Raw genomic sequence first — 54,278 nt, 5'->3', positions numbered from 1 at the left:
CGCCCGGGCGCGGCCGGGCTGGAGGTCCGGCCCGCGCCCCCCCCCCCCCCCCCCCGGGCCGCCCCCCCCCCCCCCGGCCCGGCCGGTTCGGCTGATTCGGCTGATTCGGCTGATTCGGCTGATTCGGACGGCCCGTTCGGTCCGGCCGGCTCGTTCGGTCCGGCCGGCCCGGCCGGCCCGGCCGGTTCATTCGATTCGTTCGGTTCGTTCGGTTCGTTCGGGGAGTCGTACGTCATCAGCAGCAGCACGACGAGCCCGAGGACGACGACCATGAACAGGAACGCGCCCTTGCCCACCAGCCCCCAGGCGAAGGCGCCCAGCAGTCCGTGCACCACGGCGGCGCTGAGCAGCAGCACCCGGCCCAGGCCGGCGGGGCTCCGGTCGCGCACGGCCACGAGCAGGGCGGCCAGGCCGCACAGGGCGAAGTAGAGGCCGAAGACCACGCCGCCGACCTTCGAGGACAGCACCATCACGTCCGGGTCGAGCCCGGCCAGGGACATCTCCTGCCGGTCGACGACGACCGCGAGGAACCAGTTCAGCGCCACGACGCCGAGCGCCTCGGCGAACAGGACGACCGCCACGGCCCACGCCACCGGCCTGCGCACCACCGGCCCCACCCCCCTTCGACCGCCGCCCGAGCGAACCGGGCGAAGCTGCCGTCACCCCGAGTGCGCTCGGAGCACCCCAGACGTTACTCACCGGTAAACCCGAGGACAAGACTTCTACGGAGCGCAAAGAATCGTTGGGCCATTCGTAGGGACTCCACAAAGAAACCGGGTGGCCCGCAGCACGTGGTGACAGAGACCTTGACCACAGCGGGGGGCTAGGGTTTCCCGGAGGAGCCCTGCGTACCCAGGTACGACAAGGGCTTTCGCGGGTCGAGCGAGCCTCGTATCACGCTCCGTGTGGGCAAGCTCACCAGTGGGGACGGGTCGAAGTGTCGTGTCGGCAGTCCCTAAACTCGGCTTGTTTCAAGGAGGGAGCCTCAATCGTGCGCAAGGTGCTCATCGCCAACCGTGGCGAAATCGCTGTCCGCGTGGCCCGGGCCTGCCGGGACGCCGGGATCGCGAGCGTGGCCGTCTACGCCGACCCGGACCGGGACGCCCTGCATGTCCGCGCCGCGGATGAGGCGTTCGCCCTGGGCGGTGACACCCCGGCCACCAGCTACCTGGTCATCGACAAGATCCTCAATGCCGCCCGCGAGTCCGGCGCCGACGCCGTGCACCCCGGTTACGGCTTCCTCTCCGAGAACGCCGAGTTCGCCCAGGCGGTCCTGGACGCGGGCCTGATCTGGATCGGCCCGCCGCCGCAGGCCATCCGCGACCTGGGCGACAAGGTCGCCGCCCGGCACATCGCCCAGCGCGCCGGCGCCCCCCTGGTGGCCGGCACCCCCGACCCGGTCTCGGGCGCGGACGAGGTCGTCGCCTTCGCCGAGGAGCACGGCCTGCCCATCGCGATCAAGGCCGCCTTCGGCGGCGGCGGGCGCGGTCTGAAGGTCGCCCGCACCCTGGAAGAGGTCCCCGAGCTGTACGACTCGGCCGTCCGCGAGGCGGTCGCCGCCTTCGGCCGGGGCGAGTGCTTCGTGGAGCGCTACCTGGACCGGCCCCGCCACGTGGAGACCCAGTGCCTGGCCGACCAGCACGGCAACGTGGTCGTCGTCTCCACCCGCGACTGCTCCCTCCAGCGCCGCCACCAGAAGCTGGTCGAGGAGGCCCCGGCGCCGTTCCTCTCCGAGGCCCAGGTCGCCGAGCTGTACCGCGCCTCCAAGGCCATCCTGAAGGAGGCCGGCTACGTCGGCGCGGGCACGGTGGAGTTCCTCGTCGGCAACGACGGCACGATCTCCTTCCTGGAGGTCAACACCCGCCTCCAGGTCGAGCACCCGGTCACCGAGGAGGTCGCCGGCATCGACCTGGTCCGCGAGATGTTCCGCATCGCCGACGGCGAGGAGCTCGGCTACGACGACCCGGTCCTGCGCGGCCACTCCTTCGAGTTCCGCATCAACGGCGAGGACCCGGGCCGCGGCTTCCTCCCGGCCCCCGGCACGGTCACGAAGTTCGCCCCGCCCTCCGGCCCGGGCGTGCGCCTGGACGCGGGCGTGGAGTCCGGCTCGGTCATCGGCCCGGCCTGGGACTCCCTGCTGGCCAAGCTGATCGTCACCGGCCGCACCCGCAAGGAGGCCCTCCAGCGCGCCTCCCGCGCCCTGGAGGAGTTCCAGGTCGAGGGCATGGCCACCGCCATCCCCTTCCACCGCGCGGTCGTCAAGGACCCCGCCTTCGCCCCCGAGCTGACCGGCTCGACCGACCCGTTCACGGTCCACACCCGCTGGATCGAGACCGAGTTCGTCAACGAGATCAAGCCCTTCACCGCGCCCGCCGACGCCGAGGCGGAAGAGGACGCCGCCCGCGAGACGGTCGTGGTCGAGGTCGGCGGCAAGCGCCTGGAGGTCTCCCTCCCGGCCTCCCTCGGCATGTCCCTGGCCCGTACGGGACTGGCGGCCGGGGCCAAGCCCAAGCGCCGGGCGGCGAAGAAGTCCGGCCCCGTGGCCTCCGGCGACACCCTCACCTCCCCGATGCAGGGCACCATCGTCAAGATCGCCGTCGAGGAGGGCCAGGAGGTCAAGGAAGGCGACCTGGTCGTCGTCCTGGAGGCGATGAAGATGGAGCAGCCCCTCAACGCCCACAAGTCGGGCACCATCAAGGGCCTGACCGCCGAGGTCGGCGCCTCCCTCACCTCCGGTGCCGCGATCTGCGAGATCAAGGACTGAATCAAGGACTGAGCCGTACGGCTCCCGGCGTCCGGGGCGCCCGGCGGACCACCCTCAGCGGTCGGTCCGCCGGGCGCCCCGCCGCATGGGGCGGGGACGTGGCGGACCGGCGCGGGCCTCGCCGGGAACCTCAGCGGCGCCGCAGGTCCGCGACCCGCGCCCGCTCGGTGCCGCCGCCCTGCTGCTCGCCCAGGGACGTGGCCGCCCGCAGTCCCGCGCCGGGGACCTGTCGGCGTGGCCCCGGAAGCGGCACGTCACGGCGCTGCTGACGCGCCGGGGCGGCAGCACCGCCCCCCGAGCTCCCCGAGCCCCCTGAGCTCCCCGAACTCCCCTGCGTACCGGCCACGGCGACCTGCACGCCCTGGTCGGCGAGCGCCTGGAGTTCGGTGGCCGCCCGGTCGTCGTGGGCGGGCGGCTCGTCCGTGACGAGGCGGGTGATGAGGTCGGTCGGCACGGTCTGGAACATGGTGTCCGCGCCGAGCTTGGTGTGGTCGGCGAGGACGACGACCTCGGCGGCGGCCTGGACGAGCGCGCGGTCGACGGAGGCCGACAGCATGTTGGACGTGGACAGCCCGCGCTCGGCGGTCAGCCCGCTCCCGGACAGGAACGCCTTGGAGACCCGCAGCCCCTGGAGGGACTGCTCGGCCCCGGACCCGACCAGGGCGTAGTTGGAGCCTCTGAGCGTGCCGCCGGTCATCACGACCTCCACCCGGTTGGCGTGGGCCAGCGCCTGGGCGACCAGCAGCGAGTTGGTGACGACGGTCAGCCCGGGCACTCTCGCCAGGCGGCGGGCGAGCTCCTGTGTGGTCGTTCCCGCACCGACCACGATGGCCTCGCCCTCTTCGACGAGGGACGCGGCGAGGTCGGCGATGGCCGTCTTCTCGGCGGTCGCGAGATGGGCCTTCTGCGGAAAGCCCGACTCCCGCGTGAAACCGCCGGGCAGTACCGCACCGCCGTGCCGGCGGTCGAGGAGTCCTTCTGCCTCCAGTGCCCGCACGTCCCGCCGTACGGTCACTTCGGAGGTCTGGACGACGCGGGCGAGCTCACGGAGCGACACGGCTCCGTTGGCCCGCACCATTTCGAGGATCAATTGGCGACGTTCTGCAGCGAACACGAAACTGACAGTAACCCCAACGACCGTCTGCTTTCAGCAGTTTGCGCCGAATAACAGAAGTTGTTCATAGAGGAGGGACGGAAGTGGTATAGGAGCCTAGTCCTGCCGCCTATGCCGTACGCATGGCCGATGACGGTCCGTGACCGGCGGGAGCCGCTTTCGGCCGCGCGGGGCGTCCGCCGCCGCGACAGCGCGAAGGCCGGGTGCCCGCGTCCGGCGGATCACCCGGCCTGCCTCTCCGCGGCGGACGGCTCCTCGCGCCGCCCGCCCCTCACCGAGCGTGCTCGCGGCGCCCGGGGCTCACGCCTCGGCGCCCGCCTTCCGCGTGTGGAGCTGCCGGGCCACCTCGGCGATCGAGCCCGACAGGGACGGGTACACGGTGAACGCGTTCGCGATCTGTTCCACCGTCAGGTTGTTGTCGACCGCGATCGAGATGGGATGGATCAGTTCCGAGGCGCGCGGCGCGACGACGACACCGCCCACCACGATCCCGGTGCCCGGCCGGCAGAAGATCTTGACGAAGCCGTCGCGGATGCCCTGCATCTTGGCGCGCGGGTTGCGCAGCAGCGGCAGCTTGACGACCCGGGCGTCGATCTTCCCGGCGTCGACGTCGGCCTGGGTGTAGCCGACGGTGGCGATCTCCGGGTCGGTGAAGACGTTGGACGACACGGTCTTGAGGTTCAGCGGGGCGACCGCGTCGCCGAGGAAGTGGTACATGGCGATGCGCCCCTGCATGGCGGCCACCGACGCCAGCGCGAACACGCCCGTCACGTCACCGGCGGCATAGACGCCCGGAGCCGTCGTCCGCGACACCTTGTCGGTCCAGATGTGCCCGGACTCGCGCAGCCTGACGCCGGCCTCCTCCAGCCCCATGCCCTCGGTGTTCGGGATGGCGCCGACGGCCATCAGGCAGTGCGTGCCGGAGATGACCCGCCCGTCGGCCAGCGCCACCTCCACCCGGTCCCCGACCCGCTTGGCCGACTGGGCCCGCGAGCGCGCCATGACGTTCATGCCGCGCCGCCGGAAGACGTCCTCCAGCACCGCCGCCGCGTCCGGGTCCTCGCCGGGCAGCACCCGGTCCCGCGACGACACCAGCGTGACCCGCGACCCCAGCGCCTGGTAGGCACCGGCGAACTCGGCGCCCGTCACACCCGACCCGACCACGATCAGCTCCTCGGGGAGCTCGGTCAGGTCGTACACCTGGGTCCAGTTCAGGATCCGCTCACCGTCGGGCCGGGCGTCGGGCAGCTCGCGCGGGTGCCCGCCGGTCGCGATCAGCACGGCGTCGGCGGTGAGCGTCTCCTCGCTCCCGTCCCCGGCCCGCACCACGACCTTGCGCGACCCGTCCAGGGCCTGCATGCCCTCCAGCCGCCCGCGCCCGCGCATCACGCGTGCGCCCGCGCGCGTGACGGCGGCGGTGATGTCGTGCGACTGCGCCAGCGCGAGCCGCTTCACGCGCCGGTTGACCTTGCCGAGGTCCACGCCCACCACCCGGGCGGACTGCTCGATGTGCGGGGTGTCGTCGGCGACGATGATCCCCAGCTCTTCGTACGACGAGTCGAAGGTGGTCATCACCTCGGCCGTGGCGATCAGGGTCTTCGACGGCACGCAGTCGGTCAGCACCGACGCCCCGCCCAGACCGTCGCAGTCGACGACGGTCACCTCCGCACCGAGCTGCGCAGCGACCAGCGCCGCTTCGTATCCGCCGGGTCCGCCACCGATGATCACGATCCGAGTCACGTACTCCATTGTCCCGCACCCTTCAACGCGGCACCGCCCCGGGGCCGGACACGGCACATCCGCCACCGGAGTGACGCGCGCCACGTCTGCCGTACCCTCTCCCCATGTCGCTCTACGCCGCGTACGCCGGCAACCTCGACGCGCGGCTGATGTCCCGCCGCGCCCCGCACTCGCCGCTGCGGGCCACCGGCTGGCTCAACGGCTGGCGGCTCACCTTCGGCGGCGAGGACATGGGCTGGGAGGGCGCCCTCGCGACGATCGTCGAGGACCCGACGGCCCAGGTGTTCGTCGCGCTGTACGACATCGCCCCGATGGACGAGGAGGCGATGGACCGCTGGGTGGGCACGGGCCTGGACATATACCGCCGCACGCGCGTGCGCGCGCACACCCTGGACGGCGAGGAGCACGCCTGGGCGTACGTCCTGAACTCCTACGAGGGCGGCCTGCCCTCGGCCCGCTACCTGGGCGAGCTCGCCGACGCGGCCGAGTCGGCCGGCGCTCCCCACGACTACGTCATGGACCTGCGCAAACGCCCCTGCTGACCGGACCGGCCCCCTCCTCGTCGGAAACGACGAAACAACAATCGGAATCCCGTGACCTCCGTCATCTACGCGCGTAGGCGAATTCCGGCTACCCTCGTCGGCGTGAACGCATCTCTTCTTCCGGACGACATCCAGGGCGACCCGTACGCCGCCGCCGACGCCGCCGCGGCCCGCCTGCGCGAACTCACGGGCGCCGACACCCACGACGTCGCCCTCGTGATGGGCTCCGGCTGGGCCCCGGCCGTCGACGCCCTCGGCGCGCCCGACGCCGAGCTCCTGGTCACCGACCTGCCCGGTTTCCCGCCGCCGGCGGTGGCGGGCCACGGGGGCAAGATCCGCTCGTACACGATCGGCGAGAAGCGCGCCCTGGTCTTCCTGGGCCGCACCCACTACTACGAGGGCCGCGGCGTCGCCGCCGTCGCGCACGGCGTCCGCACCGCCGTGGCGGCCGGCTGCAAGACGGTCGTCCTCACCAACGGCTGCGGCGGCCTGCGCGAGGGCATGCGCCCCGGCCAGCCGGTCCTGATCAGCGACCACATCAACCTGACGGCCACCTCCCCCATCGTCGGCGCCAACTTCGTCGACCTCACCGACCTCTACTCCCCGCGGCTGCGCGCCCTGTGCAAGGAGGTCGACCCCACCCTGGAGGAGGGCGTCTACGCCCAGTTCCCCGGCCCGCACTACGAGACCCCGGCCGAGATCCGCATGGCCCGCGTCATCGGCGCCGACCTGGTGGGCATGTCGACGGTCCTCGAAGCCATCGCCGCGCGCGAGGCGGGCGCCGAGGTGCTCGGCATCTCCCTGGTGACCAACCTCGCCGCCGGCATGACGGGCGAGCCCCTCAACCACGAGGAGGTCCTCCAGGCCGGCCGCGACTCCGCGACGCGGATGGGCTCCCTGCTGGCGCAGGTGCTGGGACGGCTGTAGGCCGGCACCGCCGACCGGGGTGACCGCCGGGGCGTCGCGCGGCCCGGCGCTATCGGGGTGCCGCCCGCGCCCACCCGTGCCGCCCTGGGGGTACCTCCCAGGCCGTTCAGGCACTGGGGGAGGCACGACTGCCCGCGGCTGGGCGGCACGGAGCCGCAGTCGCCCGCGGCGGGAAGGGACGTGTCGGGGGGTGTCCGCCCGCAGCGGTTGGCGCGTCAACACGGGCACCTCTTCGACTGACCGATTCCGCGCCGTTCCGAGGACGGACACCCCCCGGCACGGCCCGACCCACCCCCGAACCGTGGGCGCTACGCGCACCCCCACCGAACCCGCACATGCGCCGCAGGCACCCCGCACAGGCCGCCGCAGGCACAGGCACCGAACCACGAACGAGAGGTTGACCCGACGTGCACGACGAACTCATCGCCCGGGCCAAGGCGTGGCTGGCCGAGGACCCCGACGCGGACACCCGTGAGGAACTCGCCCGCCTCCTCGACGCCGAGGACCACACCGAGCTCGCCGCACGCTTCGGCGGCACCCTCCAGTTCGGCACCGCCGGCCTCCGCGGCGAACTCGGCGCCGGCCCGATGCGCATGAACCGCGCCGTCGTCATCCGCGCCGCCGCCGGTCTCGCCGCGTACCTCAGGAAGCAAGGGACCCCCCACGGGGACGGCACGGCCGGCCTCGTCGTCATCGGCTACGACGCCCGCCACAAGTCCGCCGACTTCGCCCGCGACACCGCCGCCGTGATGACCGGCGCCGGCCTGCGCGCGGCCGTCCTCCCCCGCCCCCTGCCCACCCCCGTCCTGGCCTTCGCCATCCGCCACCTCGGCGCCGTCGCCGGCGTGGAGGTCACCGCCAGCCACAACCCGCCCCGCGACAACGGCTACAAGGTCTACCTCGGCGACGGCTCCCAGATCGTCCCGCCCGCGGACGCGGACATCGCCGCCGAGATCGACGCCGTACGCTCCCTGCACGACGTCCCCCGCCCCGCCACCGGCTGGGACACCCTCGACGACGGCGTCCTCGACGCCTACCTCGCCCGCACGGACGCGGTCCTCTCCGAGGGCTCCCCCCGCACCGCGCGCACGGTCTACACGGCGATGCACGGCGTCGGCAGGGACGTCCTCCTCGCCGCCTTCGCCCGCGCCGGCTTCCCGGAGCCCGTCCTCGTCGCCGAGCAGGCCGAGCCCGACCCGGACTTCCCCACCGTCGCCTTCCCCAACCCGGAAGAGCCCGGCGCGATGGACCTGGCCTTCGCCAAGGCCCGCGAGACCGGCCCCGACCTGGTCATCGCCAACGACCCGGACGCCGACCGCTGCGCGGTGGCCGTCCGCGACGGCGCCGACTGGCGCATGCTCCGCGGCGACGAGGTCGGCGCGCTCCTCGCCGCCCACCTGGTGGCCCGCGGAGCGACCGGCACCTTCGCCGAGTCGATCGTCTCCTCCTCCCTCCTCGGCCGCATCGCCGGGAAGGCGGGGCTCCCCCACGCCGAGACCCTCACCGGCTTCAAATGGATCGCCCGCGCCGACGGCCTGCGCTACGGCTACGAGGAGGCCCTCGGCTACTGCGTCGACCCCGACGGCGTACGCGACAAGGACGGCATCACGGCGGCCCTCCTGATCACGGAACTGGCCTCCGTCCTCAAGGAGCGGGGCCGTACCCTCCTCGACCTGCTCGACGACCTCGCCGTCGAGCACGGCCTGCACGCCACCGACCAGCTCTCGGTCCGCGTCGAGGACCTCTCCGTCATCGGGAACGCCATGCGCCGCCTGCGCGAGCAGCCCCCCACCCGCCTCGCGGGCCTGCCGGTCACGAAGGCCGAGGACCTCACCCGCGGCACGGACACCCTCCCGCCCACCGACGGCCTGCGGTACACCCTGGACGGCGCCCGCGTGATCGTCCGCCCCAGCGGCACGGAGCCGAAGCTCAAGTGCTACCTGGAGGTCGTGGTCCCGGTCACGGCGCGCGACGCCCTTCCCGCGGCCCGCGCGAAGGCGGCGGACCTGCTGGCGTCCCTCAAGCGCGACCTGGCGTCGGCGGCGGGCATCTGACCCGCCCGCACCGGCCCTTCGGCTCGTCCCGATGGGGTGCCCCCACCCGGAGGCACCCCATCGAGTGATTTCCCCCCGTCGGTTGACCCACGCTCCGCGGCCGACGCCTCCCTGCGGGCAACGGTGGACCGGAACCGCACCACCGAGCCACCCAGGGAGCCATCGCCGTGTCCTCGACCGCCCCCGAAACCAGATCGAGCGGACGCATCCCGGGCACCCGGCGCCCCCACATCCCCGCGGCCGTCCTCCCGAGCGCGCCGCGCGCCCGCGCGCTGCGTGTCCTGCACGCCCTGCACCGGGCGGCCCCGGCCCTCGCGGCGTACGTCGCCGTCCGCGTCACGGGCCTGCTGGTGCTCACCCTCTGGGCCCAGCGCCGGCGCCAGGGGGTGTGGGTGGTCCTGGCGGCGCAGTGGGACGCCGACTGGTACCTGGACATCGCCGAGAACGGCTACACGCGCGAGCTCGGCACCGCCTACAACGCGAACAACCTGGCCTTCTTCCCGCTCTACCCGGTCCTGACGAAGGCCGTCGCAGTCCTCACCCCCGGCTCCCGCGCCTCCACCGGCCTGGGCCTCGCCGTCGCCGCCTCGCTCCTCGCCGCCTGGGGGATCTTCGCGGTGGGCGACCGCCTGTACGGCCGCCGGACCGGCGTCCTGCTGACCACGCTGTGGGCCGCTTTCCCGGTGGGTGTGGTGCAGTGGATGGGCTACACGGAGTCGCTGTTCACGGCGCTGACGGCGTGGTCGCTGTACGCGGTGCTCACGGGCCGCTGGCTGTGGGCGGGCGGTTTCGCCGCGCTGGCGGGCCTGACCCGGCCGACCGGCGTCGCGGTGGCGGCGGCGGTCGTCGTGGCGGCCCTGTGGTCCCTGCGCCGGCGCCCGCTGCGGGCGCGCGCCCTGATCGCCGCGGCCCTCGCGCCCCTGGGATGGTGCGCGTACGTCGGCTGGGTGGGCCTGCGCCTGGGCCGCTGGGACGGCTACTTCGCCGTACAGCGGCTGTGGCACAACGAGGTGGACGGCGGCGTGTACACGCTGCGCCGGATGCGGCAGCTGCTGGTGTACGACGCGACACCGCACCTGTTCCTGGTGGTGGTGACGCTGACGCTGGCCGGGGCGGTGGTGCTGTTCGGCCTGTCGGTGTGGGACCGCCAGCCGCTGCCGCTGCTGGTCCTCACGGGCGTCCTGCTGGTGATCGTCCTGGCCAGCGGCGGTGTCTACTTCCCGCGGGCCCGCTTCCTCGTCCCGGCGTTCCCGCTGCTGCTGCCGCTCGCCCTGCACCTGTCCCGCGCCTCACGCCGCCACCGCGCGCTCACGCTGACGGCCGCGGTCCTGGGCTCGGCGTACTGCGGCGCGTACATGCTCCTGGTCTGGCCGAGCGCCCCGTAGGCACCGCCACCGCGACCGCCCCCACACCATCCTGCCCCGCCCAGCACCGGCGCCTCAGCCCACCGCCAGCAGCACCGCCAGCAGCACCGCCCCGGCCACCGCCGGCCCCACGACCTCGTAGGCCCAGCGGACGGTCACCTCGCCCTGCGCGGCCGCCTCCTTCTCCCGGGCCTCGTGCAGGGCGCGCAGGTCGTCCATGATCCTGTCGGTCTCCGCGCGCACCGGCCCGTCCGGCACGGCCGCCGCGCCCGTACCCGCACCCGCACTCCCGAACAGGCCCTGCAGCGCCCCGCCGAACAGCCCGGACACCCCGCCCCGGCCTCCCCGGCCGCCACGCCCGCCCCCGTGGCCGTCGCCCGCGGCGGTCCGCCGCGCCTCCCGCCGCGCGGCCTTCTTGCGGGCGCGCAGCGAGACGGGGACCGCCCACAGCTGGTACTTGGCGCCGGAGGCGGCCACGACCTCGTTGGTGTAGCCGGACCGCAGCGCGGCGACCTGTCCCCAGGGCAGCACGACGACGCGGAAGGGGTTGCGGACGCGCAGCCGGTCCTCGCCCGCGAAGACGGCGGGCCGCACGGTGAAGGCGGCCACCAGCGGCACGAGGAGGAGCAGCGCGGCCAGCGCCATCCACGGGGTGCGCCCCTCGCCCGAGACGACGGCGTCGATGCCGAGCCAGGCGACGAGGGCGAGCAGCAGGACGCCGCCGGCGATGCCCCCGGGCGAGCGGTAGACCCGGTCCCGGGGCGCGGGGTCCGGGGGCTGCGGCGCGGGTGACTGGTGGTCCGGGGTCGTCATGCTGCCGATTGTGCCCGACGGCCCCGCGGGCCCGGCCACCGCGATGGCCGTTCCCCCCGCGCCACCCTCCCGCACCGCCTCCCTCACCGCCCTCCCGCGCCACCCTCCCGCACCTGCCGCGGGCGCCCCGTACCGTCCCGGGGGCTGTACAGCCGCTACGCGCGTAGATATGCTCGGCTGGTGACCATGTCCACCAATGCACCCACCGCAGATCACGCACTCTCGGACGTCACCGCGTCCGACAGCACGCTGCGCCGCTTCCTCCACGGGCTGCCCGGCGTCGACGCGGTCGGCCTGGAGGCGCGGGCCGCCGCCCTCGGCACCCGCTCCATCAAGACCACGGCGAAGGCGTACGCCCTCGACCTCGCGATCTCGATGGTCGACCTGACGACGCTGGAAGGCGCGGACACCCCGGGCAAGGTCCGGGCGCTCGGCGCGAAGGCGGTCCGCCCCGACCCGACCGACCGCACGGCCCCGTCCACGGCCGCGGTCTGCGTCTACCCGGACATGGTGGCCACCGCCAAGGAGGCCGTCGCCGGTTCCGGCGTGAAGGTCGCCTCGGTCGCCACCGCGTTCCCGGCGGGCCGCGCCCCCCTCGCCGTCAAGCTGGCCGACGTGCGGGAGGCCGTGGCGGCGGGCGCCGACGAGATCGACATGGTCATCGACCGCGGCGCGTTCCTCGCGGGGAACTACCGGAAGGTGTACGACGAGATCGCCGCCGTGAAGGAGGCCTGCGGGACGTCCGCCCGCCTGAAGGTCATCTTCGAGACCGGCGAGCTGTCGACGTACGACAACATCCGCCGCGCCAGCTGGCTCGGCATGCTCGCGGGCGCCGACTTCATCAAGACCTCCACCGGCAAGGTCGCGGTCAACGCGACCCCGGCCAACACCCTGCTCATGCTGGAGGCGGTGCGCGACTTCCGCGCGCAGACCGGCGTCCAGGTCGGCGTGAAGCCGGCCGGCGGCATCCGCACCGCGAAGGACGCGATCAAGTTCCTCGTCCTGGTCAACGAGACCGCCGGCGAGGACTGGCTGGACAACCACTGGTTCCGCTTCGGCGCCTCCTCTCTCCTGAACGACCTGCTGATGCAGCGCCAGAAGCTGGCCACCGGCCGCTACTCCGGCCCCGACTACGTGACGGTGGACTGAGACACCATGACCATGGAAAAGCAGACGCCCGCATTCGCGTACGCGCCGGCGCCCGAGTCCCGCGCGGTCGTCGACATCGCCCCGTCCTACGGCCTGTTCATCGACGGCGAGTTCGCCGAGGCGGCCGACGGCAAGGTCTTCAAGACCGTCTCCCCCGCCACCGAGGAGGTCCTCTCCGAGGTCGCCGAGGCCGGTGAGGCGGACGTCGACCGCGCGGTCCGGGCCGCCCGCAAGGCGTTCGAGAAGTGGTCGGCGCTCCCCGGCTCCGAGCGCGCGAAGTACCTCTTCCGCATCGCCCGCATCATCCAGGAGCGCTCCCGCGAGCTCGCCGTCCTCGAAACCCTGGACAACGGCAAGCCGATCAAGGAGACGCGCGACGCCGACCTGCCCCTGGTCGCCGCGCACTTCTTCTACTACGCGGGCTGGGCCGACAAGCTGGAGCACGCCGGCTTCGGCGCGCACCCGCGCCCCCTCGGCGTCGCGGGCCAGGTCATCCCCTGGAACTTCCCCCTCCTCATGCTGGCGTGGAAGATCGCCCCGGCGCTGGCGACCGGCAACACGGTGGTGCTGAAGCCCGCCGAGACGACCCCGCTCTCCGCGCTGTTCTTCGCGGACATCTGCCGCCAGGCGGGCCTGCCCAAGGGCGTCGTCAACATCGTCACGGGTGACGGCCGCACGGGCGCCGCCCTGGTCGCCCACCCCGACGTGAACAAGGTCGCCTTCACCGGCTCCACGGCCGTCGGCAAGGAGATCGCCCGCACGGTCGCCGGGACGGACAAGAAGCTCACCCTCGAACTGGGCGGCAAGGGCGCCAACATCGTCTTCGACGACGCCCCGATCGACCAGGCCGTCGAGGGCATCGTCAACGGCATCTTCTTCAACCAGGGCCAGGTCTGCTGCGCGGGCTCCCGCCTCCTGGTCCAGGAGTCGGTCCACGACGAGCTGCTGGACGCCCTCAAGCGCAGGCTCTCCACCCTGCGCCTGGGCGACCCGCTGGACAAGAACACGGACATCGGCGCGATCAACTCCGCCGAGCAGCTCGCCCGCATCACCGCCCTCGCCGACCAGGGCGAGGCCGAGGGCGCCGAGCGCTGGTCCCCGGCCTGCGAGCTCCCCTCGACCGGCTACTGGTTCGCCCCGACGCTCTTCACGAACGTCACCCAGGCGCACACCATCGCCCGCGACGAGATCTTCGGCCCGGTCCTGTCGGTCCTCACCTTCCGCACCCCGGACGAGGCCGTCGCCAAGGCCAACAACACCCCGTACGGCCTGTCGGCGGGCATCTGGACGGAGAAGGGCTCGCGCATCCTGGCGGTCGCGAACAAGCTCCGCGCGGGTGTCGTCTGGTCCAACACGTTCAACAAGTTCGACCCGACCTCGCCGTTCGGCGGTTACAAGGAGTCGGGCTTCGGCCGCGAGGGCGGCCGCCACGGCCTGGAGGCGTACCTCGATGTCTGACGCGCGACTGAGTGTCCTCAAGACCTACAAGCTGTACGTCGGCGGGAAGTTCCCGCGTTCGGAGAGCGGCCGGGTGTACGAGGTGACCGACTCGAAGGGCAAGTGGCTGGCCAACGCGCCCCTCTCCTCCCGCAAGGACGCCCGGGACGCGGTGGTCGCGGCCCGCAAGGCGTTCGGCGGCTGGTCGGGCGCGACGGCGTACAACCGCGGCCAGATCCTCTACCGCGTCGCGGAGATGCTGGAGGGCCGCCGCGACCAGTTCGTCCGCGAGGTGGCGGACGCCGAGGGCCTGTCGAAGTCCAAGGCCGCCGAGCAGGTGGACGCCACGATCGACCGCTGGGTCTGGTACGCGGGCTGGACCGACAAGATCGCCCAGGTGGTCGGCGGCGGCAACCCGGTCGCGGGCCCGTTCTTCAACCTGTCCTCTCCCGAGCCGACGGGCGTGGTGGCGGTCCTGGCCCCGCAGGAGTCGTCCTTCCTGGGCCTGGTCTCGGTCGTCGCCCCGGTGATCGCGACGGGCAACACGGCCGTCGTGGTCGCGAGCGAGAGGTCCCCGCTCCCGGCCCTGTCCCTCGCCGAGGTCCTGGCCACCTCCGACCTGCCCGGCGGCGTGGTCAACATCCTCTCCGGCCGTACGGCGGAGATCGCCGCCCCGCTCGCCGCCCACCAGGACGTCAACGCGATCGACCTCGCGGGGGCCGACGCGGAGCTGGCCAAGGAACTGGAGATCGCGGCGGCGGACAACCTCAAGCGCGTCCTGCGTCCACAGCCCGCGGACGCGGCCGGCTGGTCGGCGGCTCCGGGCATCGAGCGCATGACGGCCTTCCTGGAGACGAAGACGGTCTGGCACCCGACGGGCTCGCTGGGCGCGTCCGGTTCGTCGTACTGACGACCCGTCACGGCGTCGGCCCGTCACGGCGTCGGCCCGACGCGCCGACGACCCGTCGCTCTGACGGCCCGTCGCGCCGGCGGTCGGCACGCCGCCGCACCGGCCGGCACCGTCGCCGGTCCGGCACCTCAGGAGCCGCGCCCGCCCCCGTCCGGGCCGGGCGCGGCTCCTGACGCCGTCCCGTCTCCGGAGGCGGTCAGCCGCCCAGCAGCCCCGCCGCCCGCCCCACCCCCGGCACGCCGCCGACCGACGGCGCCTGCGCCACCGGGGCCGTCACCGCCCGCGAGTCCAGCGGCTCGAAGTCGGCCACCTGCGTACCGACGCCGTTGTCGAGGGGGTCGACGCCCGTGCCCGCCAGCGGGTTGGGCCGCAGCCCCGCCACCGGTCCCACGACATGGCGGACGGTGCCGGCCGCGGCTCCCAGTCCGGTCTGCGGACCGGCCGCGTCCGCGGCGGCGGGACGCGTGTGCGCCACGCCGCCGGGAGCCGCGGGGTCCGCGGGGCCCGCGGAGGCGGCCGAGGCCGTCGCCGCACCGGCTCCCAGCGCGGCGCCCGCCGCCGCGAGGACGGCCAGGGCGCGCCGGGTGACGGGGGTGCGGGGGGCGGAGGCGCGGGGGATCGCGTGTCGGGCCATGACTGCTGCCACCTCTTGCTGCGAGGCACCCGCGGGTACGGCGGCGTACCGGCACACCACGCGGGCGCTGCGGAAGGTAATCGGAAGAACGCACAGGGTAGTGGAGAGGTGACGCGCGCTTCAAAGCCGCTCCGCCGGGTCGGACGACGGCCGTTCGATGCCGCACACTGGTGTCCCGTGAGCTCCCATCCGCCCGTACCCACGCGAGTCGTGCTGCTCTGCGGCCCTTCCGGCTCCGGCAAGTCCCTCCTCGCCGCCCGCTCGGGCCTCCCGGTCCTGCGGCTCGACGACTTCTACAAGGAGGGCACCGACCCCACGCTGCCGCTGGTGGCCGGGAGCTCCGACATCGACTGGGACCACCCCCGCTCGTGGGACGCGGACGCGGCCGTCGCCGCGATCACGGACCTGTGCCGCACGGGCCGTACGAACGTCCCTGTCTACGACATCGCCCTCAGCGCCCGCACGGGCGAGGAGACGGTCGACATCGGGCGGGTCCCGCTGTTCATCGCGGAGGGGATCTTCGCCGCGGACATCGTGGCCCGCTGCCGTGACCTGGGCGTGCTGGCCGACGCGCTGTGCCTGAGCCGCGGCCCGGTGACGACCTTCCGCCGCCGCTTCCTTCGGGACCTGAAGGAGGGCCGCAAGTCGGTGCCGTTCCTGGTGCGCCGCGGCTGGCGGCTGATGCGGCAGGAGCGGTCGATCATCGCCCGCCAGACGGCGCTGGGCGCGCACGCCTGCGACCGGGACGAGGCGATGGACCGCCTGGCCGCCGCGGCGGGCCGCCGCCCGGCGGTGGGTACGGCGGCGTAACCGGACGGCGCCCGGACGGCACGGGACACGACGAGAACGTCAGGACGCGGCGGGACGCGACAAGAACGGGACTGGACGGCTCCCCCGGCCCTCCAGTCCCGCTCCTGCTCCCCCGTTCCCCCGTGCTTCCCCCCGCTTCCCCCCGCTTCCCCGTTCCCCCGTGGTACTTCCCCGTGAGCAAGAGACGGCGACCGCCGCCGTGACACCCCCGGGCCGGGACTTTCTTCGCGACGTTCCGGGCCGGCCGCCCCCTCAGGCGACGAGCTCGCCGAAGGCGTCCTGCCGGTCCCGGCCGAAGCTGAGGACCTCGTCGTCGCGCAGCCGGCGCAGCGAGCGCCAGATGCTGGACTTCACCGTGCCGACGCTGATGCCGAGGAGGTCCGCGATCTCCGGGTCCGTACGGCCCTCGTAGTAGCGCAGGACCAGCATGGTGCGCTGGAGTTCGGGCAGCCGGGCCAGCGCCTGCCACAGGACCGCGCGCAGCTCGGTGCCGCGCATCGCGTCCGTGTCGCCGGGCGTCTCCGGCAGTTCCTCGGTCGGGTACTCGTTGAGCTTGCGGCGCCGCCAGGCGCTGATGTGCAGGTTGGTCATGGTGCGGCGGAGGTATCCGCCGACGGCCGCCTTGTCGCTGATCCGGTCCCACGCCTTGTACGTCGAGAACAGCGCGCTCTGCAGCAGGTCCTCGGCCTCGAAGCGGTCGCCGGTGAGGTGGTAGGCGGTCGCGTACAGGGAGGCGCGGCGCTCCCGGACGTAGGCGGTGAACGCCGCTTCGGCGTCCTTGGCCTCCGCCGGGGAGCGGCGCTCCCCCGAAGCCTCCCCGTACGCGGTTCCCCCCGGTGCTCCCCCCTGCGTCTCCCCCGTGTGCGCGTCGACCACCGCCATGTACGCGATGTGCTGACGCCCGGCGCCGCGAGCGCGCCCCCGGCCTCCCCCGAGATCCCGGTTGCGCTCCGGCAGGGAGGTGCCCCCGCCGGCACCGGGCCTCTCCCCGCCGCGGTGCACGTGCATGTCGTGCAGACGCGTGACCACTGCGCCGCTGGTGCCGGTGCCGTGCAGCGTGTTCATCTCGCGCCCCCCGTCGTGGACTTCCGGTGTTCTGCGTGCTGTGGTGCCAGGCGGCCTCCCGGACGGTCCGGCCCGGGCGGGGCTGCCTATGTCCCAAGAGCCTGCCGTGCCGACTTCATGGCCGTGTCCGTCGACTGTCACAGACCTGTCACAGCGGTCCGTCACGCGGGGAGCACGCTTCCTCCACCGGATCGCCGGGGCGCCCGGCGGTGGACCGGGCCGGGGCGGCCGGGCGCTTCCGGGCCCGCAGGTCGAACGGCGCGGCCTCCATGGGCCAGAATGAGCCCGTGCCTTCCCTGTTGCTGATCGAGGACGACGACGCCATCCGTACGGCCCTGGAGCTCTCCCTGACGCGCCAGGGACACCGGGTGGCCACCGCTGCCAGCGGTGAGGACGGTCTGAAGCTGCTGCGCGAGCAGCGGCCGGATCTGATCGTGCTGGACGTGATGCTGCCCGGCATCGACGGGTTCGAGGTGTGCCGGCGCATCCGGCGCACGGACCAGCTGCCGATCATCCTGCTGACCGCCCGGAGCGACGACATCGACGTGGTCGTCGGCCTGGAGTCGGGCGCCGACGACTATGTCGTCAAGCCGGTGCAGGGCAGGGTGCTCGACGCCCGGATCCGGGCCGTGCTGCGGCGCGGGGAGCGGGAGTCCAGCGACTCGGCGACCTTCGGCAGCCTGGTCATCGACCGTTCCGCGATGACCGTCACCAAGAACGGCGAGGACCTCCAGCTCACCCCGACCGAGCTGCGGCTGCTGCTGGAGCTGAGCCGGCGGCCGGGACAGGCGCTGTCGCGGCAGCAGTTGCTGCGGCTGGTGTGGGAGCACGACTACCTCGGTGACTCGCGGCTCGTGGACGCCTGTGTGCAGCGGCTGCGCGCCAAGGTCGAGGACGTGCCGTCGTCCCCGACGCTGATCCGTACCGTGCGGGGTGTCGGCTACCGGCTGGATCCGCCTCAGTGACACGGGAACACCAGGGGGGTGGCCGCGGCTGGGCCGCGGCGCGCAAGGGAGTCTGGTCGCGGCTGCGCTTCACCAGCCTGCGGCTGCGGCTGGTCGTCGTCTTCGGGCTGGTCGCGCTCACCGCGGCCGTGTCCGCGTCCGGCATCGCGTACTGGCTGAACCGGGAGGCGGTGCTCACCCGCGCCCAGGACGCCGTGCTGCGGGACTTCGAGCAGGAGATGCAGAACCGGGCCGGCGCGCTGCCCACGCACCCCACGCAGGACGAGTTGCAGCGCACGGCCGGTCAGATGGCCGCCGGCGGCCGGCACTTCAGTGTGCTGCTCGTCGCCCGGGACCCCGGCGGCAGGACGGTGTACGGCAGTTCCGGCGGCCTGGGCGGCTTCACGCTGGAGGACGTGCCCGCGTCGCTGCGCGAGGCGGTGGACAAGCGGCAGAAGACCACCGCGACCAACGAGCACGCCTACCACCTGTACTGGCAGCGGATCGTCGACGGCGACACCCCGTACCTGGTGGCCGGGACGAAGGTGATCGGGGGCGGCCCGACCGGCTACCTGCGCGAGTCGCTGGAGCCGGAGGCGAAGGACCTGAACTCGCTGGCCTGGTCGCTGGGGATCGCCACGGCGCTCGCGCTGATCGGTTCCGCGCTGCTGGCGCAGGCCGCCGCCTCGACCGTCCTCAAGCCCGTGCAGCGGCTCGGGGCGGCCGCGCGCCGGCTCGGGGAGGGCAGGCTGGACACCCGGCTGAGGGTGTCCGGCACCGACGAACTGGCCGATCTGTCGCGTACGTTCAACAGTGCCGCGGAGGCGCTGGAGAAGCGGGTGGCGGACATGGCCGCGCGCGAGGCGGCCTCGCGGCGGTTCGTGGCGGACATGAGCCACGAGCTGCGGACGCCGCTGACGGCGATCACCGCCGTGACGGAGGTACTGGAGGAGGAGCTGGAGTTCGAGGGCGGCGGCATCGACCCGATGATCGAGCCCGCCGTGCGGCTGGTGGTGAGCGAGACGCGGCGGCTGAACGACCTGGTCGAGAACCTGATGGAGGTCACCCGCTTCGACGCGGGCACCGCCCGGCTGGTCCTGGACGACGTCGACGTCGCCGACCAGATCACCGCGTGCATCGACGCCCGCGCCTGGCTGGACGCCGTCGAACTGGACGCCGAGCGCGGCATCCACGCCCGGCTCGACCCGCGCCGCCTGGACGTGATCCTCGCCAACCTGATCGGCAACGCCCTCAAGCACGGCGGCTCGCCGGTGCGGGTGTCGGTGACGGAGTCCGAAGGGACGGGGGCGCCGGGCGCGGACGGGACGGAGGGTGCCGGGGGCGCCGAGGGCGCCGGGGGCACGGACGGGGCGGAGGTCGTGATCCGGGTGCGGGACCACGGACCCGGCATCCCCGAGGACGTCCTGCCGCACGTCTTCGACCGGTTCTACAAGGCGAGCGCCTCCCGGCCGCGTTCCGAGGGCAGCGGGCTCGGCCTGTCCATCGCTCTGGAGAACGCGCACATCCACGGCGGTGACATCACCGCCGAGAACTCCCCCGAGGGCGGTGCGGTGTTCACGCTGCGGCTGCCGCGGGACGCCTCGGCGCTGGCCGAGCGGGACGCCGAGGACCGCGCGGGCGGGAAGGACGGCGCGGGCGGCGGAGGTGCCGGGAGCAAGGGCGAGGACACGAAGGGGCAGGCCTGATGACCGTACGCCGCCTGCTGGGGCTTCCCGTGCTTCCCGTGCTGGCCGTCCTGCTCGCCGGGTGCGGTATCCGGCCCACGGAGGTGCCGACGGACTTCGGCCCGGCGCCCTCACGGGTGCGCTGCTCGCTGCCCGAGACGGACGGGCCGGCGCGGTCGGCGCCCGGGATGCCGGTACAGGTGTTCCTGCTGTGCGGCTCGTCGCTGGTGGCGGTGGACCGCGCGGTGCGGGTCCCGGACGGCGCGGCGGACTCGCAGCGGCGGCTGCTGGTGGCGCAGGGGCTGCTGGACGAGCTGGCCGAGCCGCCGTCGGCCGCGGAGAAGGAGGCCGGTTACAGCACGGACGTGCGCGGCGGGACGGTCGTGACCGGCCCGCGTCCCGGCGACCCGGAGGACACGCTGCGGCTCGGCGTCTCCCCCGCGAGCCTCACCTCGTACGCGCTCGCCCAGATCGTGTGCACGTTCTCCGACTCGGCCGCGGCCGAGGGCGACGGCTCGGTGATCCTGGGCGGCCCGGGCGAGCAGCCGCCGCGCCGTTACGCCTGCACGGACGAGGTCCGCGCCCGGCCCGGCGGGAGCGGGCCGCCGTCGAGCGCGGTCACCGGGGAATGACGGGCGGGTCCCGGACGTACCGGTGACGGCGACGGGGCGGCGCATGCGTTGCGGCGCACCCCTGTGCCGCACCCCTGCGGCACACGCGTATGACGCACCCCTGTGCCGCACCCCTGCGGCACACGCGTATGACGCACCCCTGTGCCGCACCCCTGCGGCACACGCGTATGACGCACCCCTGTGCCCCACCCCTGCGGCACACGCGTGTGGCGCATGCCTCACCCGAGTGGGCGACGGCATCGCGGAACCGATCCCGCCGGGGGCCGCGTCTAGGGGGGCGTGCAGCGTCAAGGCTCCATCGGCGGCAGCGCCGCGATCCGCATCCGTGTGACGGGGGGTGCCCTCCTCGTCGCACACCTCGCGCTCGTCGCCTGGTGCACGCTACGGCCGCTGGACGTCCCGTGGGTGATGCCCGCCAATCTGCGCCCGCTCGCCGGTATCCGGGCCGATCTGGCGCTGGGCTGGCCCCAGGCGGCCCGGTGCATCGGCGAGGGGCTCGCCCTGCTGGCGCCGCTGGGCGTGCTGCTGCCGATGGCGGACGGACGGCTGTGGGTCTCGCCGCTGGCCTCCCTGCTCCGTACCGTCGCCGCGGGCGCGCTGCTGTCGCTGGGCATCGAACTGCTGCAGACCGGGGTGCCCGGCCGGGTCGCGGACGTCGACTCCCTGCTGCTGAACACCGCGGGCGTGGCCCTCGCGCACCTGGCCGTCGTCCCCGCCGGCCGGGCCTGGCTCCGTCGCAGGTCCGGGCGCCGGTCCGGTGCGGACGTTCCCCAGGGGGAGCCGTCTCAGGGTCGCACCCCGACGATTCCCAGGGTCGGGATCGCCCCGTAGAGCGACGTTTGAACCTGTTCGTCTCCGTAGTGTGGAAGGCAGAAGAACAGCCGACCCTCCCACTCCGGTCGGCGCCCGGGCGCCGCCGAAGGCGACCGTCCCGACGCGCCGGCGAACGACCGGCAGACCCGAAGGAGCCGCGATGTCCCGCCTCGCCCGACCCACCAACGGCCGCATGATCGGCGGAGTGTGTGCCGCGCTGGCACGTCGCTTCGGCACCTCCGCGACGACGATGCGCGTGATCTTCCTGCTCTCCTGCCTGCTGCCCGGACCCCAGTTCCTGCTCTACATCGCGCTGTGGATCCTGCTCCCCTCGGAGGAGAAGGCGGCCCGGACGGCCTGGTGAGCGACGCGGCCCCCGCACATGCCGACGGGGCGCATCCGGAGGGACCGGATGCGCCCCGTCGGCGCGTGGGGGCGGGTGAGGCTCAGGCGCCCGTGAGGCCGTTCAGCGACAGGCCGTTCGCCGGCAGGCCGCCGAGGAGGCCGGCGACCGGGTCGAGCGGGCTGCGGGGGAGCTGCTGGGCCGTCGGCTGGGCGGCGGTCAGGCCGCCCTCGGCCGCGGCCTCACCCTGCGCCAGCGCCTCGCCCGCGCCCGGCAGCGTCCGGGTGAGGCTGTCCGCCGGGAGCGTCCGGGTGATGGGGTCCAGCGCCTGGCCGGGGTCCGGCGCACCCGGGACGGCGTTGGCCGCGCCCGCACCGGCGGCGGCGAAGGCGACACCGAGGGCGGCGACACCGAGGGTCTTGGCAGCAGACTGCTTCATGTAAATGCGTCCTCGAAAAAATGGATGACGGGGATGAGCGGTCCACGACCGTAAACACGAGGCGCCGCCCACCGCAAACCTCGAAATGCGGACGGATTGTGAAAACCCGCCCGCATTCACGGGACCCCGAGGAGCAACCCCTCACCACGTCAGCCACAAAAGCGCTGGTAGCGGCGTTCTACTGGAACAGCCACTCGGATTTCAGTTCGGCGTATCCGGGCTTGATGACGTCATTGATCATAGCCAGTCGTTCATCGAAAGGAATGAACGCTGATTTCATCGCATTGACGGAGAACCACTGCATGTCGTCGAGCGTGTAACCGAATGCGTCGACAAGGTGCTCGAATTCCCGGCTCATACTGGTGTGGGACATCAGCCGGTTGTCCGTGTTGACGGTCGCGCGGAACTGCAGGCGCCGCAGCAGGCCGATGGGGTGCTCGGCGTACGAGGCGGCGGCCCCGGTCTGGAGGTTGGAGCTGGGGCACAGCTCCAGCGGGATCCGCTTGTCCCGGACGTAGGAGGCGAGCCGCCCGAGCTTCACCGAGCCGTCCTCGTGCACCTGGATGTCGTCGATGATGCGCACCCCGTGCCCGAGCCGGTCGGCGCCGCACCACTGCAGCGCCTGCCAGATGGACGGCAGCCCGAACGCCTCCCCGGCGTGGATGGTGAAGTGGTTGTTCTCCCGCTTCAGGTACTCGAAGGCGTCGAGGTGCCGGGTGGGCGGGTGCCCGGCCTCGGCGCCGGCGATGTCGAAGCCGACGACGCCCACGTCCCGGTAGCGGTTGGCGAGTTCGGCGATCTCCAGGGAGCGGGCGGCGTGCCGCATGGCGGTCAGCAGCGCGCCGACGCGGATGCGGCGGCCGGCCGCCCTGGCCCGCCGCTCGCCCTCCCGGAAGCCCTCGTCGACGGCCTCGACGACCTCTTCCAGGGTGAGCCCGCCCTCCAGGTGCTGTTCGGGGGCGTAGCGGACCTCGGCGTAGACGACGCCGTCCGCGGCGAGGTCCTCGGCGCACTCGGCGGCAACCCGCACGAGCGCCTCGCGGGTCTGCATGACGCCGACGGTGTGGGTGAAGGTCTCCAGGTACCGCTCCAGGGACCCGGAGTCGGCGGCTTCCCGGAACCACCGGGCGAGCTTGTCCGGGTCGGTCTCCGGGAGCCCGGAGTAGCCGGTGGCGTGGGCGAGTTCGACGATCGTGGCGGGGCGCAGCCCGCCGTCGAGGTGGTCGTGCAGCAGAACCTTGGGCGCCCGGCGGATCTGGTCCGGCGTCGGGCTCTTCCCCGTGCTCGGGGCGGTGCTCTGGCTCGTCATTTCCGCACTGTAACTCCTACGCGCGTAGAGGGCGCGGGGTTGTTCGGTGCAGTGCGTCGGTGTACGAATCGTGGTGCGGCGGTGTACGAATGCGCCGATACGTAACGGTGACCGCACGGACGGGTGGCGTACACCCGCTCTTCTGAGACTGTTCTGTCATGGCACAGCAAGCGACGCCGGCGCGCAGGGCACGGCTGGGACGGGTGCTCGGACCGGAGCCGGCCACGGTGAGCGGAGTGGTCCTGCTGCTCCCCGGCGGCGACGAGGTGTCCGGCCGCAGGCCCTCTCCCCTGGTGGCGACCGCGTCGGTGCGCGCGCTGGGCCGCCGGCTGGCCCGCGCGGGGCGGGCGGAGGGCCTGGCCGTCCACGTCGTGCACTACCGCTACCGCGGCTGGAACGGCAGCGAGGCGCACCTCGCGCGGGACGCCTCCTGGGCCGCCGACGAGGTCGTACGGCGCTACGGGGACGTGCCCGTCTGCCTGGCCGGCGTCGGCATGGGCGGCCGGGCCGCGCTGCGCGCGGGCGGGCACGACGCCGTCGGCGCCGTGGTCGCCCTCGCCCCGTGGCTGCCGGAGGACGACGTGGCCGCGTCGCCCGAACCGGTGAAACAGCTCGCCGGGCGGCACGTCCTGATCGTGCACGGCACGAACGACGCGCGGACCGATCCCGAACTGTCGTTCCGGCTGGCGGCCCGGGCGAAGAAGGCGAACCGGGACGTGTGCCGGTTCGAAGTGCACTCCGACGGGCACGGGTTGCACCACTACCGTGACGAAGTCATGGCGCTGACCGAGGACTTCGTGATGGGGGTGCTGTTCGGGCAGGCGTTCTCCCGGCCGGTGCAGGACGCGCTGGTAGCTCCGCCGCCGCTGGGGCTGCGGATGCCGCTGGCGGCGGGGTTCGGCACGTCGTTGCGGCGGTAGGCGCCACGGCCCCTCGGTCACGGCCTTCGGTCACGGCCTTCGGTCACGGCCTTCGGTCACGGCCTTCGGTCACGGCCTTCGGTCACGGCCTTCGGTCACGGCCTTCGGTCACGGCCCTTGCCACGGCCCCTGCCCCGGCCCCTCAGTCGGGAAGCAGTCTGCCCCGCCGGGACAGCAGGAACTTCTTGAACGCCGCCACCGGGGGCGTGTCCGGGCGGCCCGCCAGCCAGGCCACGCCGATCTCGCGCACCGCGCGCGGGGCCGTGACCGTCAGCTCCGCCACGCCCGGGCGGGGCACGGCGGGCGGCGGCAGCAGGGCGACGCCCAGACCGGCCGCGACCAGGCCCCGCAGCGTCTCGGCCTCCTCCCCCTCGAAGGCCACCCGCGGCCGGAAACCGGCCTCCTGGCACAGGGCGTCGGTGATGCGGCGCAGCCCGTAGCCGGGCTCCAGCGTCACGAACATCTCGTCGGCGGCCTCGGCCAGGCGGACGCGGCGGCGGGCGGCCAGGCGGTGGTCGGCGGGGACCACCAGGCGCAGCTTCTGCTCGTCGAGGCGGCGGGCGACCAGGTCCGGCGCGTCGGGGACCGGGGAGGTCAGGCACAGGTCCAGCTCCCCGGCGCGCAGCCGCTCCAGCATCGCCTCGCCGTAGTTCTGCACGAGGCTGAAGCGGACGCGCGGGTGGTCGGCGCGGAAGGCGTGCAGCAGCCCGGGCACGGTCTCGGCGCCCATGGTGTGCAGGAAGCCGAAGGCGACCTTGCCGGTGGCCGGGTCGGCGTCCGCGCGGACCTCCTCGGCGGCCCGCTCGATCTCGGCGAGGGCGCGTTCCACGGAGGCGAGGAAGGTGCGCCCGGCGGGGGTGAGGGAGACCGTGCGGCCGTGGCGGGCGAACAGGTCGACGCCCAGGTCCTGTTCGAGGCGGACCAGGGCGCGCGAGAGGGTCGACTGGGGGACGTTCATCTCCTGCGCGGCGCGCGTGACGTGCTCGGTGCGGGCGACGCCGGCGAAGTGGGCGAGCCGTGGCGCGAGCAGCGCGACGATGTCTTCTGTGTCACCGGACGGTGACAGGCGAGCCCGTGACCTCTGCTGATGCACCATGGGAACGATTATGGCGATTCCATGCATTGGACGGATCAGCGGGCGCCTCCGTACGGTCGCAGCATGACTCCCGCCAGTACCGGGGCGTCGTCCACCACCGTGGGCGCCGCCTCCGCAGCATCCGCACTCCCCGCTCCCTCCTCCGGCGCCGTCTCCGGATCCGGCTCCGGCGCCGGCTCCCGTATGACGCCCGGCGGGCCCGGCTACCGCCGGATGAGCCTCGCCCTCTTCCTCGCGGGCGTCGCCACCTTCGCCCTGCTGTACTCCACCCAGGCGCTGCTGCCGCTGATCTCCGGCGACTTCGGGGTGAGCGCGAGCGACGCGAGCTGGACGGTGGCCGCCGCGACCGGCGGTCTGGCGGTGTTCGTCCTGCCCATGAGCGCGCTGTCGGAGCGGTTCGGGCGGCGTACGGTCATGACGGCGTCGCTGGCCGTCGCGGTGACCGTCGGGCTGCTGGTCCCCTTCGCGCCCTCGCTGCCGGCGCTGGTGGCGCTGCGCGCGGTGCAGGGCGCGGCCCTGGCCGGACTGCCCGCGTCGGCGACGGCGTACCTCGCGGAGGAGGTCACGCCGAAGGCGCTGGTCACCGCGATCGGCCTGTTCGTGGCGGGCAACAGCGTCGGCGGGATGAGCGGGCGCATCGTCACCGGCTGGGTCGCGCAGGAGTGGGGCTGGCGGATCGCCGTCGGCGTGGTCGGCGCGCTGGCGGTGGCGTGCGCGGTGGCCTTCCGGCTGCTGCTGCCCCGGCCGCGGCACTTCCGTCCGGGCTCGCTGCGCCCGCGGGTGCTCGCCCGCACGGTCCGCGGCCACCTCGCCGACCCGCTGCTGCGCCGCCTGTACGCGATCGGCGCCCTGTTCATGACGGTGTTCGGCGGCGTCTACACGGTGATCGGCTACCGCCTGTCCGGCGCGCCGTTCTCCCTGCCGCAGGGCATCGTCGGCTCGGTCTTCCTCGTCTACCTGGTCGGCACGGTGTCGGCGTCGACGGCCGGACGGCTGGTGGGCCGCCTGGGCCGGCGCGGGGCGCTGTACCTGGCGGGCGGCACGACGGCGGCCGGGCTGCTGCTGTCCCTGGCGCCGTCCCTGCCGCTGGTCCTGCTGGGCCTGGTGCTGATCACGGCGGGCTTCTTCGCGGGGCACGCGGTGGCCTCGTCGGCGGTCGGCAAGACGGCCACGCACGGCCGCGCCCAGGCGTCGGCGCTGTACCAGTCCGCGTACTACGTCGGCTCCAGCGCGGGCAGCACGGTCGGCGCGGTGGCCTTCCACGCCCAGGGCTGGGCCGGAACGGTCGGCGTCGGGCTGCTGGCGGTGCTGGGCGTCGTGGCGATCACGCTGCTCGGATCGCGGGCGGCGCGGCGGGAACGGTACGCGGTGACGGCCTGACAGCCGGTCCATCCACCCCTGTGAACTGCTCTTTTCCCAGTCCGCAGGCCATTGTCGGTCCCCTGCGGTAGCTTCCGGAGTGCGAGGCGCGAAGACGCGCACCGACGGGACGGCCCCGCAGGGGTGGGTGGACGATGACCAACGGCACGGTGACGACCGCGGAGCTGGACTCCGCGCTGGAGAAGCACCGGGTCGAGCTGACCGGCTACTGCTACCGGATGCTCGGCTCCTCCTTCGAGGCGGAGGACGCGGTGCAGGACACCCTGGTCCGCGCCTGGCGCGGCTACGCCACGTTCGAGGGCCGCTCCAGCCTGCGCTCCTGGCTCTACCGCATCGCGACCAACGTCTGCCTGGACATGCTGACCGCGGGCAACAAGCGCGCCCGGCCCATGGACCTGACGGAGTCGACGCCGCTGGCCCAGGCCGCCCTGTCGCCCCGCCCGGACCACACGTGGCTGGAGCCGGTGCCGGACGCCCGCGTGCTGCCGACGGTGGAGGACCCGGCGGAGGCGGCGGTCGCCAAGGAGTCGGTGCGGCTCGCCTTCATGGCCGCGCTCCAGCAGCTGCCGCCCAAGCAGCGGGCGGTGCTGATCCTGCGCGAGGTGCTGGCCTGGAAGGCGAGCGAGGTCGCCGAGCTGCTGGGCACCTCGGTCGCCTCCGTCAACAGCGCCCTGCAGCGGGCGCGGGCGACGCTGGCCGAGCGGGGGGACAAGGGGGACGGCGCGGCGGTGTCCGACCCGCTGGACGAGGAGCAGCAGAAGCTCCTGGAGCGCTACGTCGCCGCGTTCGAGGGGTACGACATGGCGGCCCTGACGGCCCTGCTGCACGAGGACGCCGTCATGACGATGCCGCCGTTCGACCTGTGGCTGGCCGGCCCGGCGGACATCACCGGCTTCATGACGACCATCGGCGCCTCCTGCGCGGGCTCGCGGCTGGTGCCGGTGCGGGCCAACGGGCTGCCGGCGTTCGCGCACTACAAGCCGGACCCGGAGGCGGGCGGCTTCACGCCGTGGGCGATCCAGGTGCTGGAGATCTCAGACGGCCGGATCACCGGTTTCCACTGCTTCCTCGACACCCCGCGGTGGTTCCCGCTGTTCGAGCTGCCCCTCCGACTCGAAGCGGAGACCGACCAGGTCGAGCAGGGCGCGTAGGGCCGGGTCGGCGTCGCGCAGCCGTATCCGGCCTCCGGCCCGCCTGGCGGTGAGCTCCAGGCGGGCCAGCAGGTCGACGGCGGCCAGCCCCAGCGGGCCCAGCCCGCCGACGTCACAGACGACGACGCCGGCTCCGGTGGTCCGAAGCAGCGTGCGCACCTCGTCACAGAGCCGGGGCAGCTCCCGCGGGGAGGCGGGGCCCGGCAGCACGAGTACGGCGGGTGTCACGGCATCCACGTGCGGTAGACCCGGGGCGGTCGCGGAACTCATCGGTGTGGGACGGGCCCCGCGGGCGGTGCCCCGGTGAAGACCGCATCGACCTGCGAGGCGGCGCACCCGGAGAATTGCCTGCATGCACCACATACCCGCTCCGGCCACGCTGCCCGACACCCCCCTCCGAGCCGGGGAGGCGCCGTGCAGGGGGTGCTGACGGGGTTCGCGGTCATCGCCGTCGTCATCGGCGTCGGCTATGTCCTGGGCCGGGGCGGCCGTCTCGGCGAGCAGGGGAGCGAGGTGCTGACCCGGCTCGCCTTCCACGTGGCCTCTCCGGCGCTGCTGTTCACCACGCTGGCGCGGGCGGACCTGTCGGTGGTGTTCTCCGCCCGGCTGCTGGTGACGGCGCTGAGCACGGCCGCGGTGATGGGGGTGTTCATCGCCGTCGGCGCCGTACGCCGCTGGGGCGTGGGCCGGACCACGATCGGCGCGCTGTGCTCCGGTTACGTCAACGCGGGCAACCTCGGCATCCCGATCGCCGTGTACGTCCTGGGGGACGCCTCGCTGGTGGCGCCGGTGCTGCTGTTCCAGCTCGTCGCCCTCGCGCCGGTCGCGCTGACGGTGCTGGACCTGGCGGGCGGGGGCGGGAAGGGGGGCCCGCTGTGGCGGCGGCTGCTCACCCCTGTGCGCAACCCGATAGCGGCCGGGGCGCTGGCCGGGGTGGCGGTCGCGGCGAGCGGGCTGCGCGTACCGAGCCCGGTGATGGACCCGCTGGAACTGATCGGCGACATGTCCGTCCCGGCGGTCCTGCTGGCCTTCGGGATCTCCCTGTGCGGCAGCGCGATGCCCCTGCGGGGCGCGGACCGGGAGCCGGTGCTGCTCGCGGTCGTACTGAAGTCGGTGGGGCAGCCAGCGGTGGCCTGGGCGCTGGCGGCGGGGGTGTTCGGGCTGCGGGGCGCGCAGCTGCTGGACGTGGTGGTGACGTCGGCGCTGCCGACCGCGCAGAACATGTTCACGTACGCGTCGGCGTACCGGGTGGGCGAGCGGCTCGCCCGGGACGCGGTGCTGGTGTCGACGGTGGTGGCGGTGCCGGTGCTGGTGGGGGTGGCGGCGATGCTGGGGTGACGGCGGGTCAGTCGACGGGGAACTCGCCGGTGTCGAGGGTGAGGCCGAACGGTTCCGGAAGCTTGACCGGGTCACCGAACTTGGCCGCGCTCAGCACCCGGTACACATCGCCCTTCGGTTCCCCGTAGAGGGTCACGGTCGGACCTCCGGGAGCCCAGCGGTCGACCAGGAGGTAGAGCGGGATGCCGGCCGTCGCGTAGGCGGCGGGCTTGCTGACGCGGTCGTGGCGGGCGTTCGACTTGGAGGTGATCTCGACCACGAGTTCGGCGAGGGCGGCGGGGATGTGGGAATCCGCCTCCGCGCATTCCTCCACAGGCGCGACCAGCAGGTCCGGGACGAGCATGCCCAGCCGCGTGGGCACGGCGATGGCCTGGGTCTGGAAGATCTCCAAGTGCTCGGGGATCACGGAGTACAGGCGACGCTGGATGCGGGCCGCGATCACGTTGTGGCGGGACGCGGGAGCAGGTGACACGGTGATGATCCCCTCGATGATCTCCACCTTGCTGCCCTCAGGCCATTCCATCTCCTCCCAGAACCGGACCAGGTCGTCCCAGCCCTGCTCGGGGTCGTGGCTGACGGTGAGTGCGCTCATGGCGATCTCCTATCGGTGCGTCACCGATCCCAGCATGCCGAACGGGACCGGCGCAGGTCCACCGGTCCCGTTCACCCGAAGAGGGAAAGCGCAGGTCAGGCGATACGTTCCAGCACCACCGGCGAGGCGGTGAAGGGCGTGCCGGCGGGGGCGATGTCGTACGCGCCCTCCACCGCCGCCAGGGCGTAGGCGAAGCGCTCCGGGGTGTCCGTGTGGAGGGTGAGCAGGGGCTGGCCCTCCGTCACCCGGTCGCCGGGCTTGGCGTGCAGCTCCACACCCGCGGCGGCCTGCACCGGGTCCTCCTTGCGGGCGCGGCCCGCGCCCAGGCGCCAGGCGGCGACGCCGATGTCGTAGGCGTCCAGGCGGGTGAGGACGCCGGAGGCGGTGGCCTTGACGACGTGCTGCTCCCTCGACGTGGGCAGGGGGGCGTCCGGGTCGCCGCCCTGGGCCGCGATCATGCGGCGCCAGACGTCCATGGCGGAGCCGTCGGCGAGGGCCTTCGCCGGGTCGGCGTCCTTGATGCCGGCCGCGTCGAGCATCTCGCGGGCCAGGGCGAGGGTCAGTTCGACGACGTCCGCCGGGCCGCCGCCGGCCAGGACCTCGACCGACTCGCGGACCTCCAGGGCGTTGCCCGCCGTCAGGCCCAGCGGGGTGGACATGTCGGTGAGGAGGGCGACCGTCCGCACGCCGTGGTCGGTGCCGAGGCCGACCATCGTGGAGGCGAGCTCCCGGGCGTCCTCGATCGTCTTCATGAAGGCGCCGCTGCCCACCTTCACGTCGAGCACCAGCGAGCCGGTGCCCTCGGCGATCTTCTTGGACATGATCGAGGAGGCGATCAGCGGGATCGCCTCGACCGTGCCGGTGACGTCGCGCAGGGCGTAGAGCTTCTTGTCGGCGGGGGCGAGGCCGTCGCCCGCCGCGCAGATCACCGCGCCGACGCCGTCCAGGACGGACAGCATCTCCTCGTTGGAGAGCAGGGCCCGCCAGCCGGGGACCGACTCCAGCTTGTCCAGGGTGCCGCCGGTGTGGCCCAGGCCCCGGCCCGACAGCTGCGGGACGGCGGCGCCGCAGGCCGCGACGAGCGGGGCCAGTGGGAGGGTGATCTTGTCGCCGACGCCGCCCGTGGAGTGCTTGTCGGCGGTCGGGCGGGACAGGGAGGAGAAGTCCATGCGCTCGCCGGAGGCGATCATCGCCGCGGTCCAGCGGGCGATCTCGCGGCGGTTCATGCCGTTGAGGAGGATGGCCATCGCGAGGGCGGACATCTGCTCGTCGGCGACCTCCCCGCGGGTGTACGCGTCGACGACCCAGTCGATCTGCGCGTCGCTGAGCTCGCCGCGGTCCCGCTTGGTGCGGATGACGGAGATGGCGTCCATGGCCATGGCTGACGTTCCTTCCGGGAGTGCGAAGGGGGGAGCGGGAGGGGAAACGCGCGGCCCCTCCGAGCGGCTGTCGGCTCGGAGGGGCCGTGCGGGGGTCACCGGGTGAGGTGGTCCGGGCCGAAGGCCTGCGGGAGCATCTCGGACAGGGTCAGGATGCCCGCCGGGGTCTCCAGCAGCATCTCCGGGCCGCCGAACTCGTACAGCAGCTGGCGGCAGCGCCCGCAGGGGACGAGGACCTCGCCGTGGCCGTCCACGCAGACGAAGTGGGTCAGCCGGCCGCCGCCGGTGAGCTGGAGCTGGGAGACCAGGCCGCACTCGGCGCACAGGCCGATGCCGTAGCTGGCGTTCTCGACGTTGCAGCCCGTCACCGTGCGGCCGTCGTCGGTCAGGGCGGCGGCGCCGACGGCGTACCCGGAGTAGGGGGCGTACGCCCGGGACATGGCGTCCCGGGCGGCCCGGCGCAGCGCCTCCCAGTCGGCGCCGGTCACTTGCCCTGCCCCTTCCGGTAGGGCAGGCCGTCCGCCTTGGGCATGCGCAGGCGCTGCGCGGACAGGGCGAGGACGACGAGCGTGACGACGTACGGCGTGGCGGAGACGACCTGGTTGGGGACCTCGTCGGTGCCCGCGTACCAGGCGAAGACCAGGGCGCCGACGACGAAGGCGACCGCGGCCTTGACGTACTGCTTGCGGACCGCCAGCCAGATGGCGCCCACGAGCAGCAGCAGCGCGCCGAGCAGCAGCAGCGCGTGGACGTTGGCGGAGCCGCCGCGCAGGTTGAGGCTGTCGGTGTAGCCGAACAGGCCGGCGCCGATGGCGAGGCCGCCCGGCATCCAGTTGCCGAAGATCATCGCCGCGAGGCCGATGTAGCCGCGTCCGCTGGTCTGGCCCTCCAGGTAGAAGGGGTTGGCGACCAGGGAGAGGAAGACGCCGCCGAGTCCGGCCAGGCCGCCGGAGATGATCACGGCGAGGTACTTGTACGTGTAGACGTTGACGCCGAGGGACTCGGCGGCGACCGGGTTCTCGCCGCAGGAGCGCAGCCGCAGCCCGAACGGGGTGCGCCACAGGATCCACCAGGTGGCGGGGATGAGCGCGACGGCGATCAGGGTCAGCCAGGACACGTTGGTGACCAGGCCGCCGAGCAGGCCGGCGACGTCCGAGACGAGGAACCAGCCCTTGTCGTTGAGGTCGCCGAGCGCGTCGGACAGTCCGGGCACGGTGAAGTGGCCGAGGGAGTCCACCGCCGGGGACTGCTTGGCGGAGCCGCCGGGCTCGCCCTCGAAGGCGAGGGGGGCGAGGTAGCGGGTGGCGCCCAGGGCGAGGATGTTGATGGCCACACCGGAGACGATGTGGTTGACGTTGAAGGTGACGGTGACGATCGCGTGCAGCAGGCCGCCGAGCGCGCCGCCGACGATGCCGACGAGGACGCCGGTCCACGGGCCCCACTGGAAGCCGGCCCAGGCGCCGAACCAGGTGCCGAGGATCATCATGCCCTCGAGGCCGATGTTGACGACGCCCGCGCGCTCGGCCCACAGGCCGCCGAGGCCCGCCAGGCCGATCGGGACGGCGAGCTGGAGCGCGGTGGACATCTGGCTGACGTTGGTGATGCCGTCGGCGCCGGTGATCAGGCGGACGAGCGAGGTCAGCGCCAGGGCCCCGGCGATGAGCAGCAGCAGGACGGGCAGCGACAGGCGGCGGCCGGTGGGCGCCGCGGGCTGCAGCGTGGGCTGGTTGACGTCGGTCGCCGTGGTCTGCGGGGTGGTCATCGGCCAGCCACCTCCTTCGTGGTGTCGGTGCCGGCGCCCAGGACGTGGCCGGCGGCCAGTTCGGCGCCGACGCGGCGTTGCTGGCGGCGCAGGCCCCACTCGCGGACGGCCTCGTAGGAGACGACGACGGCCAGGACGATCAGGCCCTGCATGATGACCGCGATCTCCTTGTCGTAGCCGTGGTAGTCCAGCTCGGGGCTGGCCTTGTCGAGCCAGGCCCACAGCAGGGCGGCGAAGGCGATGCCGACCGGGCTGTTGCGGCCCAGCAGGGCGATGCCGATGCTGAGGAAGCCGATGCCGGTGGGGAAGTTGAGGCTGTAGGTGTGGGTGTCGCCGAGCAGGATCGGCAGGCCCGCGAGACCGGCGATGGCGCCGGAGATGAGCATGGCGGTGAGCACCATGCGCTTGGGGTCGACGCCGCTGGCCGCCGCGGCGGACTCCGAGGCGCCGGAGGCGCGCAGGTCGAAGCCGAAGCGGGTGCGGTTGAGGACGACCCAGTAGCCGATGCCGAGCAGAGCGGCGAGGACCACCAGGCCGTAGATCTCGCCGGCGGCGCCCAGGTCGATGCCGGGGATCCAGCCGGAGTCGTGCATCTCGCCAGTAGTGTTGTTGTTGCCGATCTTGACGCCGAAGACGTCCGGCAGCCACAGGTAGCTGATGACGGAGGTGGCGATCGCGTTGAGCATGATCGTCGCGACGACCTCGCTGACGCCGCGGGTGACCTTGAGGACACCGGCGATGCCGGACCAGAACGCGCCGGTGAGGGCGGCGGTCAGCAGCAGCAGCGGGATCTGGAGGAACGCCGGCAGGTTCGCGTGGGCGCCGACGATCGCGGCGATCATCGCGGCGAGCTGGTACTGGCCGTCGACGCCGATGTTGAACAGGTTCATCCGGAAGCCGATGGCGACCGCCAGGGCGGCGATGTAGTACATCGACGCCTGGTTGACGATCAGGACCTGGATGTCGGAGAACCCGGCCTGCTCGAACATGAGGGCGAACGGCTCGACGGGGTTCTTGCCGGAGGCGATCAGCACGATCGCGCTCAGCACGAAGGCCACGGCGAGCGCGATGACCGGCCCGGCCACCGCGAGGAGCACGCGCTCCTTGTCGAACTTCTTCATCAACGGGCCTCGTCTTCCGCACCCCGGCCGCCGTCGGCCGGGGTCTCTTCGTGTTCGAGGTGGCCGGACGCGGCACCGGTCATCGCCGAGCCGAGCTCCTCGGGGGTGATGGTGGCCGGGTCGGCGTCCGCGACCAGGCGGCCGTCGTAGATCACGCGGAGGGTGTCGGACAGGCCGATCAGCTCGTCCAGGTCGGCGGAGATCAGCAGCACGGCCAGGCCCTCGCGGCGCGCCTCGCGGATGTGGTCCCAGATCGCGGCCTGCGCGCCGACGTCCACCCCGCGGGTGGGGTGGGCGGCGATGAGGAAGCGCGGCTTGTGGCTCATCTCGCGGCCGACGATCAGCTTCTGCTGGTTGCCGCCGGACAGGGAGGCGGCGGTGACGTCGATGCCGGGGGTGCGGACGTCGTACTGCGTCACGATCCGGCGGGTGTCCTCCTGGGCCGCCTTCGGGTCCAGCCAGACGCCCTTGGCGTTGGGCTTCTCGGTGACGTGGCCGAGGATGCGGTTCTCCCAGAGGGGGGCCTCCAGGAGCAGGCCGTGGCGGTGGCGGTCCTCGGGGATGTAGCCGACGCCCTGCTCGCGGCGCTTGCGCGTCGGCCAGGCGGTGATCTCCTCGTCGCCGAGGCGGATCGTGCCGGAGTCGGCGTGGCGCAGGCCGATCAGCGCGTCGACCAGCTCGGTCTGGCCGTTGCCCTCGACGCCCGCGATGCCCAGGACCTCGCCGGCGTGGATGGTGAAGGTGACGTCGTCGAGCAGGGCCTTGCCGCCGGGGGCGGTCAGGCGCAGCTTCTCGACGGTGAGGACCGGGCGGTCGGTGACCGTGGACTCGGCGGTCTCAGGCGTCGGCAGCTCGCTGCCGACCATCATCTCGGCGAGCTGACGCGGCGTCGTCTCGGACGGGACGGCCGTGCCGACGGTCGTCCCGCGGCGGATGACGGTGATGTCGTCGGCGACGGAGAGGACCTCGCCCAGCTTGTGGGAGATGAAGATGACGGACAGGCCCTCCGCCTTCAGCTCGCGCAGGTTGTCGAAGAGGGCGTCCACCTCCTGCGGCACGAGGACGGCGGTGGGCTCGTCCAGGATCAGCGTGCGGGCGCCGCGGTAGAGGACCTTGAGGATCTCCACGCGCTGGCGGGCGGCGACGCCGAGCTCCTCGACCACGGCGTCGGGACGGACGCCGAGGCCGTAGCGGTCGGAGATCTCCGTGATCTTGCGGCGGGCCTTGGAACCGATGCCGTACAGCTTCTCGCTGCCCAGCACCACGTTCTCCAGGACCGTGAGGTTGTCGGCGAGCATGAAGTGCTGGTGGACCATGCCGATGCCGCGGGCGATGGCGTCGGCCGGCGACGAGAAGGAGACCTGCTCGCCGTCGATCGCGATGGTGCCCTCGTCCGGCTTCTGCATGCCGTAGAGGATCTTCATCAGCGTCGACTTGCCGGCGCCGTTCTCGCCGACGAGGGCGTGGACGGTGCCCTTGCGGACGGTGAGGTGGATGTCGTGGTTGGCCACGACACCGGGGAAACGCTTCGTGATCCCGGCGAGCTCGACGGCGGTCACCTGACCGTTGACCGCCGCGCCGGCCGGAGGGCTGCTGGACGCGTTGATGGCGCACTCTCCTGGGGACGGGGGTCGTCTACGCGCGTAGCGCCCCTACGGCATCGAAACGGGTGGCGCACCGGGCAACGGGGTACGGGGAGACTGCCTCCCCGTACCCCGCTGCGCTCACGCGACCCGGCGGCTGCACGCTGATGCGAAGTGGTGCAGCGTCAGCTGCTCTTGACCTTGATCTCGCCGCTGACGATCTTCTCCTTGGCCGTCTTGATGGCTTCCTGGAGCTCGGCGTTCTGCGCGAACTTCGGGTTGGAGTTCGACAGGCTCACCTCGCCGCTCTTCAGATCGCCCCTGACGATACCGGTCTGCGGCTTGCCGTCCTTCACGGACTTCGCGAGGCTGTAGACCGCCTTCGCGACGTCCTTCATCGCCGAGGTGAGGATGGAGTCCTTGTACTTGGCGAGGGCTTCCTGCTTGTACTGGTCGGAGTCGACGCCGATCGCCCACACCTTGTTGGCGGCGGCGGCCTCGATCACGCCCTGGCCGGACAGGCCGGCGGCCGCGTAGACCACGTCGGCCTTCTTCTCGATCTGGCCCTCGGCGGCGGTCTTGCCCTTGTCGGGGCTGGAGAAGCCGCCCTCCTCCGCCGTCTGCGTCAGGTACTGGGAGAGGACCTTGACCTTGGGGTCGGTGTCCTTCACGCCCTGCTCGAAGCCGGCCTGGAACTTGTGGATCAGCGGCACGTCCACGCCGCCCACGAAGCCGACGACCTTGGTCTTGGTGGACTTGGCGGCGGCGACACCGGCCAGGTACGAGGCCTCCTCCTCGGAGAAGACCAGGTCGGCCACGTTCTTGGCTTCGACGGTGGAGTCGTCCACGATGCCGAAGGTCGTCTTCGGGTACTTCTCCGCGGCGGCCTTCATGGCGGTGGCGTAGGCGTAGCCGACACCGACGACCGGGTTGTAGCCCTGCTTGGCCAGGGACTCCAGGCGCTGCTGCTTGTCGGCGTCCGTCTCGCCCTCGGTGGGCTCGATGTCGGCGGTGGTGTAGCCGAACTCCTTCTTCGCCTGCTCCAGGCCCGCGTAGGCGGCGTCGTTGAAGGACTGGTCACCCTTGCCGCCGACGTCGTAGGCGATGGCGAGACCCTTGTCGCCCTTCGACTCCGACGACCCGGAGGTCGAGGTGCCGCCGCAGGCGGCGAGGGCGAGGGCCAGGGAGGCGGTCGCTGCGCCCGCGACCGTGATCCGGGAAATCCGGCGCATGTCTGGTGCTCCTGTCGTGCTAGCGCCGGACGGTTCGGCTTCGGCGCTGACTTCGCCGCAGATTAACGCGCGTAGACCTGCCTGAAAACCCCTTCTGTCCACCTTGTTATCCGCCCGTGGCCAACACCTCGCGCCCGGCGGCCCGTGCCTCGCCGACGGCACCGGGGGCGTGGCACTGGGTGACGCTGGGCGACTTGGGGCGGGGCCGACGGCACGGGCGGCTCCCGTGGGATGCACCGGGGATGTGCCGGCGTTTCGTACACGTTCGCCAGAGTTCGCCCGTTCGGTGGCGCCCCGGCCGGGCCGACGGGCGCTGCCAGCAGCCGGCGCGGGCGCGTCGGCGACGGCCACGCCGCCATGGATCGGCGACATGGCCGCAGCCCGAGGCCGCCCGCGGAGCCGGGGCCCGGCCCGCTGCCGGACCGGGCGGCTCAGGCAGGCGCCCGGTTCATCGGTTCCCGACCCGGTTCCCCGGCCCCCGGCCTCGGTTCACTGGCTCCTGACCTTGATGGAGCCGTCGATGATGGCCGCCTTCGCCTTGGCGACCGCGTCCTTCAGGCCCGGGATCCCGGCGAACTGCGGGTTGCTCTCGGTCAGGCCGACGCCGTCGACCTTCAGGTCGAAGGTCCGGGTGCCGGTCAGCGGCTTGCCGTCCTTCACGGACTTGGCCAGGGCGTACACCGAGCCGCCGACGTCCTTCGTCGCCGAGGTCAGGATCCGGTCCTTGTACGGGGCGAGGGCTTCCTGCTTGTACTGGTCGGAGTCGACGCCGATCGCCCAGACCCCGGCCTTGGCGGCGGCCTCGATCACGCCCTGGCCGGACAGGCCGGCGGCGTGGTAGACGACGTCCGCCTTCTTCTCGATCTGGCCCTCGGCGGCGGCCCTGCCCTTGTCGGGGCTGGAGAAGCCGCCCTCCTCCGCCGTCTGCGTCAGGTACTGCGAGAGGACCTCGACCTTGGGGTCGGTCTCCTTCACGCCCTGCTCGAAGCCCGCCTCGAACTTGTGGATCAGCGGCACGTCCACGCCGCCCACGAAGCCGACGACCTTGGTCTTGCTGGCCTTCGCGGCGGCGACCCCGGCGAGGTAGGAGGCCTGTTCCTCGGCGAAGACGAGGGAGGCGACGTTCTCGCCCTCGACCACGGAGTCGACGATGCCGAAGGTGGTGTCCGGGTACTTGGCGGCCACGGTCTCCATCGCCGGGCCGTAGGCGAATCCGACGCCGATGACCGGGTTGTACCCCTGGCGCGCCAGTGAGGCCAGGCGCTGCTCCTTGTCGGCGTCCGTCTCGCCCTCGGTGGGCTCGACGTCGGCGGTGGTGTAGCCGAACTCCTTCTTCGCCCTCTCCAGGCCCGCGTAGGCGGCGTCGTTGAAGGACTGGTCGCCCCGGCCGCCGATGTCGTAGGCGATGGCGAGGCCCTTGTCGCCCTTCGTGCCGCCGTCACCGGCGTTGTCGCTCTCGTTGCTGGTACCGCCGCAGGCCGTGACGGCGAGGGCGAGCGAGGCGACCCCCACCACGGCGCGAGTCAGTCTCGATATCCGGCGCATCCGAAGTTCCCCATTCTCCGAAACCCGCAGCGGGTGCTCGGTCCGGCGCACATTAACGCGCGTAGAAACCCTCGGGAACGGGGTTTCGCGGGGCCGTTATCCATTCGTGCCGGTGGCCTGTTACGCCGTGGTGAACCACCGGAACGAAGGGGACGGGAGAGGACGAGAGAGGGCGGAAAAAGGGGACCGTCCCGCTCCGGTCGGGTCAGGGCCGGAGCGGGACGACGGCGGCTCAGCCCAGGGCGTCGAGGAGCGCGGCGGCGGTGAAGAGCTCCACGCCGACGGTGATGGCGTGCTCGTCCACGTCGAAGTCGCCCTGGTGCAGGTCGCGGATGGTGCGCTCGCCGGGCGGGCGGACGCCGAGCCGGGCCATGGCGCCGGGCACGCGCTCCAGGTACCAGGAGAAGTCCTCGCCGCCCAGGCTCTGCTCGGTGCCCTCGATCGCGTCCGCGCCGCGCCGCGCGGTCATGGCCTGGCGCAGCAGCTCGGTGGCGACCGGGTGGTTGACCACCGGCGGGACACCGCGGACGTAGGTGATCTCGGACTTGGCGCGGTGCAGGTTGGCGATCTCGTCGATCGCCGCGACCACGACGTCGGGCGCCTGCCGCCAGGCGTCGAGGTCGAGGCACCGGACGGTCCCGGCCAGTTCGGCGTGTTGCGGGATGACGTTCGGGGCGTGCCCGGACTCGATCCGGCCCCAGGTGACGGCGAGCCCGCTGCGGCTGTCGACGCGCCGGGCGACCAGCGCGGGCACGTCGGTGACGACCCGGGCGACGGCGGTGACCAGGTCGGTGGTGAGGTGGGGGCGCGCGGTGTGGCCGCCGGGGCCGTCCAGCGCGATCTCCAGCCGGTCGCAGGCGGAGGTGATGGGGCCCTCCCGCAGCCCGATCCGCCCGGCGTCCACCCGGGGGTCGCAGTGCACGGCGAGGATCCGGTGGACCCCGTCGAGCGCCCCGGCCTCGATGGCTTCCGCCGCGCCGCCGGGCAGCACCTCCTCCGCGGGCTGGAAGATCAGCCGCACGGGCCGGGGCAGCAGGCCCTGCCGGTGCAGCTCGGCGAGGACCAGGCCGGCTCCGAGGACGACGGTGGTGTGCACGTCGTGCCCGCAGGCGTGCGCCCGGTCCGGCACGGTCGAGCGGTACGGGCACTCGCTCTTGGTGTCGGGGATGGGGAGGGCGTCGATGTCGGCCCGCAGGGCGAGTATGGCGGAACCGGCGGGGCCGCCGGGGCCATCGGGCTGCGCCCCTCCCCCGATGCCGATGTCGCAGATGAGCCCGGTTCCGGCAGGCAGGACGCGGGGCGCGAGGCCCGCTTTCTCCAGCCGTTCCTTGATCGCTGCGGTGGTGCGGAATTCCTGGTTGCCCAGCTCGGGGTGCATGTGCAGGTCGCGGCGGAAGGCGACGAGTTCGGCGCGCAGTGCCTCGGGCAGCGCGCCGGGAAGCAGGGCTTCTCCGGGAAGGTCGACCTCGGACTCTGGGGACATCAGTTGCTTCACCCTCTGAAGGGTAGGACGCCCAGGCGGCCGGTTGACCCGCGATCAACAAAAATTCAGCCCGTCAGGGGAAGAAAATCTGGCCGCCCCACGCATATCTGTCGAATTTCCTGGGTAGGCTCGCCGGTTTTCGCCGGTCGAGTGGATCACCGGAATCCACGGGAAGCGGTGTCGGCGCACCGCTCCCCGGCCACCCGTCTCTCTCACGGATACCACGCCCCGCCCGGCCCACGCGTCCGCGTTCACCAGACGGACGGCCCGGCGGGGTCCGCCGGGCCGTCCGTGGTTCCGCGTGCCGCCCGTGCCCGTCAGCCCAGGAGGGCGCGGACGGCGGTGACGAGCTGGTCGGCGGCCTGGGCGAGCGCCCCGGTGCCGGCCAGGCACAGGGCGAGTTCGCGCATCCGGTCGGTGAGGGCCGGACGGCCGGTGGCGGGGAGGCCGGCCGCCAGTTCGCCCTCGATCGCGGTGAGGGCCTCCTCGGCGGTCCGCCGCTGGGCCGGGGTGACGGCATCGCCCGCGCTCGCCTCGGCGAGGAGGGCGCGCAGCTGCGCGGCCAGGGCGTGTACGTCCTGCGCGGCCCGGCCCTCGTGGACCGCGCGGGCGCCCGCGCCGGCGGCCAGGGCGGAGCCGGAGACGTGGGCGTTGCCGCCGATGACGATGCCGTGGTTGACGCCGCCGGGCTCGCTCATGGTGGGACTCCTCTGGGGTGTGGGCTGTGGAGTGTGGGGTGTGGTCAGGAGGGGGGAGGCCGTGGTACGGCGGGGACGGGGGCCGGGACGGGTCAGGACGAGCCGGCGGGTGTGGCGTCCGGGCGGGCCCGGGGGCCGGTGACGGTCTGGCCGCCGAGGCCGGCGACGGCCTGGGCGCCCGGGCCGGCGGCGATGGCGCCGTGCATGGCGCCGCCCGTCATGATGACGCCGTTGTTGAGGATGACGTTGCGGCGCTCCTCCAGCTCGGAGGTGTCCAGGCCGTGGTCTTCCAGCAGCTTGCCGAGGTCGGCGAGGAGCCGCAGCTCGATGCGGCGGGCGGCGCGCTGGACGTCGACGCGCTGGAAGTAGTTCGTGTACGTGTCGGAGCCGGCGCGTTCCCGCAGGCCGGTGCGTGCGCCGAAGTCGAACCTCCGGTCGTGGGCGATGACGTCCTGGAGGTGTTCCTCCCGGCGCTCCTGCGCCATGCCGGAGAGGAGGTGGCGCAGCGGGCGGGCGATCGGGCCGCCGAGGCTGTCGTGCATCGCGGAGAGCGCGGCGGCGGCGACCCGTGCGGTGTGCTCGCCGTGGTGGCGTTCGGTGAGGCGGTCCACCTCCTGGTAGGCGTCCCGCACCGGGGTGAGGACCGAGGCGGTGCTGTTGAGGTGCAGCGTGCCCAGGACCACGGCGGCCTGGATGTGGACGGTGAGCACGATGTCGGCGTCCCAGCCGCTGACCTGGACGCACAGGCAGTGCCGCACGGGGCCGTCGACGAGCCCCCGGGCCTGCCGCACGGTCTCGTCCGGTACGCGGTCGGCCGGCCGGGCGGTCAGGCGGGCGTGGTCGCCGGCCGGCCAGAAGAGGGTGCGGGAGAAGGGTTCCGGCCCGTCCAGTTCGGAGCCGTCGACGTACACCCGTTCCTCGACGGAGAGGCCGGTGACGCCGCCCGAGACGCGTCCGAGGGCGCCGAGGCCGTCGCGGAGGGCGTCGACGAGGGCGTCCGTGGTGAGGGGGGTGGCCGGCGCGGCGCCGGGGGCGGGCCGCAGCCGCAGGTCGAGCGACCAGGAGGTGAGCTCGGTCCCGGAGCCGGTGAAGGGCCGGTAGCCACTGTGGATGACGAGGTTGCCCTCGCCCGCGGGGACGGCCCCGGTGTCCGGGGGCGGGGCGGGTGCCGGCGCGCCGGGCACCAGCTCGCGGGAGGCGGTGCGCCAGACCTCCTGCTGCTGCCGCCAGGCCGCCCACCACGGCACGCCCGCCAGCAGCACGGCGGTGCACAGCAGCGCCGGCAGGAAGGTGGACGGGCCCCAGGGGGACAGCGCGGTCTGGGCGTACGCGCACAACGTGGTGCTCACGGCGGTGGACAGGCCGGAGGCGGCGAGGCCAGACATCGGGGTGTCGACCCGCAGCGAGCCGTCCTTCTCCCTGCGCAGGCTGTGCATGCCGGGCAGCCGCCGGACGCCGCCGCGCACCCCCGCGGAGAACTTGGAGATCACGACGCGGGTGACGGCGGCGGCCGGTACGACGAGCGCGGCGGCCAGCCAGGCCGCGGACACCACCATGTCGCGGCGGTGGACGGCCTCCAGGGCGCGCCGGGCGTGGTGGAGCAGCAGCCGCCGGTCGACGCCGTACGAGGGGGCCCAGGCGCGGTGCCGCTCCTGTTCCAGTTCCCGGACGACGGCGCGGGCGAACGGCTCGTCGACCCAGGCGCCCGCGCACAGGTGCCGGGTGGGGGTGTTCCACCGGACCGGCGGCTCCGCGCCGGCCGGGGACACGGGCGGTCTGGGCCCGGGGAGGCCCTTGGTGAGATCCGTGGTGGCGGGTTCGTGTTCCATGCGGCCCCCCGAGGCTGTGGTCGGGTCGAGGTGTGCAGGGAACAACGAGGGACGAGGGGCCGGGGTTGCGGGGCACGGGCGCCGCGGGGACGGGCCGCCGGGCGTGGGCCACCGGGGCGCGGGCCACCGGGATGCGGGCGCCAGGACTCAGGCCGCCCGGGCGCGGGCCACCAGGATGCGGGCGCCAGGACTCAGGCCGCCCGGGCGCGGGCCGCCCAAGCACGGGGGCCGCTCGGGACGCGGGCCACCCGGGCAGGTGACTATCCGTGCGCGCGGGGGGACTATCCACTCTCCCGGAGGGAGTCCGCCTGCTGGTGAGGACTACCCGTGCGCGCGGGGGGACTATCCGGGCACGGGGGGCTATCCGGTGATCGCCACCGCCGCCAGGCGGTGCACGTCCCGTGCCGAGCCCGTCACCCCGGACAGGAAGCCCTGCGCGCGCGGGGAGGCGTGCCGGGTGAGCCACGCCGGGTCGATGTCGCAGACGGCGACCTTCACCTCCGTACCGGCCAGGGCCAGGGGCAGGGTGTGGACGACCGTGGAGGGGAAGCTGAGGACGGTGCGGCCGACGGGGCCGCGGCGGGCGATGAGTTCCAGGGGGAGGTCGGGGCGGACGATCTGCAGGCCGGTCTCCACGGCCAGCCGGTGGAGTTTCTCGGCGCTCTCGCGGCGGTGGGCGAAGTAGCGGGCCGCCCCGTGGGTCTTCGCCAGCTGCCGTACGGCGGCCACGTACCGGTCGCCGTCGACGACGCCGGTCTCCACCAGCGAGGTGCCGACCATGTCGGCGCCCTTGGTGAGGCGGGGCGGGCCGAAGCGGGCGCGGGTCCAGGCGAAGGCGTTGGGGGTGACCGTCACGCCGTCGGGGGCCTGCTCGATCGGCATGGCGGAGAAGACCTCCACCCGGCGGCCCCGGGACGGGGCCAGCCGGCGGCGGGCGGCGGAGGACACCGGGGCGAAGAGCAGGTCGCGCGGGCCGGGGCGGCCGCCCTTGCGGTGCCAGCGCACCAGGCGTTCGCCGCGCGCCAGCTGGGTGACGAACTCCATGGTGGCGGTGCCGTCGTCGACGACGACCAGGTCGCGGGCGCGGGTGAGGGTCAGCAGGAGCTGCACGTAGCGGGAGAAGGGGTCGCCCAGGACGATCCGCTCGGCGTGGCGCAGAGCGCCCGTCAGGCCCCCCACCGTCCGGAAGGGGGCCGCGGCGCCGCCGCGGGCCTCCTCCCAGCGGACCTCGTGGCCCTCCTTGCGGGCCAGTTCCGCCATGCGGCGCAGCTGGCCCCGGGTCATCGGGTCGACGGGCGAGAGCACCACCAGGGCGAGTCCCGCGCCGGGCGCGTGCAGGTGCGCCCACTCCAGCACGTTCAGGAGCTGTACCGGGCTCTCGACGAAGGCGAGAGTGGAGGGGCCGGCATTCCCGGCGCGGGGGCTCATCGGCGTACGACCGTCCCGTCGTAGGGCGTTGGGGGGAAGGGTGGGGCGGGTCAGACGGAGAGCGGCTCGCCCGCGGCGGCGGCGATCTCCGCCTCGGCGACGGCGCCGGGGACCCGGCGCAGCTTCTTCATCGGGCCGAGCTCGGACTCGTAGACCTTCTTGACGCCGTCGCCGAGCGCCTCCTCGATGGTGCGGATGTCGCGGACCAGGCGCGCGAGGCCCTGCGGCTCGACGGAGGCGGCCTGGTCGGAGCCCCACATGGCGCGGTCGAGGGTGATGTGGCGCTCGACGAAGCAGGCGCCGAGGGCGACGGCGGCGAGGGTGGTCTGCAGGCCGGTCTCGTGGCCGGAGTAGCCGATCGGGACGTTCGGGTACTCCTTCTCCAGCGTGTTGATCACGCGGAGGTTCAGCTCCTCGGCCTTGGCCGGGTAGGTGGAGGTGGCGTGGCAGAGCAGGATGTTGTCGCTGCCGAGGACCTCGACGGCGTGACGGATCTGCTTCGGCGTCGACATGCCGGTGGAGAGGATGATCGTGCGGCCGGTGGCGCGCAGGGCGCGCAGCAGCTCGTCGTCGGTGAGGGAGGCGGAGGCGACCTTGTGGGCGGGGACGTCGAACTTCTCCAGGAAGGCGACGGCCTCGGTGTCCCACGGGGAGGCGAACCAGTCGATCCCCTTCTCCTTGCAGTACTCGTCGATCTGCCGGTACTCGTCCTCGCCGAACTCCACGCGGTGGCGGTAGTCGATGTACGTCATCCGGCCCCAGGGGGTGTCGCGCTCGATGTCCCACTGGTCGCGCGGGGTGCAGATCTCCGGCGTGCGCTTCTGGAACTTGACGGCGTCGCAGCCGGCCTCGGCGGCCACGTCGATGAGCTTGAAGGCGTTCTCCAGGTCGCCGTTGTGGTTGATGCCGATCTCGCCGGTGATGTAGACGGGGCGGCCGGGGCCGGCCTCGCGGGAGCCGAGGGTGCGCAGGCGGGAGTTGGTGCTCATGATCAGGGGGTCCTTACTCGGTGGGCTGGGTGAGGGGTTCGGGAGAGCGCTCGCGGGAGCGTTCGGGGGAAGGGAAGCGGGGGTCGGGGGCGTCGAGCGAGGGGCCGAGGAGCCAGCCGGCGATCTCGCGGACCGCGCCGTCGCCGCCGGGGGCGGTGGTGACCGCGCGGGCGGCGCCGCGGACGATGTCATGGGCGCTCGCGACCGCCACGGGCCAGCCGACGAGGGCGAAGCACGGCAGGTCGTTGACGTCGTTGCCGGCGTAGAGCACCCGCTCGGGGGCGATGCCCTGCTCCTCGCACCACTGCTTCAGCGCGACGTCCTTGCGGTCGACGCCGTGCAGGACGGGGATGCCCAGCTTGCGGGCGCGGGCGGCGACGACCGGGTTGGTCTCGGTGGACAGGATCAGCAGGCGCAGGCCGCTGCGGCGCAGGGCGGCGATGCCGAGCCCGTCGCCGCGGTGCACGGTGACGAACTCGCGCCCGTCGGCGTCGATCAGCACCCGGTCGTCGGTCTGGGTGCCGTCGAAGTCGAGGACGACCGCGTCGACGTCGGCGGCGGCCGGCAGCGCGTCGGAGCGGTGGGCGTCGAAGAGGGGGGCGAGCGCGCGGGCGCGGGCCAGGTCGTGCGGGTCGTCGATCTCCAGGACGCGGGCCGGGTCGGTGCGGACCAGTTCGGTGCGGCCGAAGAAGCGGTGGCGGTGCGCGCGGAAGCCGGCCGCGTCCATCGCGTAGGCGGCGCCGGTCTCCAGGAAGTCCTGGGGGCGGTCCTGGCGGCGGGGCCGGAACGCCTTGTCGTGGTTGACGCCGTGACCGCCGTCCCCGGCACCGTCGCCGTCGCCGTCGCGCCAGACGAAGCCGTGGAACGGGGCGACGGTGACGGCCGTGTCCGCGCCGCCCTCGGCGACCGCGCCCGCGACCCCGTCGACGTCCTCGCGGACGAGGAACGGGCTGGTGCACTGGACGAGCAGCACCACGTCGACGGGCGAGCCGTGCAGCGCCTCGTGGGCGTCCAGGGCGTGCAGCACCGCGGCCTCGGAGGTGGCGGTGTCGCCGGCGATGGCGGCGGGCCGCAGCACGACCTCGGCGCCGGCCTGGCGGGCGACGGCGGCGATGGCCTGGTCGTCGGTGGAGACGACGACGTCGGTCACCAGCCGGGTGGCGCGGCACTCGCGCACGGCGCGGGCCACCAGCGGGACGCCGCCCACGGGGGCGAGGTTCTTGGCGGGCACGCCCTTGGAGCCGCCGCGCGCGGGGATGACCGCGAGGACCCGGCGCACCGGTTGCGGATCGGACATGGGTTCTGCTCCTCGGTCGGGGGTCGGGGCGGTCACAGCTCCCCCATCCGCCGGATGACGGGCGCCACGCGCTGCACGCCGTGCCGGTAGGCGCCGCGGGCCGCGCGGCGGACGATCTGCCGGACCGGGCCGGGCTCCCGGTCGGCGGCGGGGGCGCCCGGCAGCGGGGTTCCGTCGGGGCCGAGGTGGTGTCGGGCGAGGATGCCGGGCAGGTAGCCGGGGGCGGTGACGGGGGTGTAGTACGGGGTCAGCGGGGGCAGGCCGCCGGACCGGCCGAGCAGCCCCGCGATGCGCTCCCGCGCGGTGTCGAACGCGGTCTCGTAGGCGCCGTCGGCCGCGACGCCCTGCCGGGCCAGCCACTCCTCGTCCGGCACCGGGCGGTGCCCGGCGTCGAGCTGGTCCCAGGAGGCCAGGCAGCCGGAGCCGGTGAAGTGGTGGTTGCCGAGCGCCTCGCGGATGCCGAGGTCGGTGAGGACGACGGTCGGGATACGGCGGTGCAGGGCCTCCAGGGCGGCCGTGGAGCTGACCGTCACCAGCAGGTCGGTGCGGTCCAGGACCTCGCCCATGTGGCCGTAGACGAGGCGGAAGTTGGGCGGCGGGTCCGCCTTCTGGGCCAGCTTCTGGTAGGGCAGTTCCTCGATGTGGGTGGTGTGTTCGCCGGGCTTGGAGCGCAGCTTCAGCAGCACCTGGCGCTCGGGGTGGCGGCGGGCGTGCCGGACGAGCCGGTCCAGCAGGTACGTACGGTCCGCGCGGCTCTCCGGGACGGAGGGCTGGGCGGCGAAGACGACCGTGTAGGGGTCGTGCCCGCCGGTGTAGGGGGCGCCGCCCAGGAACGGCAGCGCCACCTCGGTCACCGCGGAGGCGTCGGCGCCGACCCCTTCGTACACGGCGCGGAAACGCTCGGCGTCCTGGCGGGAGTTGGCGAGGACGAGGTCGGCGCCGTGCCGCAGCAGCAGGCCGTCGGCGAGCTTCTCGTAGACGACGCCGACGTAGCCGGTGACGACGACGGGGCGGTCCGTACGGTCCTCCCACACCCGCTTCAGGCCGTGCAGCATCGCCTGCACGCCGCCGCCGACCAGGGCGAGGACCAGGACGTCGTACGGCTCGCGCGCCATGGCGCGCAGGAACTCGACGGCGGTGACCTCGCTCAGGGCGTCGGCGCGGACGCCGACCTCCCGGAGCTGGCGGGCGGTGGGGGTGGCGCGGCCCCGCAGGAGGTAGCCGTCCAGACGGACGTCCGATTCCCGGGGGGCGGTGCGCCGCGCGGTGAGCGCGCCCCATTTCCACCGGGTGTCGGAATCCGCGAGGACGGCCACGCGGAGGGCTTTCCCCTCGTCGGTCGCGCGGGCCGCGCTTGCTGTGTCTGCTGCACTTGCTGGCACGCCGAAGACGCTAGGAAGGCATTTCTAGGAACCGCCCAACCCGAACGCAACAAACGGTTAACAGCACATCGCCGAATGGGGAATCGGACCGTGTGACGTCCGGAAAAGCGTTCGCTTCACACCTTCGCCACGTGCCGTTCACTCCGCATCAAGCCGCAGGTAAAACCGAATGCCGGGCCGCGGCCTACCGTCGCCTGCGTGCTCAAGCTCTCCGTCATCGTGCCGTTCTACAACGTGCAGCAATACGCCCCCGACGCCCTGAGGAGTCTGCGCGCGAACGCGCGGGACGACTTCGAATTCATTCTCGTCGACGACTGCTCGACCGACGGGACACCGGACATTCTCGCGCGCGCGGAGCGCGAGCTGCCCGGCGCGGTGCTGGTCAGACACGAGCGCAACGGCGGCCTGGCGACCGCCCGCAACACCGGCATCGACCGGGCGCGCGGCGAGTACCTCGCTTTCCTGGACGGCGACGACTGGCTGGCGCCCGGGTACTACGACCGGCTGGTCGCCGTCATCGAGAAGCTGGGCTGCGACTTCGTCCGCACCGACCACGTGCAGTGCACGGGGCGGGCGCGCACGGTGCGCCGCGTGCCGCACGGCCGCAGGAACGTCCCCCTGTGCCCGCGCGACGCGATCCTGCCCGCCCACCGCACCACGTCCGTCGACTACGCCTACGCCTGGGCCGGCGTCTACCACCGCCGGCTCGTCGACCGCGGTCTGCTGCACTTCACCGACGGGCTGCGCACGGCCGAGGACCGGCCGTGGATCTGGAAGCTGCACCGGGAGGCGGAGTCGTTCGCCGTGACCGGGCTGCTCGGCGTCTTCTACCGGCGCGGGGTCGCCTCGTCGCTGACGCAGATCGGCGACGCCCGCCAGCTCGACTTCGTCCGCGCCTTCGACCAGGTGCTCCGGGAGACCGCCGAGGACCCCGACGCGGACCGGCTGCTGCCCAAGGCCGTGCGCACGTACTGCGCCATCATCTCCCACCACCTGGGTTCCATCGAGAGGTTCGAGCCGGCCGTGGCCCGCAGACTGAGGACGATGAGCGCCGCCGCGCTGCGGCGGATGCCGCAGGACGCGCTCGACGAGGTGCTCCGCTCGATGGACGCCGAGCGCGCCGGGCGGCTGCGCCGGCTGCGCCGCCGCCCGGTGCCCGCCGGGGAGGTGGCGGCGTGACCACGCAGATCTTCCTGGCCTCCACGCTCTACGGCACGGCCACCCTCGCCGCCGCCCTCGACTCCGGCTGCTTCGCCCCTGCCGGCCGGCGGATCCTGGTGGTGTCCAACAACGCGGCGACGCCCGAGACGACGCCCTCGGCCGACGCGATGCCCGGCTTCGAGCGGCTGCGGACGCGGTTCGACGACGTCGTGTCGTGGAACGAGGTGATCTCCCCCTTCCACCCCGGCGGCTGGTCGCCGCGCACGGAGGACGTCCCGCTGTGGGAGCGGCATCTGCGGCGGCTGTGGGAGCTCGGCGACGACGACGTCGCCCTCGCCGTGGAGTCGATCCAGGTGCACCCGGCGCTCGGCGTGACGCAGATCTTCACCGACGCGCCGGTCACCGTCTACGCGGACGGCCTGATGAGCTACGGCCCCACCCGCACCAAGCTCGACCCGCTGGTCGGCACGCGCGTGGAGCGGCTGCTCCACCTGGACCTGGTGCCGGGCCTGACCCCGCTGCTGCTGACCGAGTTCGGCGTCGCGCCCGAGACCGTGCCGACCGCCGCGTTCACCAAGGTGCTCGCCGAACTGGCCGACACCGAGGACGCCCTGCCCGACGTCGCCGGGCCCGCCCTGCTGCTGGGCCAGTACCTGTCCGCGCTGGACATCCTCTCCCCCGACGAGGAGGAGGACCTGCACGTGCGGATGGTGCGGTCGGCGGCCGGCCTGGGCCACGAGCGGGTCGTGTTCAAGCCGCACCCCTCGGCCCCGGCCCGCTTCACCCGCACCCTGGAGCGGGAGTCCGAGCGGCTCGGCGTCGGCCTCACCGTCCTCGACACGCCCGTCCTCGCGGAGGTGCTGTACCAGCGCATGCGCCCGGCGCTGGTCGTCGGCTGCTTCTCCACGGCCCTGCTCACCGCGTCCACGCTGTACGGCCTGCCGGTCGCCCGCGTCGGCACGGACACGCTGCTGGACCGGCTCACCCCGTACGAGAACAGCAACCGCGTCCCCGTCACGATCGTCGACGCGCTGCTGCCCGAACCGTCCGACCCGGCGGCCGTCGCCGAACAGCGCCGGGGCACGGACACCGGCACCCTCACCGCCCTCGTCCGCACCGTCGGGTACGCGATGCAGCCGAAGATCCTGCCGCAGCTGCGGCCGGAGGCCGAGGAGTACCTGAGGACGCGGCTGGACGCCCACACCTGGCGGTACTTCAAGAAGAAGCGGCTGACCTCGCTGGGCCTGCCCGGCGGCATCCCGCAGCGGCTGGCGTTCCTGCCCCGCAACTCCGCGGCACGCAGGGTGGTGCGGCGGGCCCGGGCGCTGCGGCGCTCCCTGAAGCGGTGACGCCGCCCCGCCCCGTCCCCGGCCCTGACCGCGAACGGCCGAAGGAGTCGTGCCCGTGACCGAGACGGCCGTCACGGCGTCCGCGCCGCACCCCGGCACCACCGCCCCCGCCGGGCCGCCCCCGGCCGCCCCCGCCCCGGCCCGCGCGCCGAACCGGCTGCGCGCCCTGGACGGGCTGCGCCTGCTGGCCGCGCTGATGGTGGCCGTCTACCACTACGGCGGGCGCGGCGGTGAGGTGAGCGAGGCGTGGGGCAGCTCGCCCAAGCACCAGTTCCCCACGTTGCACACCCTCTTCTCCTACGGCTGTCTGGGCGTGCAGATCTTCTTCGTGATCAGCGGGTTCGTGATCTGCATGAGCGGCTGGGGCCGCTCCCTGTCGTCGTTCTTCGCCTCCCGGGCGTCCCGGCTGCTGCCCGCGTACTGGGTGGCGGTGGCCTTGGTGACGGCGGTGTTCGCGCTGCCGGTGGTCGCCTACGACGCCGTGTCGCCGAGCGACGCGCTGGTGAACCTGACGTTGCTTCAGCAGCCGCTGGGGGCGGACCGGGTGCTGGGGGTGTGCTGGACGCTGTGGGCGGAGGTCCGGTTCTACGCGCTGTTCGCGCTGTGCGTGGTGGTGCCCGGGGCGAACCGGCGGCGCGTGATCCTGTTCTGCGCCTGCTGGACCCTGGCGGCGGTGCTCGCGCAGGCCGCCGGCGAACCGCTGCTCGACGTGGTCCTCATGCCCGAGTACGCGCCGTTCTTCATCGGCGGCATCGGCCTCCACCTCGTCCACCGCGACCGGCGGGACGCCTGCGGCTGGGGCATCGCGGCGGTCGGCTTCCTGATCGGGCAGCACCACGCGGTGGACGCGTTGTGGAACGCGGCCGATCCGCACGCCTTCGCCCACCGCACCACGGCCGGCATCGTCCTCGTCGTCGCCTTCGGCTTCGCGGCGGTCGCCGCGGTCGCGCTGGGCCGGCCGCGGTGGGCCGACCGGCGCCTGCTGACGGTGGCGGGGGCGCTGACGTACCCGTTCTACCTCGTGCACGAGCACCTCGGCTGGGTGGTGATCCACGCCCTGCACCGCGGTCTGCGCCTGGGCTCGGCGGTGACCTTCGCGCTGACCCTGGCCGCGATGCTGCTGCTGGCCTGGCTGCTGCACCGGTACGTCGAGAAGCCGCTGACCCCCCGATTGCGGGCGGTGCTGTCGGGCATCCGGTGAATTCTTCACACGATATGCGGCGTGGAGCTGGATCGGCGTGCGCCCGGGAGGCACCCTCCCCCCATGGCCACTGCACAAGCAACCGAGACATACCCCGGTGAGCTGAACGACGTCCCCGGCTGGTTCTGGCCGCTCGACCAGATGCTGTTCACGTGGTTCCTGGAGCGGCAGGCGGCACGGGGCCCGCGGGGCGACCTGCTGGAGCTGGGCGTCTACCTGGGCAAGAGCGCGATCCTGATGGGGCATCACCTCCGGGAGGGCGAACGGTTCACGGTGTGCGACCTGTTCGGGAGCGAGGCTCCGGACCAGGCCAACCGCGCGGAGTCGGCGCAGTCGTACGCCTCGCTCACCCGCCAGGCGTTCGAGCGGAACTACCTCTCCTTCCACGACACCCTGCCCGAGATCGTCCACGCTCCGACCTCGGTGATCACCCAGGAGGTCGCGCCGGGCACCTGCCGGTTCGTCCACATCGACGCCTCGCACCTGTACGAGCACGTCCGCGACGACATCGGGGCGGCCCGCGAGCTGCTGCTGCCCGACGGCGTCGTCGTCCTGGACGACTTCCGCTCCGAGCACACCCCCGGCGTCTCCGTCGCCGCGTGGGAGGCGGTGCTCAACCGCGGCCTGCGCCCCGTCTGCCTCTCCTCCCAGAAGCTGTACGGCACCTGGGGCGACCCCCGGCCCCTCCAGGAGGAACTGCTCGCCCTGCTGCGCCGGCGCGAGGACTGCTCGGTGAGCGTGCAGGAGGCCGCCGGGCACCGCCTGGTGCGGGCCCGCGCCAAGGGCATGCAGCCGCCGCCGTTCCCGCGCTCGCGGCACTACGTGGCCCCCGTCCCGGCGCCCCGGCCGGGCCCGGCGGCACGGCGACCCGCCGGCACCGCCCGCGCCCGCCGCCTCGCCGTGGACCTGCTGCCTCCGGTCGTCACCCGGGCCGTCCGCCGCTACCGCGCGGGACGCGTGCGCCGGGCGCCGGGGGCGCGGGCGGGTTCGTAGCGCGCCGGGGTGTAGGCGGGCTCGTAGCGCCGGGGCGTGGGCCCGGCCCTCAGGCGCTCGCCAGGGACAGCTTCACCGCGAAGCCCAGGAACAGCGCGCCCGCCGCCGAGGTCGCCGTCGCCGACAGGCGCTTGCGGCGGCGGAAGGCGGCGGCCAGCCTGGTGCCGCTGAAGATCAGCGCGCTGAGGTAGAGGACGCTGGCCAGCTGGGCGAGGGCGCCGAGGACGACGAAGGAGAGGGCGGGGTAGGCGTAGCCCGGGTCGACGAACTGCACGAAGAAGGCGACGAAGAAGAGGATCGCCTTCGGGTTGACGAGGCTGATGACCAGGGCGCGGCGGTAGGGCCGCTCACCGGCGGCGGCACCGGCGGCCGGGGCGGTGCCGCCGGCGTTCCCGGCGGTCTCGTCGCTCCTGTCGCGCCGGGTGCGCCACATCCCCCAGGCGGCCCGCAGCATGCCCACGGCCAGCCACGTCAGATATCCGGCCCCGGCGTACTTCACGATCCCGAACAGCAGGGCGTTGGCCTGGAGCAGCGAGGCGACCCCGGCGGCCGACAGGGTCATCAGCACGGTGTCCCCGCACCAGACGCCGGCGGCGGCACGGTAGCCGGCGCGCACACCGCTGCGGGCGGCGACGGAGAGGACGTACAGGGAGTTGGGGCCGGGGAGCAGGACGATCAGGACGAGGCCCGCGAGGTAGGTGGGGAGGTCAGTGACGCCGAACATGGAGGGAGTGTCGCACGGCGGTGCGACACTCCCGTTTCGATTTCCGGAGAGCGAGACGCTCAGTCGTCGCCGTCGAGGAGGGTGCCGACGGTGAGGTCGAGGCAGACCCCGACGGACTCCGGGACGGGGACGGTCTCGCCTCGCTTGAAACACTGAGGCTCGGGATACTTGCCGCCGGCCGGGTCGGTGTGGAGAAGGACCTCGCCGTGCTTGCGGTCGACGACGAGGTAGGCGGGGATGCCGGCGCGCGCGTAGATGTCGACCTTGGTCGCTGTGTCGTTCGTCCAGTTGGAGGATGTGACCTCCAGAACAAGGCGGAAGACGTACGGCGCGTAGCAGTTCTTCTCGACCAGGGCGTCCCTGTAGTCCGCGTCGACGACAGAGAAGTCCGGCACCGCGTAATCGTCCGGTCCGGTCGGCAGCCAGAGACCGATGCCCTGTACGTACCTGACTCCCGCCTGCCGGGCGCGGGCTTTCGCGAATTCCTCGATCAGCCAGGTCAGCGTCTCTTGATGCGGCCCATCAGGCGGCGGTGTCACGACAATGCTCCCGTTGAGGATCTCCACCCGGTGCCCGGGCAGCTCCTCCCAGAGCCGGTCTGCAGCGTCGGCGAGCGACGACTCGTGCAGCATCACAGCCACGGCACCCTCCTTACGGGAACACCCAACACGAGCGTAACCGGGTACGTGCACTTTCCGCCCTTGATCATCCATACGGAGGATCAGCCCACGTCAGAAGGCATCCGACGGCACGTACGTCCCCCACACCTCGCGCAGCGCGTTGCACACCTCGCCGACGGTGGCGCGGGCGCGCAGGGCGTCCTTCATGGGGTAGAGGACGTTGTCCTCACCCGCCGCGGCCTTCTTCAGGGCGTCCAGGGCCGAGTCCACCGCGCGCCGGTCCCGCTCGGCGCGCAGCCTGGCCAGCCGCTCCGCCTGCTGGGCCTCGATGGCGGGGTCGACGCGCAGCGGCTCGTACGGCTCCTCCTCGTCGAGCTGGAAGCGGTTGACGCCGACCACCACCCGCTCGCCGGAGTCGGTCTCCTGGGCGATGCGGTAGGCATTGCGTTCGATCTCCTGCTTCTGGAAGCCGTGCTCGATCGCATCGACCGCGCCGCCCAGGTCCTCGACCTTGCCCATCAGCTCCAGCGCCGCCGC

Annotated in this window: 50 protein-coding genes; 22 read left to right on the top strand and 28 right to left on the bottom strand. The window is 73.3% G+C overall.

Translation table 11 applies throughout. The features are described from left to right. Positions 1-608: hypothetical protein (locus ABZ340_RS29525; protein ID WP_358784899.1), on the bottom strand; the 608-nt coding region annotated here is incomplete at its 3' end. A gap of 383 nt (positions 609-991) precedes the next feature. On the opposite strand from ABZ340_RS29525, the gene ABZ340_RS29520 reads away from it, so the two are divergent. Continuing rightward, a complete protein-coding gene (locus ABZ340_RS29520; RefSeq protein ID WP_358784898.1) occupies positions 992-2,764 on the top strand; it encodes a biotin carboxylase N-terminal domain-containing protein in 1,773 nt (590 codons plus the stop codon). Between the two features lie 130 nt (positions 2,765-2,894). On the opposite strand, the gene ABZ340_RS29515 is transcribed toward ABZ340_RS29520, so the two are convergent. Further along, complete coding sequence (locus tag ABZ340_RS29515) at positions 2,895-3,878, bottom strand: DeoR/GlpR family DNA-binding transcription regulator (RefSeq protein ID WP_358784897.1); 984 nt, start codon at positions 3,876-3,878, stop codon at positions 2,895-2,897. Positions 3,879-4,178: 300 nt separating this feature from the next. After that, the gene (locus tag ABZ340_RS29510) at positions 4,179-5,627 is read right to left on the bottom strand and encodes an NAD(P)H-quinone dehydrogenase (RefSeq protein ID WP_358784896.1); all 1,449 of its coding nucleotides are present in this window, start codon (positions 5,625-5,627) and stop codon (positions 4,179-4,181) included. 95 nt (positions 5,628-5,722) lie between these two features. On the opposite strand from ABZ340_RS29510, the gene ABZ340_RS29505 reads away from it, so the two are divergent. The 4 genes from ABZ340_RS29505 to ABZ340_RS29490 all read left to right on the top strand — a co-directional run bounded on the left by ABZ340_RS29505 (position 5,723) and on the right by ABZ340_RS29490 (position 10,526). Further along, the gene (locus tag ABZ340_RS29505) at positions 5,723-6,160 is read left to right on the top strand and encodes a gamma-glutamylcyclotransferase (RefSeq protein WP_358784895.1); all 438 of its coding nucleotides are present in this window, start codon (positions 5,723-5,725) and stop codon (positions 6,158-6,160) included. Between the two features lie 102 nt (positions 6,161-6,262). Beyond that, positions 6,263-7,087: a purine-nucleoside phosphorylase gene (locus ABZ340_RS29500; protein WP_358784894.1), complete on the top strand. Its 825-nt coding sequence runs from the start codon at positions 6,263-6,265 to the stop codon at positions 7,085-7,087. 407 nt (positions 7,088-7,494) lie between these two features. Further along, complete coding sequence (locus tag ABZ340_RS29495) at positions 7,495-9,141, top strand: phospho-sugar mutase (protein WP_358784893.1); 1,647 nt, start codon at positions 7,495-7,497, stop codon at positions 9,139-9,141. Between the two features lie 167 nt (positions 9,142-9,308). Next, positions 9,309-10,526, top strand: coding sequence for a glycosyltransferase family 39 protein (locus ABZ340_RS29490; protein WP_358784892.1), 1,218 nt, complete (start codon positions 9,309-9,311; stop codon positions 10,524-10,526). A 54-nt stretch (positions 10,527-10,580) separates the two neighbouring features. Here the strand turns inward: ABZ340_RS29490 and ABZ340_RS29485 are convergent, their stop codons facing one another. Beyond that, positions 10,581-11,318: a PH domain-containing protein gene (locus ABZ340_RS29485; protein ID WP_358784891.1), complete on the bottom strand. Its 738-nt coding sequence runs from the start codon at positions 11,316-11,318 to the stop codon at positions 10,581-10,583. A gap of 186 nt (positions 11,319-11,504) precedes the next feature. Between ABZ340_RS29485 and deoC the strand changes: the two genes are divergently transcribed. The 3 genes from deoC to ABZ340_RS29470 are packed head-to-tail and all read left to right on the top strand — an operon-like array spanning position 11,505 to position 14,814. Beyond that, positions 11,505-12,467: a deoxyribose-phosphate aldolase gene (gene deoC, locus ABZ340_RS29480; RefSeq protein WP_358784890.1), complete on the top strand. Its 963-nt coding sequence runs from the start codon at positions 11,505-11,507 to the stop codon at positions 12,465-12,467. 12 nt (positions 12,468-12,479) lie between these two features. Further along, entirely contained in the window at positions 12,480-13,925 is a 1,446-nt protein-coding gene (locus tag ABZ340_RS29475) for an aldehyde dehydrogenase family protein (RefSeq protein WP_358784889.1), read from the top strand. Then, complete coding sequence (locus ABZ340_RS29470) at positions 13,918-14,814, top strand: aldehyde dehydrogenase family protein (RefSeq protein WP_358784888.1); 897 nt, start codon at positions 13,918-13,920, stop codon at positions 14,812-14,814. The genes ABZ340_RS29475 and ABZ340_RS29470 overlap by 8 nt, the downstream gene beginning before the upstream one ends. A 196-nt stretch (positions 14,815-15,010) precedes the next feature. Here ABZ340_RS29470 and ABZ340_RS29465 read toward each other — a convergent pair whose 3' ends face one another. Then, positions 15,011-15,448 (bottom strand): hypothetical protein, encoded by a 438-nt coding sequence (locus ABZ340_RS29465; RefSeq protein WP_358784887.1) that lies wholly within the window; start codon positions 15,446-15,448, stop codon positions 15,011-15,013. 108 nt (positions 15,449-15,556) lie between these two features. Between ABZ340_RS29465 and ABZ340_RS29460 the strand changes: the two genes are divergently transcribed. Continuing rightward, positions 15,557-16,258, top strand: a complete 702-nt coding sequence (locus ABZ340_RS29460; RefSeq protein WP_358784886.1) for a uridine kinase — start codon at positions 15,557-15,559, stop codon at positions 16,256-16,258. Between the two features lie 252 nt (positions 16,259-16,510). Here the strand turns inward: ABZ340_RS29460 and ABZ340_RS29455 are convergent, their stop codons facing one another. Then, a complete protein-coding gene (locus ABZ340_RS29455; RefSeq protein ID WP_358784885.1) occupies positions 16,511-17,323 on the bottom strand; it encodes a SigE family RNA polymerase sigma factor in 813 nt (270 codons plus the stop codon). 287 nt (positions 17,324-17,610) lie between these two features. Here ABZ340_RS29455 and afsQ1 point away from each other — a divergent pair, with 287 nt between their 5' ends. The 5 genes from afsQ1 (at position 17,611) to ABZ340_RS29430 (ending at position 21,761) form a co-directional block, all read left to right on the top strand. Further along, a complete protein-coding gene (gene afsQ1 / locus ABZ340_RS29450) occupies positions 17,611-18,288 on the top strand; it encodes a two-component system response regulator AfsQ1 (protein WP_033272295.1) in 678 nt (225 codons plus the stop codon). Next, the gene (locus ABZ340_RS29445; protein ID WP_358784884.1) at positions 18,285-19,973 is read left to right on the top strand and encodes a HAMP domain-containing sensor histidine kinase; all 1,689 of its coding nucleotides are present in this window, start codon (positions 18,285-18,287) and stop codon (positions 19,971-19,973) included. The genes afsQ1 and ABZ340_RS29445 overlap by 4 nt, the downstream gene beginning before the upstream one ends. Further along, the gene (locus ABZ340_RS29440) at positions 19,973-20,584 is read left to right on the top strand and encodes a hypothetical protein (RefSeq protein WP_358784883.1); all 612 of its coding nucleotides are present in this window, start codon (positions 19,973-19,975) and stop codon (positions 20,582-20,584) included. The genes ABZ340_RS29445 and ABZ340_RS29440 overlap by 1 nt, the downstream gene beginning before the upstream one ends. A gap of 279 nt (positions 20,585-20,863) precedes the next feature. Continuing rightward, the gene (locus ABZ340_RS29435) at positions 20,864-21,415 is read left to right on the top strand and encodes a VanZ family protein (RefSeq protein ID WP_358784882.1); all 552 of its coding nucleotides are present in this window, start codon (positions 20,864-20,866) and stop codon (positions 21,413-21,415) included. A gap of 142 nt (positions 21,416-21,557) precedes the next feature. Continuing rightward, positions 21,558-21,761, top strand: a complete 204-nt coding sequence (locus ABZ340_RS29430) for a PspC domain-containing protein (protein WP_358784881.1) — start codon at positions 21,558-21,560, stop codon at positions 21,759-21,761. Positions 21,762-21,843: 82 nt separating this feature from the next. Here the strand turns inward: ABZ340_RS29430 and ABZ340_RS29425 are convergent, their stop codons facing one another. Together ABZ340_RS29425 and ABZ340_RS29420 are read right to left on the bottom strand one after the other, a co-directional pair. Beyond that, positions 21,844-22,179 (bottom strand): ATP-binding protein, encoded by a 336-nt coding sequence (locus tag ABZ340_RS29425; RefSeq protein ID WP_358784880.1) that lies wholly within the window; start codon positions 22,177-22,179, stop codon positions 21,844-21,846. Between the two features lie 178 nt (positions 22,180-22,357). Then, the gene (locus tag ABZ340_RS29420; protein ID WP_358784879.1) at positions 22,358-23,488 is read right to left on the bottom strand and encodes an adenosine deaminase; all 1,131 of its coding nucleotides are present in this window, start codon (positions 23,486-23,488) and stop codon (positions 22,358-22,360) included. 158 nt (positions 23,489-23,646) lie between these two features. Here ABZ340_RS29420 and ABZ340_RS29415 point away from each other — a divergent pair, with 158 nt between their 5' ends. Continuing rightward, positions 23,647-24,408: an alpha/beta hydrolase gene (locus tag ABZ340_RS29415; protein ID WP_358784878.1), complete on the top strand. Its 762-nt coding sequence runs from the start codon at positions 23,647-23,649 to the stop codon at positions 24,406-24,408. A gap of 142 nt (positions 24,409-24,550) precedes the next feature. Here ABZ340_RS29415 and ABZ340_RS29410 read toward each other — a convergent pair whose 3' ends face one another. Further along, positions 24,551-25,504, bottom strand: coding sequence for a LysR substrate-binding domain-containing protein (locus ABZ340_RS29410; RefSeq protein ID WP_358784877.1), 954 nt, complete (start codon positions 25,502-25,504; stop codon positions 24,551-24,553). Positions 25,505-25,567: 63 nt separating this feature from the next. Between ABZ340_RS29410 and ABZ340_RS29405 the strand changes: the two genes are divergently transcribed. Both ABZ340_RS29405 and ABZ340_RS29400 read left to right on the top strand, forming a co-directional pair. Beyond that, the gene (locus ABZ340_RS29405) at positions 25,568-26,884 is read left to right on the top strand and encodes an MFS transporter (RefSeq protein ID WP_358784876.1); all 1,317 of its coding nucleotides are present in this window, start codon (positions 25,568-25,570) and stop codon (positions 26,882-26,884) included. A gap of 134 nt (positions 26,885-27,018) precedes the next feature. After that, positions 27,019-28,035 carry a sigma-70 family RNA polymerase sigma factor gene (locus tag ABZ340_RS29400; RefSeq protein WP_358784875.1) on the top strand — a complete coding sequence of 339 codons (1,017 nt, stop codon included), beginning with the start codon at positions 27,019-27,021 and terminating at the stop codon, positions 28,033-28,035. Here ABZ340_RS29400 and ABZ340_RS29395 read toward each other — a convergent pair. Continuing rightward, complete coding sequence (locus ABZ340_RS29395; RefSeq protein WP_358784874.1) at positions 27,919-28,305, bottom strand: STAS domain-containing protein; 387 nt, start codon at positions 28,303-28,305, stop codon at positions 27,919-27,921. The two genes, ABZ340_RS29400 and ABZ340_RS29395, sit on opposite strands and share 117 nt — an antisense overlap. A 144-nt stretch (positions 28,306-28,449) precedes the next feature. Here ABZ340_RS29395 and ABZ340_RS29390 point away from each other — a divergent pair, with 144 nt between their 5' ends. Further along, positions 28,450-29,373, top strand: a complete 924-nt coding sequence (locus tag ABZ340_RS29390; protein WP_358784873.1) for an AEC family transporter — start codon at positions 28,450-28,452, stop codon at positions 29,371-29,373. Between the two features lie 7 nt (positions 29,374-29,380). On the opposite strand, the gene ABZ340_RS29385 is transcribed toward ABZ340_RS29390, so the two are convergent. From ABZ340_RS29385 to ABZ340_RS29315, 15 genes are all read right to left on the bottom strand, one after another. After that, on the bottom strand, positions 29,381-29,965 hold the full coding sequence (locus ABZ340_RS29385; RefSeq protein ID WP_358784872.1) for a Uma2 family endonuclease: 585 nt from the start codon (positions 29,963-29,965) through the stop codon (positions 29,381-29,383). A gap of 95 nt (positions 29,966-30,060) precedes the next feature. Then, a complete protein-coding gene (locus ABZ340_RS29380; protein WP_358784871.1) occupies positions 30,061-31,344 on the bottom strand; it encodes a thymidine phosphorylase in 1,284 nt (427 codons plus the stop codon). Positions 31,345-31,439: 95 nt separating this feature from the next. Next, on the bottom strand, positions 31,440-31,832 hold the full coding sequence (locus ABZ340_RS29375) for a cytidine deaminase (protein ID WP_358784870.1): 393 nt from the start codon (positions 31,830-31,832) through the stop codon (positions 31,440-31,442). Then, positions 31,829-33,106 (bottom strand): ABC transporter permease, encoded by a 1,278-nt coding sequence (locus ABZ340_RS29370; RefSeq protein WP_358784869.1) that lies wholly within the window; start codon positions 33,104-33,106, stop codon positions 31,829-31,831. The genes ABZ340_RS29375 and ABZ340_RS29370 overlap by 4 nt, the downstream gene beginning before the upstream one ends. Further along, positions 33,103-34,227, bottom strand: coding sequence for an ABC transporter permease (locus tag ABZ340_RS29365; RefSeq protein WP_358784868.1), 1,125 nt, complete (start codon positions 34,225-34,227; stop codon positions 33,103-33,105). Before ABZ340_RS29365 ends, ABZ340_RS29370 begins: the two co-directional genes overlap by 4 nt. Beyond that, a complete protein-coding gene (locus tag ABZ340_RS29360) occupies positions 34,227-35,786 on the bottom strand; it encodes an ABC transporter ATP-binding protein (protein WP_358784867.1) in 1,560 nt (519 codons plus the stop codon). Before ABZ340_RS29360 ends, ABZ340_RS29365 begins: the two co-directional genes overlap by 1 nt. 209 nt (positions 35,787-35,995) lie before the next feature. Beyond that, positions 35,996-37,042 carry a BMP family ABC transporter substrate-binding protein gene (locus ABZ340_RS29355; RefSeq protein ID WP_358784866.1) on the bottom strand — a complete coding sequence of 349 codons (1,047 nt, stop codon included), beginning with the start codon at positions 37,040-37,042 and terminating at the stop codon, positions 35,996-35,998. 489 nt (positions 37,043-37,531) lie between these two features. After that, complete coding sequence (locus ABZ340_RS29350) at positions 37,532-38,587, bottom strand: BMP family ABC transporter substrate-binding protein (RefSeq protein WP_358784865.1); 1,056 nt, start codon at positions 38,585-38,587, stop codon at positions 37,532-37,534. Between the two features lie 232 nt (positions 38,588-38,819). Continuing rightward, positions 38,820-40,070: an amidohydrolase gene (locus ABZ340_RS29345; protein WP_358784864.1), complete on the bottom strand. Its 1,251-nt coding sequence runs from the start codon at positions 40,068-40,070 to the stop codon at positions 38,820-38,822. 317 nt (positions 40,071-40,387) lie between these two features. Next, positions 40,388-40,768, bottom strand: a complete 381-nt coding sequence (locus ABZ340_RS29340; protein ID WP_358784863.1) for a hypothetical protein — start codon at positions 40,766-40,768, stop codon at positions 40,388-40,390. A 92-nt stretch (positions 40,769-40,860) separates the two neighbouring features. Further along, the gene (locus tag ABZ340_RS29335; protein ID WP_358784862.1) at positions 40,861-42,597 is read right to left on the bottom strand and encodes a hypothetical protein; all 1,737 of its coding nucleotides are present in this window, start codon (positions 42,595-42,597) and stop codon (positions 40,861-40,863) included. 360 nt (positions 42,598-42,957) lie between these two features. Further along, positions 42,958-44,025: a hypothetical protein gene (locus tag ABZ340_RS29330; protein WP_358784861.1), complete on the bottom strand. Its 1,068-nt coding sequence runs from the start codon at positions 44,023-44,025 to the stop codon at positions 42,958-42,960. A gap of 50 nt (positions 44,026-44,075) precedes the next feature. Then, on the bottom strand, positions 44,076-45,014 hold the full coding sequence (locus tag ABZ340_RS29325) for an N-acetylneuraminate synthase family protein (RefSeq protein ID WP_358784860.1): 939 nt from the start codon (positions 45,012-45,014) through the stop codon (positions 44,076-44,078). A 13-nt stretch (positions 45,015-45,027) separates the two neighbouring features. Beyond that, a complete protein-coding gene (locus ABZ340_RS29320; protein ID WP_358784859.1) occupies positions 45,028-46,311 on the bottom strand; it encodes an N-acylneuraminate cytidylyltransferase in 1,284 nt (427 codons plus the stop codon). A 32-nt stretch (positions 46,312-46,343) separates the two neighbouring features. After that, on the bottom strand, positions 46,344-47,627 hold the full coding sequence (locus ABZ340_RS29315) for a DUF6716 putative glycosyltransferase (RefSeq protein ID WP_358784858.1): 1,284 nt from the start codon (positions 47,625-47,627) through the stop codon (positions 46,344-46,346). A 264-nt stretch (positions 47,628-47,891) separates the two neighbouring features. Here ABZ340_RS29315 and ABZ340_RS29310 point away from each other — a divergent pair, with 264 nt between their 5' ends. The 4 genes from ABZ340_RS29310 (at position 47,892) to ABZ340_RS29295 (ending at position 52,397) form a co-directional block, all read left to right on the top strand. Next, positions 47,892-48,872 (top strand): glycosyltransferase family 2 protein, encoded by a 981-nt coding sequence (locus tag ABZ340_RS29310; RefSeq protein ID WP_358784857.1) that lies wholly within the window; start codon positions 47,892-47,894, stop codon positions 48,870-48,872. After that, a complete protein-coding gene (locus ABZ340_RS29305) occupies positions 48,869-50,203 on the top strand; it encodes an alpha-2,8-polysialyltransferase family protein (protein WP_358784856.1) in 1,335 nt (444 codons plus the stop codon). The genes ABZ340_RS29310 and ABZ340_RS29305 overlap by 4 nt, the downstream gene beginning before the upstream one ends. A gap of 55 nt (positions 50,204-50,258) precedes the next feature. Beyond that, positions 50,259-51,404, top strand: coding sequence for an acyltransferase (locus ABZ340_RS29300; protein ID WP_358784855.1), 1,146 nt, complete (start codon positions 50,259-50,261; stop codon positions 51,402-51,404). A gap of 63 nt (positions 51,405-51,467) precedes the next feature. Continuing rightward, positions 51,468-52,397, top strand: a complete 930-nt coding sequence (locus ABZ340_RS29295; protein WP_358784854.1) for a class I SAM-dependent methyltransferase — start codon at positions 51,468-51,470, stop codon at positions 52,395-52,397. A gap of 49 nt (positions 52,398-52,446) precedes the next feature. Here the strand turns inward: ABZ340_RS29295 and leuE are convergent, their stop codons facing one another. The 3 genes from leuE to ABZ340_RS29280 all read right to left on the bottom strand — a co-directional run. Further along, on the bottom strand, positions 52,447-53,121 hold the full coding sequence (gene leuE, locus ABZ340_RS29290; RefSeq protein ID WP_358784853.1) for a leucine efflux protein LeuE: 675 nt from the start codon (positions 53,119-53,121) through the stop codon (positions 52,447-52,449). Positions 53,122-53,180: 59 nt separating this feature from the next. Next, positions 53,181-53,753: a Uma2 family endonuclease gene (locus ABZ340_RS29285; RefSeq protein WP_358784900.1), complete on the bottom strand. Its 573-nt coding sequence runs from the start codon at positions 53,751-53,753 to the stop codon at positions 53,181-53,183. Between the two features lie 99 nt (positions 53,754-53,852). Further along, positions 53,853-54,278: methylmalonyl-CoA mutase family protein (locus tag ABZ340_RS29280; protein ID WP_358784852.1), on the bottom strand; the 426-nt coding region annotated here is incomplete at its 5' end.

The sequence above is a fragment of the Streptomyces sp. NPDC006134 genome (genome assembly GCF_040628835.1).
In the GTDB taxonomy this organism is placed as follows: Bacteria; Actinomycetota; Actinomycetes; order Streptomycetales; family Streptomycetaceae; genus Streptomyces.
Note: the sequence above shows the minus strand (reverse complement) of the source record. Positions and strands in the feature narration are given on the sequence as shown.

Coding starts and splice junctions, on each gene's coding strand:
- ABZ340_RS29510 (WP_358784896.1), bottom strand. CDS start 5,627: ATGGAGTACGTGACTCGGATCGTGATCATCGGTGGCGGACCCGGCGGA.
- ABZ340_RS29505 (WP_358784895.1), top strand. CDS start 5,723: ATGTCGCTCTACGCCGCGTACGCCGGCAACCTCGACGCGCGGCTGATG.
- ABZ340_RS29485 (WP_358784891.1), bottom strand. CDS start 11,318: ATGACGACCCCGGACCACCAGTCACCCGCGCCGCAGCCCCCGGACCCC.
- deoC (WP_358784890.1), top strand. CDS start 11,505: ATGTCCACCAATGCACCCACCGCAGATCACGCACTCTCGGACGTCACC.
- ABZ340_RS29475 (WP_358784889.1), top strand. CDS start 12,480: ATGGAAAAGCAGACGCCCGCATTCGCGTACGCGCCGGCGCCCGAGTCC.
- ABZ340_RS29470 (WP_358784888.1), top strand. CDS start 13,918: ATGTCTGACGCGCGACTGAGTGTCCTCAAGACCTACAAGCTGTACGTC.
- ABZ340_RS29465 (WP_358784887.1), bottom strand. CDS start 15,448: ATGGCCCGACACGCGATCCCCCGCGCCTCCGCCCCCCGCACCCCCGTC.
- ABZ340_RS29455 (WP_358784885.1), bottom strand. CDS start 17,323: ATGAACACGCTGCACGGCACCGGCACCAGCGGCGCAGTGGTCACGCGT.
- ABZ340_RS29440 (WP_358784883.1), top strand. CDS start 19,973: ATGACCGTACGCCGCCTGCTGGGGCTTCCCGTGCTTCCCGTGCTGGCC.
- ABZ340_RS29430 (WP_358784881.1), top strand. CDS start 21,558: ATGTCCCGCCTCGCCCGACCCACCAACGGCCGCATGATCGGCGGAGTG.
- ABZ340_RS29425 (WP_358784880.1), bottom strand. CDS start 22,179: ATGAAGCAGTCTGCTGCCAAGACCCTCGGTGTCGCCGCCCTCGGTGTC.
- ABZ340_RS29420 (WP_358784879.1), bottom strand. CDS start 23,488: ATGACGAGCCAGAGCACCGCCCCGAGCACGGGGAAGAGCCCGACGCCG.
- ABZ340_RS29415 (WP_358784878.1), top strand. CDS start 23,647: ATGGCACAGCAAGCGACGCCGGCGCGCAGGGCACGGCTGGGACGGGTG.
- ABZ340_RS29410 (WP_358784877.1), bottom strand. CDS start 25,504: ATGGTGCATCAGCAGAGGTCACGGGCTCGCCTGTCACCGTCCGGTGAC.
- ABZ340_RS29405 (WP_358784876.1), top strand. CDS start 25,568: ATGACTCCCGCCAGTACCGGGGCGTCGTCCACCACCGTGGGCGCCGCC.
- ABZ340_RS29400 (WP_358784875.1), top strand. CDS start 27,019: ATGACCAACGGCACGGTGACGACCGCGGAGCTGGACTCCGCGCTGGAG.
- ABZ340_RS29395 (WP_358784874.1), bottom strand. CDS start 28,305: ATGAGTTCCGCGACCGCCCCGGGTCTACCGCACGTGGATGCCGTGACA.
- ABZ340_RS29385 (WP_358784872.1), bottom strand. CDS start 29,965: ATGAGCGCACTCACCGTCAGCCACGACCCCGAGCAGGGCTGGGACGAC.
- ABZ340_RS29380 (WP_358784871.1), bottom strand. CDS start 31,344: ATGGCCATGGACGCCATCTCCGTCATCCGCACCAAGCGGGACCGCGGC.
- ABZ340_RS29370 (WP_358784869.1), bottom strand. CDS start 33,106: ATGACCACCCCGCAGACCACGGCGACCGACGTCAACCAGCCCACGCTG.
- ABZ340_RS29365 (WP_358784868.1), bottom strand. CDS start 34,227: ATGAAGAAGTTCGACAAGGAGCGCGTGCTCCTCGCGGTGGCCGGGCCG.
- ABZ340_RS29355 (WP_358784866.1), bottom strand. CDS start 37,042: ATGCGCCGGATTTCCCGGATCACGGTCGCGGGCGCAGCGACCGCCTCC.
- ABZ340_RS29350 (WP_358784865.1), bottom strand. CDS start 38,587: ATGCGCCGGATATCGAGACTGACTCGCGCCGTGGTGGGGGTCGCCTCG.
- ABZ340_RS29345 (WP_358784864.1), bottom strand. CDS start 40,070: ATGTCCCCAGAGTCCGAGGTCGACCTTCCCGGAGAAGCCCTGCTTCCC.
- ABZ340_RS29340 (WP_358784863.1), bottom strand. CDS start 40,768: ATGAGCGAGCCCGGCGGCGTCAACCACGGCATCGTCATCGGCGGCAAC.
- ABZ340_RS29335 (WP_358784862.1), bottom strand. CDS start 42,597: ATGGAACACGAACCCGCCACCACGGATCTCACCAAGGGCCTCCCCGGG.
- ABZ340_RS29330 (WP_358784861.1), bottom strand. CDS start 44,025: ATGAGCCCCCGCGCCGGGAATGCCGGCCCCTCCACTCTCGCCTTCGTC.
- ABZ340_RS29325 (WP_358784860.1), bottom strand. CDS start 45,014: ATGAGCACCAACTCCCGCCTGCGCACCCTCGGCTCCCGCGAGGCCGGC.
- ABZ340_RS29320 (WP_358784859.1), bottom strand. CDS start 46,311: ATGTCCGATCCGCAACCGGTGCGCCGGGTCCTCGCGGTCATCCCCGCG.
- ABZ340_RS29295 (WP_358784854.1), top strand. CDS start 51,468: ATGGCCACTGCACAAGCAACCGAGACATACCCCGGTGAGCTGAACGAC.
- leuE (WP_358784853.1), bottom strand. CDS start 53,121: ATGTTCGGCGTCACTGACCTCCCCACCTACCTCGCGGGCCTCGTCCTG.
- ABZ340_RS29285 (WP_358784900.1), bottom strand. CDS start 53,753: ATGCTGCACGAGTCGTCGCTCGCCGACGCTGCAGACCGGCTCTGGGAG.